Source organism: Klebsiella planticola ATCC 33531 (genome assembly GCF_000735435.1).
Lineage (GTDB): Bacteria > Pseudomonadota > Gammaproteobacteria > Enterobacterales > Enterobacteriaceae > Klebsiella > Klebsiella planticola.
On the sequence record NZ_JMPP01000030.1, the window covers coordinates 1 to 57,671 of the forward strand.

The 57,671-nt window shown below is 57.4% G+C and carries 51 protein-coding genes and 1 pseudogene (1 of these 52 running past the window's edge); 22 read left to right on the plus strand and 30 right to left on the minus strand.

Annotated features, from left to right (window positions below):
• The 3 genes from GRPL_RS11620 to GRPL_RS11610 all read right to left on the minus strand — a co-directional run.
• Positions 1 to 350 (minus strand): ABC transporter permease family protein (locus tag GRPL_RS11620; protein ID WP_032699460.1); only part of this gene is annotated, 350 nt, incomplete at its 3' end.
• Complete coding sequence (locus GRPL_RS11615) at positions 340 to 1,248, minus strand: carbohydrate ABC transporter permease (RefSeq protein WP_032699418.1); 909 nt, start codon at positions 1,246 to 1,248, stop codon at positions 340 to 342. The genes GRPL_RS11620 and GRPL_RS11615, both read right to left, overlap by 11 nt.
• A 9-nt stretch (positions 1,249 to 1,257) precedes the next feature.
• Positions 1,258 to 2,502: an extracellular solute-binding protein gene (locus tag GRPL_RS11610; protein WP_032699419.1), complete on the minus strand. Its 1,245-nt coding sequence runs from the start codon at positions 2,500 to 2,502 to the stop codon at positions 1,258 to 1,260.
• Between the two features lie 211 nt (positions 2,503 to 2,713).
• Here GRPL_RS11610 and GRPL_RS11605 point away from each other — a divergent pair, with 211 nt between their 5' ends.
• A complete protein-coding gene (locus GRPL_RS11605; RefSeq protein WP_032695249.1) occupies positions 2,714 to 3,886 on the plus strand; it encodes an ROK family transcriptional regulator in 1,173 nt (390 codons plus the stop codon).
• Between the two features lie 110 nt (positions 3,887 to 3,996).
• Here the strand turns inward: GRPL_RS11605 and GRPL_RS11600 are convergent, their stop codons facing one another.
• Entirely contained in the window at positions 3,997 to 4,440 is a 444-nt protein-coding gene (locus GRPL_RS11600) for a 6,7-dimethyl-8-ribityllumazine synthase (protein WP_032695247.1), read from the minus strand.
• 447 nt (positions 4,441 to 4,887) lie between these two features.
• Here GRPL_RS11600 and GRPL_RS11595 point away from each other — a divergent pair, with 447 nt between their 5' ends.
• Both GRPL_RS11595 and GRPL_RS11590 read left to right on the plus strand, forming a co-directional pair.
• Entirely contained in the window at positions 4,888 to 5,886 is a 999-nt protein-coding gene (locus tag GRPL_RS11595; RefSeq protein WP_032687040.1) for a fatty acid desaturase, read from the plus strand.
• A complete protein-coding gene (locus GRPL_RS11590) occupies positions 5,876 to 6,670 on the plus strand; it encodes a phosphate/phosphite/phosphonate ABC transporter substrate-binding protein (protein WP_032687041.1) in 795 nt (264 codons plus the stop codon). Before GRPL_RS11595 ends, GRPL_RS11590 begins: the two co-directional genes overlap by 11 nt.
• Before the next feature lie 55 nt (positions 6,671 to 6,725).
• Here GRPL_RS11590 and GRPL_RS11585 read toward each other — a convergent pair whose 3' ends face one another.
• Genes GRPL_RS11585 through GRPL_RS11565 form a run of 5 tightly spaced genes read right to left on the minus strand, consistent with a single transcriptional unit; the run spans position 6,726 to position 11,418 of the window.
• A complete protein-coding gene (locus GRPL_RS11585) occupies positions 6,726 to 8,054 on the minus strand; it encodes an LLM class flavin-dependent oxidoreductase (RefSeq protein ID WP_032687042.1) in 1,329 nt (442 codons plus the stop codon).
• Between the two features lie 42 nt (positions 8,055 to 8,096).
• A complete protein-coding gene (locus tag GRPL_RS11580; protein ID WP_032695244.1) occupies positions 8,097 to 8,996 on the minus strand; it encodes an ABC transporter substrate-binding protein in 900 nt (299 codons plus the stop codon).
• A 43-nt stretch (positions 8,997 to 9,039) separates the two neighbouring features.
• Complete coding sequence (locus GRPL_RS11575) at positions 9,040 to 9,708, minus strand: ABC transporter permease (RefSeq protein ID WP_032687044.1); 669 nt, start codon at positions 9,706 to 9,708, stop codon at positions 9,040 to 9,042.
• Positions 9,708 to 10,337 (minus strand): ABC transporter permease, encoded by a 630-nt coding sequence (locus GRPL_RS11570; protein WP_032687046.1) that lies wholly within the window; start codon positions 10,335 to 10,337, stop codon positions 9,708 to 9,710. The genes GRPL_RS11575 and GRPL_RS11570 overlap by 1 nt, the downstream gene beginning before the upstream one ends.
• On the minus strand, positions 10,330 to 11,418 hold the full coding sequence (locus GRPL_RS11565; RefSeq protein ID WP_032687047.1) for an ABC transporter ATP-binding protein: 1,089 nt from the start codon (positions 11,416 to 11,418) through the stop codon (positions 10,330 to 10,332). Before GRPL_RS11565 ends, GRPL_RS11570 begins: the two co-directional genes overlap by 8 nt.
• 852 nt (positions 11,419 to 12,270) lie before the next feature.
• Between GRPL_RS11565 and tdcA the strand changes: the two genes are divergently transcribed.
• From tdcA to tdcG, 7 genes are all read left to right on the plus strand, one after another.
• Positions 12,271 to 13,209, plus strand: coding sequence for a transcriptional regulator TdcA (gene tdcA, locus GRPL_RS11560; protein WP_032695243.1), 939 nt, complete (start codon positions 12,271 to 12,273; stop codon positions 13,207 to 13,209).
• Between the two features lie 181 nt (positions 13,210 to 13,390).
• Positions 13,391 to 14,380, plus strand: coding sequence for a bifunctional threonine ammonia-lyase/L-serine ammonia-lyase TdcB (gene tdcB / locus GRPL_RS11555; protein WP_032687049.1), 990 nt, complete (start codon positions 13,391 to 13,393; stop codon positions 14,378 to 14,380).
• Between the two features lie 20 nt (positions 14,381 to 14,400).
• Positions 14,401 to 15,732 (plus strand): threonine/serine transporter TdcC, encoded by a 1,332-nt coding sequence (gene tdcC / locus GRPL_RS11550; RefSeq protein ID WP_032699420.1) that lies wholly within the window; start codon positions 14,401 to 14,403, stop codon positions 15,730 to 15,732.
• A gap of 28 nt (positions 15,733 to 15,760) precedes the next feature.
• Positions 15,761 to 16,969 carry a propionate kinase gene (gene tdcD / locus GRPL_RS11545; RefSeq protein ID WP_032699421.1) on the plus strand — a complete coding sequence of 403 codons (1,209 nt, stop codon included), beginning with the start codon at positions 15,761 to 15,763 and terminating at the stop codon, positions 16,967 to 16,969.
• Between the two features lie 35 nt (positions 16,970 to 17,004).
• Complete coding sequence (gene pflB / locus GRPL_RS11540; RefSeq protein WP_032687052.1) at positions 17,005 to 19,299, plus strand: formate C-acetyltransferase; 2,295 nt, start codon at positions 17,005 to 17,007, stop codon at positions 19,297 to 19,299.
• A 13-nt stretch (positions 19,300 to 19,312) separates the two neighbouring features.
• On the plus strand, positions 19,313 to 19,702 hold the full coding sequence (locus GRPL_RS11535) for an enamine/imine deaminase (RefSeq protein ID WP_032687053.1): 390 nt from the start codon (positions 19,313 to 19,315) through the stop codon (positions 19,700 to 19,702).
• A gap of 91 nt (positions 19,703 to 19,793) precedes the next feature.
• The gene (tdcG, locus tag GRPL_RS11530) at positions 19,794 to 21,158 is read left to right on the plus strand and encodes an L-serine ammonia-lyase (protein WP_032695241.1); all 1,365 of its coding nucleotides are present in this window, start codon (positions 19,794 to 19,796) and stop codon (positions 21,156 to 21,158) included.
• 107 nt (positions 21,159 to 21,265) lie between these two features.
• Here tdcG and hpaX read toward each other — a convergent pair whose 3' ends face one another.
• The 3 genes from hpaX to GRPL_RS11515 form a co-directional block, all read right to left on the minus strand.
• A complete protein-coding gene (gene hpaX / locus GRPL_RS11525) occupies positions 21,266 to 22,636 on the minus strand; it encodes a 4-hydroxyphenylacetate permease (protein ID WP_032695240.1) in 1,371 nt (456 codons plus the stop codon).
• 502 nt (positions 22,637 to 23,138) lie between these two features.
• Positions 23,139 to 23,837: an RluA family pseudouridine synthase gene (locus GRPL_RS11520; RefSeq protein ID WP_032695239.1), complete on the minus strand. Its 699-nt coding sequence runs from the start codon at positions 23,835 to 23,837 to the stop codon at positions 23,139 to 23,141.
• A gap of 187 nt (positions 23,838 to 24,024) precedes the next feature.
• Entirely contained in the window at positions 24,025 to 25,059 is a 1,035-nt protein-coding gene (locus GRPL_RS11515; RefSeq protein WP_032699422.1) for a malate/lactate/ureidoglycolate dehydrogenase, read from the minus strand.
• A 338-nt stretch (positions 25,060 to 25,397) separates the two neighbouring features.
• Here GRPL_RS11515 and GRPL_RS11510 point away from each other — a divergent pair, with 338 nt between their 5' ends.
• The 4 genes from GRPL_RS11510 to GRPL_RS11495 are packed head-to-tail and all read left to right on the plus strand — an operon-like array spanning position 25,398 to position 29,204.
• Positions 25,398 to 26,405: an ABC transporter substrate-binding protein gene (locus GRPL_RS11510; protein WP_032687347.1), complete on the plus strand. Its 1,008-nt coding sequence runs from the start codon at positions 25,398 to 25,400 to the stop codon at positions 26,403 to 26,405.
• 1 nt (position 26,406) lies between these two features.
• A complete protein-coding gene (locus GRPL_RS11505; RefSeq protein ID WP_032687058.1) occupies positions 26,407 to 27,261 on the plus strand; it encodes an ABC transporter ATP-binding protein in 855 nt (284 codons plus the stop codon).
• The gene (locus tag GRPL_RS11500; RefSeq protein WP_032687059.1) at positions 27,233 to 28,099 is read left to right on the plus strand and encodes an ABC transporter permease; all 867 of its coding nucleotides are present in this window, start codon (positions 27,233 to 27,235) and stop codon (positions 28,097 to 28,099) included. The genes GRPL_RS11505 and GRPL_RS11500 overlap by 29 nt, the downstream gene beginning before the upstream one ends.
• Before the next feature lie 28 nt (positions 28,100 to 28,127).
• Positions 28,128 to 29,204: an iron-containing alcohol dehydrogenase family protein gene (locus GRPL_RS11495; RefSeq protein WP_032699462.1), complete on the plus strand. Its 1,077-nt coding sequence runs from the start codon at positions 28,128 to 28,130 to the stop codon at positions 29,202 to 29,204.
• 43 nt (positions 29,205 to 29,247) lie between these two features.
• On the opposite strand, the gene gap is transcribed toward GRPL_RS11495, so the two are convergent.
• From gap to GRPL_RS11440, 11 genes are all read right to left on the minus strand, one after another.
• Complete coding sequence (gene gap, locus GRPL_RS11490) at positions 29,248 to 30,258, minus strand: type I glyceraldehyde-3-phosphate dehydrogenase (RefSeq protein ID WP_032695236.1); 1,011 nt, start codon at positions 30,256 to 30,258, stop codon at positions 29,248 to 29,250.
• 77 nt (positions 30,259 to 30,335) lie between these two features.
• Positions 30,336 to 31,316 carry a GlxA family transcriptional regulator gene (locus tag GRPL_RS11485; RefSeq protein ID WP_032695235.1) on the minus strand — a complete coding sequence of 327 codons (981 nt, stop codon included), beginning with the start codon at positions 31,314 to 31,316 and terminating at the stop codon, positions 30,336 to 30,338.
• A gap of 175 nt (positions 31,317 to 31,491) precedes the next feature.
• Positions 31,492 to 32,769 (minus strand): hypothetical protein, encoded by a 1,278-nt coding sequence (locus GRPL_RS11480; protein ID WP_032699464.1) that lies wholly within the window; start codon positions 32,767 to 32,769, stop codon positions 31,492 to 31,494.
• Between the two features lie 114 nt (positions 32,770 to 32,883).
• Entirely contained in the window at positions 32,884 to 34,290 is a 1,407-nt protein-coding gene (locus GRPL_RS11475; RefSeq protein ID WP_162180086.1) for an FAD-binding oxidoreductase, read from the minus strand.
• Between the two features lie 26 nt (positions 34,291 to 34,316).
• Positions 34,317 to 35,132 carry an ABC transporter permease gene (locus GRPL_RS11470; RefSeq protein WP_032699424.1) on the minus strand — a complete coding sequence of 272 codons (816 nt, stop codon included), beginning with the start codon at positions 35,130 to 35,132 and terminating at the stop codon, positions 34,317 to 34,319.
• A gap of 1 nt (position 35,133) precedes the next feature.
• The gene (locus GRPL_RS11465; RefSeq protein WP_032687064.1) at positions 35,134 to 35,964 is read right to left on the minus strand and encodes an ABC transporter ATP-binding protein; all 831 of its coding nucleotides are present in this window, start codon (positions 35,962 to 35,964) and stop codon (positions 35,134 to 35,136) included.
• Entirely contained in the window at positions 35,961 to 36,944 is a 984-nt protein-coding gene (locus tag GRPL_RS11460; protein WP_032699425.1) for an ABC transporter substrate-binding protein, read from the minus strand. The genes GRPL_RS11465 and GRPL_RS11460 overlap by 4 nt, the downstream gene beginning before the upstream one ends.
• 11 nt (positions 36,945 to 36,955) lie before the next feature.
• Complete coding sequence (locus GRPL_RS11455) at positions 36,956 to 37,825, minus strand: creatininase family protein (protein WP_032695233.1); 870 nt, start codon at positions 37,823 to 37,825, stop codon at positions 36,956 to 36,958.
• Between the two features lie 22 nt (positions 37,826 to 37,847).
• On the minus strand, positions 37,848 to 38,303 hold the full coding sequence (locus tag GRPL_RS11450; protein WP_032687067.1) for a RidA family protein: 456 nt from the start codon (positions 38,301 to 38,303) through the stop codon (positions 37,848 to 37,850).
• Positions 38,293 to 39,576 (minus strand): amidohydrolase family protein, encoded by a 1,284-nt coding sequence (locus GRPL_RS11445; RefSeq protein WP_032699426.1) that lies wholly within the window; start codon positions 39,574 to 39,576, stop codon positions 38,293 to 38,295. The genes GRPL_RS11450 and GRPL_RS11445 overlap by 11 nt, the downstream gene beginning before the upstream one ends.
• A gap of 11 nt (positions 39,577 to 39,587) precedes the next feature.
• On the minus strand, positions 39,588 to 40,556 hold the full coding sequence (locus GRPL_RS11440; protein ID WP_032687069.1) for a PDR/VanB family oxidoreductase: 969 nt from the start codon (positions 40,554 to 40,556) through the stop codon (positions 39,588 to 39,590).
• 208 nt (positions 40,557 to 40,764) lie between these two features.
• On the opposite strand from GRPL_RS11440, the gene GRPL_RS11435 reads away from it, so the two are divergent.
• The 8 genes and pseudogenes from GRPL_RS11435 to GRPL_RS28575 form a co-directional block, all read left to right on the plus strand.
• Complete coding sequence (locus tag GRPL_RS11435; RefSeq protein ID WP_032695229.1) at positions 40,765 to 41,664, plus strand: LysR family transcriptional regulator; 900 nt, start codon at positions 40,765 to 40,767, stop codon at positions 41,662 to 41,664.
• A 302-nt stretch (positions 41,665 to 41,966) separates the two neighbouring features.
• Positions 41,967 to 42,956, plus strand: a complete 990-nt coding sequence (locus GRPL_RS11430) for an ABC transporter substrate-binding protein (protein ID WP_032687071.1) — start codon at positions 41,967 to 41,969, stop codon at positions 42,954 to 42,956.
• Positions 42,957 to 42,967: 11 nt separating this feature from the next.
• On the plus strand, positions 42,968 to 44,386 hold the full coding sequence (locus tag GRPL_RS11425; RefSeq protein WP_032695228.1) for an amidohydrolase family protein: 1,419 nt from the start codon (positions 42,968 to 42,970) through the stop codon (positions 44,384 to 44,386).
• 21 nt (positions 44,387 to 44,407) lie between these two features.
• Positions 44,408 to 45,397 (plus strand): isopenicillin N synthase family dioxygenase, encoded by a 990-nt coding sequence (locus GRPL_RS11420; RefSeq protein ID WP_032699427.1) that lies wholly within the window; start codon positions 44,408 to 44,410, stop codon positions 45,395 to 45,397.
• 355 nt (positions 45,398 to 45,752) lie between these two features.
• Positions 45,753 to 46,994 (plus strand): sensor histidine kinase, encoded by a 1,242-nt coding sequence (locus GRPL_RS11415; protein WP_179275581.1) that lies wholly within the window; start codon positions 45,753 to 45,755, stop codon positions 46,992 to 46,994.
• 2 nt (positions 46,995 to 46,996) lie between these two features.
• Positions 46,997 to 48,049 carry a helix-turn-helix domain-containing protein gene (locus tag GRPL_RS11410; RefSeq protein ID WP_032687074.1) on the plus strand — a complete coding sequence of 351 codons (1,053 nt, stop codon included), beginning with the start codon at positions 46,997 to 46,999 and terminating at the stop codon, positions 48,047 to 48,049.
• A 100-nt stretch (positions 48,050 to 48,149) separates the two neighbouring features.
• The gene (metK, locus tag GRPL_RS11405) at positions 48,150 to 49,373 is read left to right on the plus strand and encodes a methionine adenosyltransferase (RefSeq protein ID WP_133959813.1); all 1,224 of its coding nucleotides are present in this window, start codon (positions 48,150 to 48,152) and stop codon (positions 49,371 to 49,373) included.
• 12 nt (positions 49,374 to 49,385) lie between these two features.
• Positions 49,386 to 49,652 (plus strand): annotated as a pseudogene (locus tag GRPL_RS28575) (BMC domain-containing protein); the annotation flags it as partial.
• A 539-nt stretch (positions 49,653 to 50,191) separates the two neighbouring features.
• Here GRPL_RS28575 and GRPL_RS11395 read toward each other — a convergent pair.
• The 7 genes from GRPL_RS11395 to pduB form a co-directional block, all read right to left on the minus strand.
• Entirely contained in the window at positions 50,192 to 51,019 is an 828-nt protein-coding gene (locus tag GRPL_RS11395; RefSeq protein WP_032687076.1) for an MIP/aquaporin family protein, read from the minus strand.
• Between the two features lie 95 nt (positions 51,020 to 51,114).
• A complete protein-coding gene (locus GRPL_RS11390; RefSeq protein WP_032699430.1) occupies positions 51,115 to 52,032 on the minus strand; it encodes a glycyl-radical enzyme activating protein in 918 nt (305 codons plus the stop codon).
• Between the two features lie 109 nt (positions 52,033 to 52,141).
• On the minus strand, positions 52,142 to 54,685 hold the full coding sequence (grpM, locus tag GRPL_RS11385; protein ID WP_032699431.1) for a glycyl radical diol dehydratase GrpM: 2,544 nt from the start codon (positions 54,683 to 54,685) through the stop codon (positions 52,142 to 52,144).
• Between the two features lie 78 nt (positions 54,686 to 54,763).
• Positions 54,764 to 55,339, minus strand: a complete 576-nt coding sequence (locus GRPL_RS11380; RefSeq protein WP_032687079.1) for a DJ-1/PfpI family protein — start codon at positions 55,337 to 55,339, stop codon at positions 54,764 to 54,766.
• A gap of 10 nt (positions 55,340 to 55,349) precedes the next feature.
• Positions 55,350 to 55,649, minus strand: coding sequence for a hypothetical protein (locus tag GRPL_RS11375; RefSeq protein WP_032687080.1), 300 nt, complete (start codon positions 55,647 to 55,649; stop codon positions 55,350 to 55,352).
• A 25-nt stretch (positions 55,650 to 55,674) separates the two neighbouring features.
• On the minus strand, positions 55,675 to 57,189 hold the full coding sequence (locus GRPL_RS11370; protein ID WP_032699433.1) for an aldehyde dehydrogenase family protein: 1,515 nt from the start codon (positions 57,187 to 57,189) through the stop codon (positions 55,675 to 55,677).
• Between the two features lie 41 nt (positions 57,190 to 57,230).
• Positions 57,231 to 57,671 carry the 3' portion of a propanediol utilization microcompartment protein PduB gene (gene pduB, locus GRPL_RS11365; RefSeq protein WP_032687082.1) on the minus strand. 345 nt of this gene lie beyond the right edge of the window, so 441 of the gene's 786 nt are visible here — the last part of the coding sequence; its start codon lies beyond the right edge, outside the window; the stop codon is at positions 57,231 to 57,233.

A 57,671-nucleotide genomic window follows, 5' to 3' on the forward strand; every position in this document is an offset into this window, starting at 1 on the left:
TAGATGCCGAGCCCGGCGTACAGCCAGCCGTCGCGTCCGGGGTAGCGCGAGAAGCTGAAGGCGGCGGGCACCGCCAGCAGCAGCGACACCAGCGTCGCCCCAGCGGCAACCAGCAGGCTGTTGCGCAGGGCGGGGAGAAACAGCGCGCCGGGCTCACCGGGCTGCAGCGACAGCAGACGGGCGTAGCGGCTGAAGTCCCACTGACGCGGCAGCCACTCCAGCGGCACCCGGGTCAGATCGGCCGCGGCGCTGACGCTCATCAAAAACAGCCACGCCATGGGGGCCAGGATCGACAGCGCCACCAGCAGGGCCGCCAGGTAGCGCAGCAGAATACGCAGTTTACGTTTCATCATGAGTGCTCCGGCGGCGCTGACGCAGCAGCATAAACAGATACAGGGCGATCAGCAGGGCGCACATCAGGGTCATCAGGATGGCGTAGGCCGCGCCGCTGCCCGCCCGCAGGTAGCTAAAGGACTCCTGGTAGACGAAGAAACTCAGCGTGCGGGTACTGTCCAGCGGCCCGCCGCGGGTCATTACGTAGATGATATCGAAGACCTTAAACGCATCGATGGTGCGCAGGACCAGGGCCACGCCGAGCGGGGCGGCGATCGCCGGGAAGGTAATGGCGCGAAAACGCCGCCACGACGAGGCGCCGTCAAGGCGAGCCGCTTCGTATAAATCCTCCGGAATGGATTGCAGCGCGGCCAGCACCAGCAGGGTGACCAGCGGATAGTTCTTCCAGATATCCGCCAGCATCACCGCGTTGAGGGCCGAGTCCGGCGACCCCAGCCAGCTGCGGTAACCGTCGATAATGCCCCATTGACTGAGCAAGGCGTTAATACTGCCGTAGTCCGGGTTGAAGTTGAGCCGCCACATCATCGCGTTAACGATAGTCGGCAGCGCCCAGGGCAAAATGACCAGCACCCGCAGGATATTGCGTCCGAAAAATGGCTGATTGAGCAACAGCGCCACCAGCACGCCGATAACCCCTTCAATGGCGACAGAGACCACGGTGAAGTAGAGGGTGCGGGCGAAGGCGGCGCGAAAATCCGGGTCGGTTAACGCATACAGATAGTTATCCAGCCAGAGGTAATTCGTCACATCGCCATTGCCCACCAGCGCGGTGTCGGTAAAGCTCAGCCATAGCGTGCGCGCCAGCGGCCAGGCCGTCAGCAGAAACATCACGATCAGCATGGGTGCCAGAAGCACCCATGCCTGACGCTGCTCGCGTTGTTGCAAACTCAGCATCAAATGTCCTTAACGCAGGCGCGCCGCGCTTTTGTCGACGGCTTGCATCGCGGCATCCGGGGCGGCCTTGCCCTGCAGAACGGCCTGAAGCTGCTGTTGTAAGGCGTTGGAGAGGCGCGAGTAGTCCGCGGTTTCCGGACGCGACAGCATCACGTTCAGCGATTTATCCGCTGCGGCGATCAGGCTCTCCTGACCTTTCGCCACCGCCGGGTCCTGATAGGAGGATTTCCACACCGGCAGGCTCAGCTTCGCATATTTATCCTGCACCGGTTGCGAGGTCAGATAGTGAATATACTGCCACGCCTGTTCCGGATGCTGGCTGGCTTTGGCAATGCCTAACCCCATTGAGCCGTTCACCGCGCCGGGTTTGTCCGGCGTATCGCCGGGGGCCGGCATAATGCCGACATCGCCCGCTACCTTACTTTGTTTCGGGTCGTTGGCCATGTTGTACATATAGGTCCAGTTCAGGGCAAATGCCGCGTCGCCGTTGGAGAAGGCCTTGCGCACATCCTCTTCCAGATATTCACGGGAGGCCGGATTGCTTAACCCGTCATCCAGCGATTGTTTCATCAGCGTAACTGCTTTCAACGACGCCGGAGTGGAAAAGTCCAGTTTGCCGTTCTGATAAAACTGCCCGCCAAACCCGGAGACGAGGGTGGTGTAGTCGCACACCAGCGCTTCTGCCTGCGACCAGCTCCACACCAGCGGGTATTTAACGATACCTTTATCCTTGATGATTTTGGCGTCGTCCAGCACCTGTTGCCAGGTGGTCGGCATCTGCTTGATCCCGGCTTTGTCCAGCATCGCTTTGTTGTAGTAAAGATACTTGGTGTCGAGGATCCACGGCATGCCCAGCGTTTTGCCTTTGTAAACCACGGTATTCATGGCGCCGGGGAAAACCTTCTCCCGTTCGGCGACGGGAATACGTGCCGAGACATCCTGCAGGAGATCGAAGTGGCTAAATTCGGCAGGCCAGATGGCATCGAAGAGCACCACGTCGTAGCCGTTGCCGCCGGCTCCGCGTGCGGCAACGATTTTGTCATGCAACGCTTCGTAGGGGACGAACTCAAGGTTGATTTTGATATCCGGGTTTTGTTTTTCGAAATCGGCGGTCATGGCGCGAATGTCATTTTCGCTGTACGCCGCCTGGGTCATAAACAGGGCGTTAACCTGGGTGGCCGCCGCCGCACTCCCGCTGATGACCAGCATAGCCAGCAGACCGGCTTTAACCCGAAATGCACTGTAGTCGTTCATGTTGCTCTCCGCGGTACTGAAAAGAGGGATATGATTTATTAAATCAATTTGATTGATTTAATCGGGGCGACAATACGGCCCAAACGTCATTCGTGGCCCTTAGCATAAGCGTAGCAAAGCTTATGCCACCCGAAAGGGGGGAGGAGAATGTCGTTGCGCGAATTGTGACGCTGGCTAGAATTGCAGCATGATGCGACCAGGAAGGGACGGAATGAAAACCTCGGGAACGAACCTTGAACACGCGCGAGTACACAACCGGCGGGTGGTGATTGAGGCCGTGCGTCTGCACGGTACGCTGACCCGGGCGGAGCTGGCGCGAATTACCGCGCTGACGCCGCAAACGGTCTCCAATATTGTCGCCGAGCTACAGCAGATGGGGTTGCTCACCAGCCATGAACCGCGTCGCGCCGCAGGACGCGGTCAGCCGGCGGTGCCGGTGAGCCTCAACCCCGCCAGCGCGTGGTCCATCGGGATCCATCTCGACCATCAAACCTTGATCATCGTGCTGGTGGATCTCACCGGCGAGATCCATTTCCGCCGGCTCATTCTGGTGCAAAAGCCCCAACCTGGTGCCACCTTTGCCCGCATTGCCGAGGTGGTGCAGGAGATGAAAGCGCTGCCCGGGCTCGACTGGAGTCGGGTGCTGGGCATTGGCGTAGTGATGCCTGGGCCGTTTGGCGTGGAGGGCATTTCTTCGACCGGGCCGACCACTCTCAACGGCTGGGAGGGGGTGGATGTAGCGTCGGAGCTGGAGCGGATAAGCGGTCTGCCGGTCACCCTGGAGAATGACGCCACGGTGGCGGCTATCGGCGAGCGCTTCCACGGGGTGGCGCGCCAGCTGAATTCGTTTGTTTATCTGTATATCGGCACCGGGCTTGGCGCCGGGATCTTCACCGACGGCCATATCTATACCGGCCACGCCCACAACGCCGGAGAGGTCGGGCATATCGTGGTGCAACCGGGAGGGCGCGCCTGTTACTGCGGTAACCAGGGCTGCCTTGAACGCTACGTTTCTCTGCAGGCGGCCTATGAGTTTTGCGGTCTCGACCCCTACCGGGCGCTGCCCGAGGACCTGCTGGCGGTGGAGGCGTCGCTGTTCGATCGCTGGGTGGAGACGGCGTTACCGTCGCTGCGCCAGGCCATTAATTTGCTGGAATGCGTTTTCGATGCGGAAACGGTGGTGGTCGGCGGCATGATGCCCGCGCCGCTGTTGGAGAAAGTGCTGGCCCGCCTGCCGCCGCTGTATCAGTCGGTGCGCGGGCGTTATCTCCCGGCAATGCGGGTGAAAATGGGGATGACGGGCACCGACACCGCCGCCCTCGGCGCTGCCGCACTGCCGATCTTTGATGAGTTTAATCCGCAGTTTCAGGCATTGATGAAGTAGGCCGCCGGCGCAATTCAGCACCGCCCGCACCGTGCGTCGCGGATGAGCCCACGCAAAGGACCGCCGGCGGGGGCTCATCGTTAGCGGACCACGCGGTTAAAGGCGTTGATTCACTCTTTCGCCAGCGGCAAGTTGTGGATCTGCAGTACCGCTCTGGCGGCTTCCTGACCCTTTTTGATGAAATGCTGGCTGTAAAAATCGATGAACTCGTCGGCAGGCTGGAAGTTGTGCGGCGTCAGAGAGACGGAGAACATCGGGACTTCGGTGGCCAGCTGGGCCTGCATCAGACCGCTGACCACGGCCTGGGCGACAAAGTCATGGCGATAGATACCGCCATCGACCACCAGCGCGGCGCACACGATGGCATCATAGCGTCCGCTTTTTGCCAGCTTCTGCGCCAGAAGCGGCATTTCAAATGCGCCAGGGACATCCCAGCTGTCGAGCGAATAATCAACCTGCTGACGGTCCAGCTCCTGCTGAAAACCGCTCTGCGCCTGGCTGACGATGTCACTGTGCCAGTTAGCTTTGATAAAGGCGACGTTTAACGATGGCATGGCATACTCCTGTAAAATGACCGCATCAGGCGAGTCAAAGAATGTTGATCTTCAGGTCTTATACTCCGCGAGCCGTTTCAGGCCCCCACCGGGCGATGCTCTCATTCGCTCGGTTTACGCGCTTTCACACGGAGCTCAGGTCCTGTCTCATTAGCCAAAAGCGCTGGCGCATTCAGCAGCGTTCGGACGGGATCCGGTCGTTAACATTATACTGTTATGTCAAGAGACGATAGCCGTTTTTATCCGCCGCACGCCGTGGAATACCTGTTCTCGGCCTGCGGGCGGCGCGGGCGTCTCATGGGGGCCGGGGGCGCTATCCCGCCGGGCAGAAAAGTGCGCGCATCATCATTTTCTGGCAAAGCTAAGTGATTTAAATACTTTGTTATTTTCCGCGTTTTCTCTCATCTTCTGGAGGCAAAAAGTTACGCGGAGAGAGTACCGGTAGTGATGACACAGCACTCGTCGAAGTATCTGCATCAGCAGCAGCGCGATCTGATTCGCCAGCTTTCCCGCCGCTGGCTGTGGCGCAGCGAATTACCCACCTGGCTATTAATTATTGCGGTCTACAGCGGCTGGTTTATGACCCTGATCTACTGGCAGACGCTGGGGCTTTTCCCGGCGACCGTGCTGCTCATCTGGTTTACCGCCTGGTACATGTCGTTGCAGCATGAGCTGATCCACGGCCACCCGACGCCCTGGCGGTGGTGTAATCAGCTGCTGGGCACGCTACCGCTGGCAGTGTGGTATCCCTACGGGCTTTATCGCGATTCGCATCTGGCGCACCACAATAACGACCGGCTGACGCTGCCGGTGGATGACCCCGAATCCTACTATTTTAGCGCCGAAAGCTGGCGCCGTTTCTCGCCCTGGCAGCGTAAAGTGATACATCTGCGCAATACGTTTTTCGGCCGTCTGCTGCTGGCCCCGCTGCTGGATATTGTGCAAACGCTCGCCAGCGCGGTGAACGCCTTTCGCTATCGCCAGGGGAAAGCGATGATCATGTGGCTGGTTCACGGCGGATTGCTGGCCGCACTCCTGACGTGGATGGCACGCTGTGATTTTTCGCCGCTCTATTTCGTGGTGGTCATCAGCTACCCGGCGCTGGCGCTGACCAAAATTCGCTCCTTCCTCGAGCATCGGGCCGCTGACGACCCGCTGGCGCGCTCGGTCATCAATGAGGCCGGGCTGCTGTGGCGGCTGCTGTTTCTGAACCTGAACTACCACTCCGTGCATCATGATCTGCCCGGCGTACCGTGGTACGGTCTGAGAAAACTCTATCTGCTGGAGCGGGAGCGCTACCAGCAGCGTAATCACGGGTTCGTGGTGCGCGGCTATGGTGAGTGGCTGCGCGCCTTTTTCTTCAGCGCGGTGGCGGTGAACGCCCATCCGGGGATCGGGAAAGCCTCCCGGGCAGGAGAGCAGGCGGGAGAAAGTGATGAGTCATAGCGTGAATTTGCCGATGTATGCGCTTCACCCGCCGGAGAACCAGGCGTTAGAAGCCGCGGTGCGGGAGCTGTTGCTCGCCCGAGGCATTGCCGTGAGTTCACCATCGTCGCCGCCGACGGACTTACTTTCGCACTGGCGTCAGCCGGATCTGCTGCTGAGCCAGACCTGCGGCTACCCGCTGGCGACGCTGCTGCCGGAGGTTCAGACGGTGGGCTGTTTTCACTATTCGGCGCCCGGCTGCGCAGGGATTGATTACCGCAGCCTGCTGGTGGCCCGTAAGGCGGATAACGCGCGGCCGCTCGCCGATTTCCGTGGGCGGCGGGCGATCTGCAATTCGCCCGATTCGCAGTCAGGTTATAACGTCTTACTGAAAATGGTGGCTCCGCTCGCCCACGAGGGGCGCTTTTTTTCCGGGGTCAATTTCAGCGGCAGCCACCGACAGTCGCTGCTCGGCTTACAGCAGGGGGCGGGCGATATTGCCGCCATCGACTGCGTTAGCTGGGCGCTGCTGGCGCGCCATGAACCTGCGGTACTGGAGGGGTTGTGCGTTATCGGCCAGACGCCGTCGGCGCCAGGGCTGCCGCTGATTACCGGGCCGCAAACGACAGCGCAAACCCTGGCCGGTTTGCGATCGGCGCTGCGGCAGTTGGTCAGCGATGCGCAATATCGGGAGCGCTGCGACGCGCAGTTTATCTGTGGTTTCAGCCCGGTGACCCGGGAGCCCTATTCCAGACTGCTGGCGTGGCGCGAAGAGGCGCGACAACTGGGCGTGACGCAACTTTGACAGACCGGAGAAGGTTGACCTCCTCCGGTCAAGGCGTCGCGTAGGTTGCCGCCTGCTAGCGGGCAAAGCGGTTATCGGCCTTCGGCAAGCCCAGTTTTTCCCGCAGCGTACCCGGCGGATAGCTCTTTTTCATGGCACCGCTGCGCTGAAGAATCGGCACCACCTGCTCGACAAAACGGTCAAAATCGCCAGGCAATAGCGGGAACATCAAGTTAAATCCATCGGCAGCGCCGGCGCGCCAGATCTCGATAAGCCCGTTGGCGACCTCTTCTGCGCTGCCAATCAGCAGCCAGCTATCGGAGCTTTGCAGCAGTAAGCGGCCCAGTTCCAGTATGGTCAGCGCCGGGTCGTAGTCGCGGATCAGCCGCAGCGCGGTGCGAATGCCGTCAAACGTCTCTTCATCCGGCAGCGGCGGCAGCGGTTGGTCGACAGCGCAGGTCGAGAGGTCCATACGCAGGTAGGAAGAGAGCAGGTCGATGGCCATTCGATCGCTCATCAACCGGTTGTTGAGCTGCTGACGAGCCTCCTTTTCGCCACTGGAGTTCACCACCACCGGCAGCACGCCGGCGATGATTTTGAAGTGTGCCGGGTCACGTCCCTTCGCCAGCAGCCGCTGGTTCATCTCCTGGCGATAGCGCAGCCCCTCTGCAACGGATTTAATAAACACGAAGTGCATATCTGACCAGGTTGCCGCCAGCTCTTTCCCTGCCTCCGACGATCCGGCCTGTACCAGCAGCGGATGGCCCTGCGGCGGGCGCGGCACGTTCAGCGGTCCGCGAACGTTAAAGAATTCGCCGTGATGGTCGAGGTGATGGACTTTCTGTTTGTCGGCAAACAGACCGCTCGCTTTGTCGTACAGGACGGCATCCTCTTCCCAGGAGTCCCAAAGCCGGGTGACGACATCAATAAATTCACCGGCGCGCTGATAGCGGTTGTCGTGCCGGGGCAGCTGCCGGAGGCCGAAATTGGCCGCCTCTTCCTCCAGCCACGAGGTGACGATATTCCAGCTTGCCCGGCCATTACTCAGGAAATCGAGCGAGGCAAAGTAGCGTGCAAGGTTGTAGGGTTCGTTATACGACGTCGACGCCGTCCCCATCAGGCCAATATGCTCGGTGACGGCCGCCAGCGCGGCGAGCAGGGTGATGGGTTCCAGCCGGGCGTTGGCGTAGTGGGTCAGACCGCTGGGCACCGTATCCCAGATAGCAATATGATCGGCAATAAAAATGGCATCGAGCGTGGCCGCCTCGGCTTTCCTGGCCAGTTCGGCATAATAACTAAGGGTAAAAATTTCTTTTCCCGGCGCCTGCGGGTGACGCCAGGAGAAGCGATAATCGCCCTGGGGATTGAAGAAGAACAGATTCAGAATCATCGGGTTTTTAGACATCGTCGCGCTCATTTGGCTGATGGCCACTCCCTGGCCGGATGATTAAGGGGTCGTCAGGTTAGCATTAACCCATTGTTCGGCCACGGCCGCCGGGTCCTTATGCTGAAGATCCACCTGCTGGTTCAGCGCAATCAGCGCCGCATTGTCGAGTCTGGCGGAGACCGCATTGAGCACGCTGCTGACGTTCGCCGACAGGCTGGCTTTGCGCACCAGCGGCACGACGTTCTGGCTGGGCTGTTCGTGCTTATCGTCGGCTAAGACCACCCAATCCTCTTTGGCCAGATTGCCCTGGGTAGAGACCACCGTGGCGACGTCGATTTTGCCGGAGTTCAGCGCCAGACGAGTCAGCGGCCCGCCCATATCCAGCGATTTCACCGCCTTAAACTCAAGTCCGTAGACGCGCTTGAGCCCCGGTAAGCCGAGTGCGCGCACCGCCAGCTCCGGCGGCCCGCCGATGGTCAGTTGATGGGCGATAGGCTGAAGATCGGACAGTTTCGTCAACTGGTATTTCTTTGCCGTGTCCGCGCGTACCGCCCAGGCGGTAATCGACGTGGCCGGGGAGGGGTCAAGCAGCGTGAAATCGGCGGGCAATACTTTCGCCAGCTCGGCGCTCACGTCGCTCTGGCGCGTAGCCAGGGTTTTCCCGTCATAATAGTTAAGCAGGGCGCCAAGATATTCCGGCACAATATCAATCTCGCCGCTCTTTAGCGCCGGCAGAATAATCTCGCGGTTGCCGAGATTAAGCCGGGTTTTGACCTCGATATTCTTTTTCTTTAGCGCGCTGGCGTAAATATTGGCGAGAATAGAGCTCTCCGTAAAATTGGCTCCGCCGATAGTTACGCTTTCTGCCAGTACACTAAAACTCAAGCTGAATAATCCGGCGGCGAGGAGAGATAAACGGAACCGTCGGGCGTTAACAGGGAACCCCAATATATGCTTCATAGTGCCTCTTTATATGCAGATGATTTATGGTTGTGGTTGTTGTTTAATACTCTGGTGCGATGGCGGTATGACTCCATTTCCGGCTACAGCAGCTGAACAGCAGTTCACTGCCGATAGCCAGTAGCGAGACTACCAGCGACCCGGCAATAACCTGTGGAATATCGCGCTGACCAAGACCGTCGATCAGGAAGCGCCCCAGACCGCCCAGGCCGGCGTAGGCGGCGACCACGGCGGTGGCGATCAGCTGTACCAGCGCGGTGCGCAGCCCGGCGATAATCAGCGGCGCCGCCAGCGGGATACGCAGTTGCCACAGGCTTTGCCATGGCGTCATTCCCAACGCGGTGGCGGCGTCGCAAAGCGGGCGATCGGCATGATAAATACCGACCCAGGTATTGGTCAGCACGGGGGGGATCGACATGGCCACCAGCGCGGCAAAAACCGGCACATCATTAAAACCAAATAAAATAATGCATAGCAAAATAAGCCCTAATGAGGGAATGGCGCGGCCAATATTAAACAGATTAATAATAAGGAAGGCGCCTTTCCGCCAGTAGCCGAGGGCAATACCCAGCGGCAAAGCGATGGCCGATGAGCAAGCGATGCTGATCAGCACATAATAAATATGCTCGCGCAGGCGCAGTAAAATACCCGCATCGCCGAACCAGTGTTCGGGTTGTGAAAACCAGCGGACGGTGGCCAGTAATATATCCATTAGCGTGCCCAGGGCGTGAGCCAATAGCCGACGTGGGCGATCAGCGAGTCCAGTAAAAACGACAGCACGAGGCTTAATGCCAGGCTGACAACAATGGGAGTGAGAAAATCCTGATTAAAGCCCGCCAGCAGCAATTGCCCCAGACCGCCCTGGCCAATCAGCGCGGTGACGGTGACCAGCCCCACCAGCGTCACGGAGGCAATCCGCAGACCGGCAAACAGAGAGGGCACCAGCAGAGGTAACTCAATATCCATAAACCGGTAGTGGCGCGTGTAGCCGAGTGCGCGCGCCGACTCCAGCACGGCGGCGGGCAGTTTTTCGATACCGGCGATAACGTTACGCAGCAGGATCAACAGTGAATAGATGGTTAAGCCGATGACCGAGGTCGTCAGCGACAGGCCGGTAAAGGGCAGTAACAGAATAAATAACGCCAGCGACGGGATAGTAAAGATGACCCCGCAAAGATAAATCAAAGGCTGAGCGGTGGCGGGCCAGCGTAGCGTTACGACCAGCAGCGCGCCCGTTAACAGCGTGCCAAAAAACAGCGAGATGCAGACCAGCTGCGTATGTTGCCACAGCAGTTCGCCAATCAGGATTTTGTTGTCAACCATCCACTGCCAGTCAATCATAGCGGCGAATTTCCACGTGGCCATCCAGCACATGCTGGAGCAGGGCATGAGAAATGGTGCCCTGATATTGACCATTGCTGTCCACGTGCACCAGCACGCCCCCCGGTGCATCCAGCAGCGCGCTATAGGCAAAACGCAGCGTATTCAGGGCCTGCAGCGGCTGAACAATCGGCAGCGTGACGCGTTTATCCGGGTCGAACCAGTGGACGGGACGGCGTTCTTTATCCAGCACCAGCCGCAGCGGGCTGGTGACCGTCGGATGCGCGGTGGCTATCGGGGATAAACCTTCGTCAACCAGCGTGACATCATGTCGCGGTAGCTGGCCGACCTGAATCATCCCCAGCCGCTTGAGGTTGGGTTCGGGACCGATAAAGCGTTGGACAAACTCGCTCGCCGGGTGCGCCAGAATCCGGTCCGGCGTATCACACTGCGCCAGCACGCCCCCCTCCTGGAAGATGGCGATTTTATCTCCCAGCCGTATGGCCTCATTGATGTCATGCGTCACCAGCACGATGGTCTTGTGCAGGCGCTGCTGAATAAGCAATAGCTCATCCTGCAGACGCTCGCGGACCACCGGGTCAATGGCGGCGAAGGGTTCGTCCATCAGCAGAATCGGCGGATCGGCGGCTAACGCCCGGGCAATGGCGACGCGTCCCTGCTGCCCGCCGGAGAGCTGATGCGGGTAGCGCGCCAGCAGATGACGGTCTAGCGACATTAAGTCCACCAGTTCATCGATGCGGGCGCGAATTTGCGCTTTACGCCAGCCCAGCAGGCGAGGGACCGTGGCAATATTTTGCGCCACGGTACGATGGGGAAACAGCGCGGCGCTTTGCATGACAAAGCCAATTTTACGCCGCACCTGAATGATATCGGCCTGCGCGATGTTAACGCCCTGGACATAAACGCTGCCGGCGTCCGGTTTATCGAGTTGATTAATCATGCGCAGGATTGTGGTTTTGCCGCATCCGCTGGGGCCGACAAATGTGCAGAATTCACCGTTATTAATCATCAGGTTAAGGCCGCGTATTGCCGCATGCGCGCTGCCGGGATAGGTCTTGTGAATGTTTTCTAATCTGATCATGGGGAATTGTAGCACTCTGAATTTATTGAGAATTTATGGCTTTTACGGCGGCACGAATAAAATACAAATTACAGAGCGGCTATGGGGAGGGCAAATACGTTATTCGCAATTGCATAGTTGGAATCTGTTCAATTCTGTCCCACCAGAACGCAGTTTTTATCTGGCCCGGCCGCACAGGGCGCGTTTTTGTTCTGCAGGCGTGGCGAAAACGACGATTCTGCTGCCGTTTGGCGCGATGAAAGGGGGAGGCGCAGAATATTGATTTCAGAATTTGTGATGTATGGCACAAACGTCTATGGATGAAAGTTTTTGTCGTATGAAAAGTTACATTTGATTTTAATCAAGAAATTACGTGCTAAAAATTATGAAAAATGCAGAGTTAAAATTGTATGCAAAATGCTAATGCGTTGTGTCTGTTATTTTGCGCAATAATGAATGAAAGATACTTTTACAAACAACCAGGGGCGAAAAGTGTGACCCCATACGATTTTTAAAAAAAGAAAAACCTGATTTCTCATTATATTTTATTTTTTACACTAACAGTTGCATAACAATATCGCTGAATAATTGCACGCTGAAGGTTGAAATATCATGTTTAACTTCTTTCAAAATAGCTCAAAAATTAGCCTTTGTTATCCCCATAAAATATTGTTATCCCCGCATCTTTTTTTGACGAAAATCATGCAAAAAATCGACATTTAATTACTAATGCATTGATATTATTGTATTTATTTCTGTGTGAATTGGTCAGGGAAATATCTGTCAGAGGTGTTTGTGAGTGGTCTCACATAACCCTGCGATCGCCATTTGGTACACTTCACCGCGTCGAAAAGATAATTAAAGCAGGTTGATATGAATACGATTCCTCTGCCAAAAACACAGCACCTGGTCGTTTTCCAGGAAGTTATCAGAAGCGGTTCCATCGGCTCGGCAGCAAAAGAATTAGGATTAACTCAGCCCGCAGTGAGTAAGATCATTAATGACATTGAGGCATATTTTGGCACGGAGCTGGTGGTGCGTAAAAATACCGGCGTCACCTTGACCAATACCGGTCAGGTGCTGCTGTCCTGGTCGGAATCCATTACCCGTGAAATGAAAAATATGGTCAATGAAATGCACAGCATGACCTGTAACACGGTCGTCGACGTCTCGTTCGGTTTTCCGTCGCTGATTGGCTTCACCTTTATGTCTGACATGATTCACAAGTTCAAGAAAGTGTTTCCTAAAGCCCAGGTATCGATGTACGAAGCGCAGCTCTCCTCGTTCCTGCCGGCCATTCGCGACGGGCGGCTTGATTTCGCCATTGGCACGCTGAGTGATGAAATGAAGCTCCACGATCTGCACGTGGAGCCGCTGTTTGAATCGGAGTTTGTGCTGGTGGCCAGCAAGTCACGAACATGCACCGGCACCACCACGCTGGCGTCGTTGCAGAACGAACAGTGGGTGTTGCCGCAAACCAACATGGGTTACTACAGTGAACTCCTCACCACGCTACAGCGCAGCGGCATCAACAGTGAAAACATCGTTAAAACCGACTCCGTCGTCACAATTTATAATCTTGTTCTCAATGCTGATTTCCTGACAGTTATTCCTTGCGATATGACGACGCCCTTTGGCTCCAACCAGTTTATTACCATCCCGATTACCGAAGCCTTACCCGTTGCCCGCTATGCGGCAATTTGGTCAAAGAATTACCGCATTAAAAATGCCGCCTCGGTATTGGTGGAATTAGCAAAAGAATATTCAGCATCTGGCGGTTGCAGAAAAAGACAATTAATTGAAGTTGATTAGTTAAACAGATTTATTCTTGGTTATAAATTCATATCATCGCGCTGATTATCAGCCGGTGGTACCGGCTAACTATACCCTGAATAATTCAAATCGTAGCGTTGGCGGGAACATAATCCTGCCGGGATAAATACGCTTTGAAACATGACGGGATTATTATTTGATATCCAGTTAAGAGGCTATAATGCACATTACATACGATCTCCCGGTTGCCATTGACGATATCCTCGAAGCAAAGAAAAGACTGGCAGGAAAGATTTATAAAACAGGCATGCCGCGCTCTAATTATTTTAGCGAGCGCTGTAAAGGTGAAATATTCCTCAAGTTTGAGAATATGCAACGCACCGGGTCGTTTAAAATCCGCGGCGCCTTTAACAAACTCAGTTCACTCAGCGAAGCTGAAAAGCGTAAGGGCGTGGTGGCATGTTCCGCCGGCAACCATGCGCAAGGGGTTTCGCTCTCCTGCGCCATGCTGGGAATCGACGGCAAAGTGGTGATGCCAAAAGGAGCGCCGAAATCCAAGGTCGCCGCCACCTGTGATTATTCGGCGGAGGTGATCCTCCACGGTGACAACTTCAATGACACCATCGCTAAAGTCAGCGAAATTGTCGAAATGGAAGGTCGCATATTTATTCCTCCGTATGACGATGCCAAAGTTATTGCCGGGCAGGGGACCATTGGTCTGGAAATCATGGAAGATCTTTATGATGTCGATAATGTGATTGTGCCCATCGGCGGTGGTGGTCTGATTGCCGGGATCGCGGTAGCGATTAAATCGATTAACCCGACAATTCGAATTATTGGCGTGCAATCAGAAAATGTCCACGGTATGGCCGCATCTTATTACGCCGGCGCGATTACCAGTCACCGAACGACCGGCACCCTGGCCGATGGCTGCGATGTTTCACGTCCGGGAAATCTCACTTACGAAATCGTTCGCGAACTCGTCGATGATATTGTTCTGGTTAGTGAAGATGAAATCCGTAATAGCATGATCGCATTAATTCAGCGCAATAAAGTTATTACTGAAGGCGCCGGGGCGTTAGCCTGCGCCGCATTATTAAGCGGGAAGTTAGATAGCTATATTCAGAACCGGAAAACCGTCAGCATTATTTCTGGTGGCAATATCGATCTTTCTCGCGTTTCGCAAATTACTGGTTTAGTTGACGCTTAATCTTATGTTGAGGACAGGATATGAGTACTACTGATAGCATTGTATCCAGCGAGACAAGACAGTCATCCTGGCGTAAATCGGACACCACGTGGACCCTGGGATTATTTGGTACGGCCATCGGCGCCGGGGTGCTCTTTTTCCCCATTCGCGCCGGATTTGGCGGTTTAATCCCGATTCTTTTAATGCTGGTTTTAGCCTATCCGATCGCCTTTTATTGCCACCGGGCGCTGGCCCGGCTCTGTCTGTCCGGTTCGAATGCCTCCGGTAACATCACCGAGACGGTGGAAGAGCATTTCGGGAAAACGGGTGGCGTGGTCATCACGCTCCTCTACTTCTTCGCCATTTGCCCGCTGCTGTGGATTTACGGCGTCACCATTACCAACACCTTTATGACCTTCTGGGAAAACCAGCTGCAGATGCCGGCGCTGAACCGCGGCTTTGTGGCGCTGTTCCTGCTGCTGCTGATGGCGTTTGTCATCTGGTTCGGTAAGGATCTGATGGTTAAAGTGATGAGCTTCCTGGTCTTTCCGTTCATCGCCAGCCTGGTGCTGATTTCCCTGTCGCTGATTCCCTACTGGAACTCTGCGGTTATCGATCAGGTGAACCTCAGTGATATCGCCTTAACCGGGCACGATGGCATCCTCGTGACCGTGTGGCTGGGGATTTCTATCATGGTTTTCTCCTTTAACTTTTCGCCGATTGTCTCCTCGTTTGTGGTCTCTAAGCGGGAAGAGTATGAAAAGGATTACGGCCGCGATTTTACCGAGCGCAAATGTTCGCAGATTATCTCCCGCGCCAGTATGTTGATGGTAGCGGTGGTGATGTTCTTCGCCTTCAGCTGCCTGTTCACGCTGTCGCCGGAAAACATGGCGGATGCGAAAGCGCAGAACATTCCGGTGCTCTCTTACCTGGCGAACCACTTTGCCTCCATGTCCGGCAGCAAATCGACCTTTGCAACGGTACTGGAGTACGGCGCATCGATTATCGCCCTGGTGGCTATTTTCAAATCGTTCTTCGGCCACTATCTCGGTACCCTCGAAGGGCTGAACGGACTGGTTCTCAAGTTCGGCTATAAAGGTGATAAAACCAAAGTTTCTACCCGCAAGCTCAACACCATCAGCATGGTCTTTATTATGGGTTCCACCTGGGTGGTGGCGTATGCCAACCCAAATATCCTCGACCTGATTGAAGCGATGGGCGCGCCAATTATTGCCTCACTATTGTGTCTGTTACCGATGTATGCCATCCGTAAAGCGCCGTCGCTGGCGAAATATCGCGGCCGGCTGGATAACGTGTTCGTCACCACGGTGGGTTTACTGACCATTCTGAATATCGTCTACAAACTGTTTTAATTCAGCTCAGGATCAACGGAGTGATGAAATGAATGAATTCCCGGTAGTACTGGTCATTAACTGTGGATCGTCTTCTATTAAATTTTCAGTCCTTGATGCAAGCAGCTGTGATGTTTTAATGGCGGGAATTGCCGACGGGATTAATTCTGAAAACGCTTTTTTATCTATCAACGACGGAGAGCCAGTTAAGCTGGCTCAGCGTAACTACGAGGGCGCCTTAAAGGCCATTGCCTTTGAACTGGAAAAACGGTCGTTAATCGACAGCGTGGCCTTAATTGGCCACCGTATTGCCCACGGCGGAAATATATTTACGCAGTCCGTGGTGATTACCGAGGAGGTGATTGACAATATCCGTCGGGTGTCGCCATTAGCGCCGTTGCATAATTACGCCAATCTTAGCGGCATTGCCTCAGCGCAACAGCTCTTTCCGGGGGTCAGGCAGGTGGCGGTGTTTGATACCAGCTTCCACCAGACGCTGGCGCCAGAGGCCTATCTCTATGGGCTGCCGTGGAAGTATTTTGAGGAGCTCGGCGTGCGCCGCTACGGTTTTCACGGCACCTCGCATCGCTATGTCGCTCAGCGGGCGCAGACCTTGCTGGCGCTGCCGGAAGCGGATTCCGGGTTGGTTATCGCCCACCTGGGCAACGGTGCCTCTATCTGCGCCGTGCGCAACGGGCAGAGCGTGGATACCTCAATGGGGATGACGCCGCTGGAAGGGCTCATGATGGGCACCCGCTGTGGCGATGTCGACTTCGGCGCCATGGCATGGATCGCCTGCGAAACCAAGCAGACCCTCAGCGACCTTGAGCGGGTGGTGAACAAGGAGTCCGGGCTGCTTGGCATTTCCGGCCTCTCTTCCGATCTGCGGGTGCTGGAGAAGGCCTGGCACGCCGGTCATGAGCGCGCCCGGCTGGCGATTAAAACCTTTGTCCATCGGATTGCCCGCCATATTGCCGGTCATGCCGCATCGCTACATCGTCTCGACGGAATTATTTTTACCGGCGGTATCGGTGAGAACTCGTTATTAATTCGTCGCCTGGTGATTGAACATCTGGCGGTACTGGGGGTCACCCTCGATCCTGACATGAATAGCCTGCCCAATTCCCACGGTGAAAGAATTATTTCCACCGACTCCGCCCGGGTTATTTGCGCGGTTATCCCGACCAATGAAGAGAAAATGATTGCCCTCGATGCGATTCACTTAGGGAAAATTAACGCACAAGTGGAATTTGCATAATTTATTTTTTTTGTCCTGCAGAGAGACTATTTTTCATGAAGGTAGATATCGATACCAGCGATATGCTGTATGCCGAAGCGTGGCAAGGTTTTAAAGGGACGGACTGGCAAGCAGAAATTAATGTCCGTGATTTTATTCAGCACAACTATACGCCATATGAAGGGGACGAATCCTTTCTTGCCGAGGCCACGCCGGCAACCACCGCACTGTGGGAAAAAGTGATGGCGGGAATACATATTGAAAATGCGACCCACGCCCCGGTCGATTTCGATACCAATATAGCCACCTCGATTACCGCGCATGCTGCCGGTTATATTGAACAGGAACTGGAAAAGATCGTTGGGCTGCAAACGGAGCAACCGCTGAAGCGCGCGCTGCATCCGTTCGGCGGCATCAACATGATCAAAAGTTCTTTCGATGCCTACGGTCGTGAAATGGATCCGCACTTTGAATATCTGTTTACCGACGTGCGCAAAACGCACAATCAGGGGGTGTTCGATGCCTATTCGCCGGATATGCTGCGCTGTCGCAAATCCGGCGTGCTGACCGGGCTGCCGGACGGCTACGGCCGCGGGCGCATTATCGGCGACTATCGCCGCGTGGCGCTGTACGGTATTCGTTACCTGGTGCGCGAACGCGAGCTGCAGTTTGCCGATCTGCAGTCCAGCCTGGAGTACGGGCAGAATCTGGAAGCGACGATTCGCCTGCGCGAAGAGCTGGCAGAACACCGCCGCGCGCTGCTGCAAATGCAGGAGATGGCGGCGAAGTACGGCTGCGATATCTCTCGCCCGGCGTGCAATGCCCAGGAAGCGGTACAGTGGGTCTATTTTGCCTATCTGGCGGCGGTCAAATCGCAAAACGGCGGCGCCATGTCGCTGGGCCGCACCGCCACTTTCCTCGATATCTACATTGAGCGCGACTTCAACAGCGGGCGCTTAACCGAGCAGCAGGCTCAGGAGCTGATCGACCACTTCATTATGAAGATCCGCATGGTGCGTTTCCTGCGCACGCCGGAATTCGACACGCTCTTCTCCGGCGACCCTATCTGGGCGACCGAAGTGATCGGTGGCATGGGGCTGGACGGGCGGACGCTGGTGACCAAAAACGCCTATCGCTATCTGCATACGCTGCATACCATGGGGCCGGCCCCGGAACCAAACCTCACCGTACTCTGGTCAGAAGCGTTGCCGATCGCCTTCAAAAAATATGCGGCTCAGGTCTCCATCGTCACCTCCTCATTGCAGTATGAAAACGATGACTTAATGCGGGTCGATTTTAACAGCGACGACTACGCCATTGCCTGCTGCGTCAGTCCGATGATTATCGGCAAGCAGATGCAGTTCTTCGGCGCGCGCGCCAATCTGGCGAAAACCCTGCTGTACGCGATTAACGGCGGCGTGGATGAGAAGCTGAAAATTCAGGTCGGGCCGAAAACGGCGCCGCTGATGGATGAGGTGCTCGACTATGACACGGTGATGAACAGCCTCGATCACTTTATGGACTGGCTAGCGGTGCAGTACATCAGCGCGCTCAACATCATCCACTATATGCACGACAAGTACAGCTATGAAGCTTCGCTGATGGCGCTGCATGACCGCGACGTGTATCGCACCATGGCCTGCGGCATCGCCGGGCTGTCGGTGGCGACCGATTCGTTGTCGGCTATCAAGTACGCGAAGGTAAAACCGGTCCGCGACCATACCGGGCTGGCGGTTGATTTTGTCATCGAAGGCGACTATCCGCAGTATGGCAACAACGATCAGCGGGTCGACAGTATCGCCTGCGATCTGGTCGAACGCTTTATGAAGAAGATTAAAGTGCTGCCGACCTACCGCAACGCTGTCCCAACCCAGTCGATTCTGACCATCACCTCCAACGTGGTCTATGGGCAGAAAACGGGCAATACCCCGGACGGTCGCCGGGCCGGTACGCCGTTCGCGCCGGGGGCGAACCCGATGCACGGTCGCGATCGCAAAGGGGCGGTGGCGTCATTAACCTCCGTCGCTAAGCTGCCGTTCACCTACGCCAAAGACGGTATCTCCTACACCTTCTCTATTGTCCCCGCCGCGCTGGGCAAAGAGGAGACCACGCGCAAAACCAACCTGGTGGGGCTGCTGGACGGCTACTTCCACCACGAAGCGCACGTTGAGGGCGGACAGCACCTGAACGTCAACGTCATGAACCGGGATATGCTGCTCGATGCCATCGAACACCCGGAAAACTACCCGAACCTGACGATTCGCGTCTCCGGTTACGCCGTGCGCTTCAATGCGCTGACCCGCGAACAGCAGCAGGACGTCATTTCACGCACCTTTACCCAGGCGCTGTAGCGCCGGAGGAACAATGAGAAAGATAATTGCAACCCCACACGCGCCGGGGGCCATTGGCCCCTATGTTCAGGGCGTCGACCTCGGCTATCAGGTCATGACATCGGGACAGATTCCGGTCTGCCCGCAGACGGGAAAGATTGCCGACAGCGTGGCCGATCAGGCGCGTCAAAGTCTGGAAAACGTTAAGGCGATCGTGACGGCGGCGGGGCTGGAGGTGGGCAGCATCGTGAAGACCACCGTATTCATTACCGATCTCAATGACTTTGCCACCATCAATCAGGTCTATCAGCACTTCTTTGATGAGCATCAGGCGACCTACCCGACGCGCAGCTGCGTGCAGGTTGCCCGCCTGCCAAAGGATGTGAAGCTGGAAATTGAAGCCATCGCGGTACGCGACCTCTGAGGCAACGGCGGCGGGGCGAACCTGTTTTTGCCCTGCCGTCCAATTCCTGTGACTTCTGTTCTCCACGCAACGGCAACCCGAGGATGGGGATATGATTAGCGCATTCGATATTTTTAAACCCGGCATTGGTCCTTCCAGTTCGCACACCGTAGGGCCGATGAATGCCGGAAAACGTTTTATCGACCAGCTGGTGAGCATGGGCGACATCGCCCCTATCACGCGCATCGTGGTCGACCTGTATGGTTCTCTGTCGCTGACCGGTAAAGGTCATGCCACCGATGTCGCGATTGTTATGGGACTGGCGGGAAACAGCCCGCAAAATGTCGATATTGACGGCATGCCGGCATTTATTCAGCAGGTGATGCACAGCGGGCGCCTGCCGATCGCCAACGGCGTGCGGAGCGTAGACTTTCAGATGGCGGACGACATCGTGTTTCACCCGCAAACCCTCCCGTATCACGAAAACGGGATGCGTATAACCGCCTGGAGTGGCGCACAGGCGTGGGCGAGTCAGACCTACTATTCGATCGGCGGCGGTTTTATCGTCGAAGAGGGAGCCTACGGGGGGACGCCGGATGCCGAGGTTGCGGTGCCCTATGATTTTCGTTCCGCCAGCGAACTGCTGCGGCTTTGCGAACGCAACGGCCTGTCGGTCTCCGGACTGATGAGGCAAAACGAGCTGGCGCTGCGCAGTCAGGCGGAGATTGACGCCGGTTTTATGCGCATCTACGCGGTGATGCGCGACGGTATCGAGCGCGGAATGAACACCGAAGGGGTGTTGCCCGGCCCGCTGAATGTTCCGCGTCGTGCGGCGGCGTTAAGGCGGCGGCTGGTTTCCAGCGATAGCCTCTCCAGCGACCCGATGAACGTCATTGACTGGATCAATATGTTCGCCCTGGCGGTCAGTGAAGAGAATGCCGCCGGCGGGCGAGTGGTGACGGCGCCGACCAATGGTGCCTGCGGAATAATTCCCGCCGTGCTGGCCTATTACGATAAATTCCGCCGTCCGGTCAACGCGGGTTCGCTGGCGCGCTATCTGCTGGCGGCGGGCGCGATTGGCGCGCTGTATAAAATGAATGCGTCGATTTCCGGGGCTGAAGTCGGTTGTCAGGGAGAGATTGGCGTCGCTTGCTCGATGGCGGCGGCAGGGTTGACCGAACTGCTTGGCGGCAGCCCGGCACAGGTCTGCATTGCGGCGGAAATCGCCATGGAGCACAACCTCGGCCTCACCTGCGACCCGGTTGCCGGGCAGGTGCAAATTCCCTGTATTGAGCGCAATGCGATTAACGCGGTTAAGGCCGTCAATGCGGCGCGTATGGCGCTGCGTCGCACCTCAGAGCCGCATGTTTCGCTGGATAAGGTTATCGAAACGATGTACGAAACCGGCAAGGATATGAATGATAAATACCGCGAAACCTCCCGCGGCGGGCTGGCGATAAAAGTGCTCTGCGTGTAGGTCGCGTGGCAATAGCAGGGGAGCGCAAGGCCCGGCGGGCACAATATCAGGGGCGGCAGATTGCCGCCCCTGATGCCTTATCGGCAGGAAAATCAGACGGTCAGCGCTTACAGAGTGCTTTGTTTCACCGCCGTTTTCATCGGAATCAAGGCAATCACCACCGCGCCCAGCACCAGGAACCCGGCGACCATAAAGATACCGGCGTTGAAATTCCCCGTGACGTCTTTCAGCCAGCCCATCAACAGCGGCCCCAGCGCCGCGCCGGTCATGCCGGTCGCGTTGATCACCGCAATCCCCAGCGCCCGCGCGCGCAGAGAAATTGACTGGTCAGGAGTCGTCCAGAAAATGACCATCGCGGCAAAGGCGCCGGCGGAAGCCATCACGATCCCGGTGAACTGCAGCAGCGGGTTGCTGCTGGACGCGGTGAGCATCCAGCCCGCCGCCGCGAACAGATAGGGCAGCAGCGTATGCAGCTTGCGCTCCTTCAGGCGGTCGGAGCGTTTGCTCCACCAGATCATCCCGACGATGGTACAGATTTGCGGAATCGCGCTCAGGATCCCGATAGTGATATTACTGCTCTGCTCGTTGAAGCTGCGCAGAATCAGCGGCGTCCAGACGCTGAGGGCGCTCAGGGTATTGGTCAGGCAGAAATAGGCCAGCGTGTAGAGCATGATAACCGGGGTAAACAGCTCCCGCAGCATGCTGCGCTGAGACAGCGGCAGGCTGGCTTCGCTGAGCCGCGATTGCTGTAGCGCCGCGCGGTCGGCATCCAGCATCTCTTTTAAACAGGCTTTATCATCGGCAGTCAGCCATTTGGCTTTATCCGGGCTGTCATCAAGCCAGAACCACACCACCAGTCCGAGCAGCACCGACGGAAACCCTTCCAGCAAAAAGAGCCACTGCCAGCCTTTCAGATTCAGCACGCCGTCGAGATTAAGAATATACCCGGAAGCCAGCGAGCCAAGCGCCATGGTGACGGGCATCGCAATCATAAACAGGGCGTTGGCGCGGGCGCGGTATTGCGCCGGGAACCAGAAAGTTAAGTACAGCAACAGTCCCGGGAGGAAGCCGGCTTCGGCAATTCCCACCAGCATTCTCAGCACGTAAAGACTGTTCGGGCCGGTGGCGAACATGGTGGCGGTGGAGGCTATCCCCCAGACCACCATCAAAATGGCGATCCAGCGGCGGGCGCCGACGATACTGAGCATGATGTTGCTGGGAATGCCGCAGATCACGTACATCACGTAAAACAGGGTGGTGGCCAGACCGAACATGGTGCTGGTGAGCCCCAGATCTTTGCCCATGGTCAGGCCGGCAAAGCCAATGTTGATACGGTCGAGGTAGGAGAATACGAACAGAATAAAGAGAAAAACAATTAAGCGACGAAATAGTTTATTGATGACGGATTGCTGACGTGCATCCAGAGGTCTCGCCGCAGAGGAGGGCGGGACCAGTACCTCGGAGCGGGTCTGTTCCATTGAAGGACTATTGTTCATCAAAAGCTCCACATTGTGATTATTAGTATTGGTCAACAGGTCGGCTAAACGTATAGAAAACAGACAGGGAGAACGTCAATTTAATGTTCAATAAATGATACGGAATTGTTACTTAACCGACATATTGGAATCATAATGAGAGCCAGATCGCCTGGGGATAATGCGTCAGGGCTGGCGTGTTCAGTCGGTGGATATCCGGAGATTCGCGTTCACGATGAGGCAAAAAAAGAGCGGTTGGGCGGCGGTGTAGGGAAGTCAGGCTGTGACAAAAACGAACAAACAAAGAGATTATATGCCGTTGTGGAGAGAGCGAATATAACTATTTACTTGAATATTCATGTAATTAGCCCATAACTCCACGCCGTATCGGAGGGGGGAACCGGTTAATGCCTGTTGTCATCAATATGATTCATTTTTATTAGCTTGCTACATAATAATGAAGCCAGTTTTAAAACGCTGCGGCGACTATCCGCCGTCGGGAGATTCAGAACGGACTGGCATTGCGCGCGCTGACGGGCTCGCCGCTGACAGGGTGAACAAAATGCAGTTCGCTGGCATGCAACATGAGCCGCGGCGCGCGTGCGCTGCCCGGCCACGTCAGGCCACCGTAGAGATCGCAGCCCAGAATCGGGTGCCCCAGCAGTTGACAATGGATCCGCAGCTGGTGGGTGCGCCCGGTTTCCGGGAACAGCTGCACCCGGCTCAGCGGCAGCAGGCTACCCTCTGCGCCTTCACGGGTGAGGCGTTCTGTCACCCGGTAGCGGGAACGGGCTGGCTTGCCGTTAATGGCGCAAATGGCCATGCGCGGAAAGCGCGCCGGATCTTTGGCAATGGGGGCATCGATGGCGCCTTCATCCTCATGGAGATGCCCGCACAGCAGGGCGCTGTATACCTTTGTCACCGAACGTTGGCTGAACTGATGGCTCAGCGCCGCATTGATCGTTTTATTTTTGGCTACCACCATCAGCCCGGAGGTACCAAAATCCAGACGGTGAACGAGGGTACAGCCGGGAAATTGTTGCACCAGCCGATGGTGCACCGAGTCGAGATTCTGCGGATTCTTCCCCGACAGACTGAGCAGCCCGGCGGGCTTATTGATCAGCAGCAGATGCTCGTCCTGATAAAGGATCGCGATGGATTCGTAGCAGGGAGGGGCAATAAAAGTATCGACGATGGTGGACATGAACAGGAGCCTGAAAAGGGTGGGGGCGGATAATAGCGAATTTTCCGCCCGCTGGCGATTGCGGCGAGGAGCCGCGGGAGGAATATCGCCAGGCCGCTCCTGCGGTATCACCTCATGAACGCCGCCGTCACTGGCGTTCGCTACGGCGCCTGACTACCGGGCCCGACGGATTACCGATGTGGTTATCTCAAGGATGCGGCGTAGACAGGGTGCCTTCCAGCGCTTTGAACTGCTGCCAGCTGACCTCATCGATTTCGATACCGTGCTGCAGGCGAAATTGCCGCTGCCGCTGCTCTGCCTCACCGGGCAGCAGCAGCCCGTCGTCGTCTCGCGATGTGCGGGTCCATGCCAGCATGTCGGCCACCGCCGCGGTGTAGCGCTCTCCCGCGCCGAGCAGGGACGGGTCGAAGACGATCGACAGCATATTGTTGATGATGCCGGGCCCGGCGGGGGGCGGGGCGCTCTCGGTTTCGCCGCCGGTCAACGCCGCGCCGAGCAGGCTGCAGATCAGCGCCAGACCGGAACCTTTGTGGGCGCCGAACGCCAGCAGCGCGCCGAGCGGCTCCTGCATCAGCCAGCGCGGATCGCGGGTCGGGTTGCCCACGTTATCCACGGCGCAGCCGGGCGGTAGCTCCCGGCCCGCATTCCAGGCGATCCGCGCTTTATTGCCGGCAATGGTACTGGTCGCGAAATCAAGCACTACCGGCGGCTTGCCGGCGACAGGAATACCGACGCAGAAAGGGTTGGTGCCGAAGCGCGGGCGCTGGCCGTTGAACGGCAGCACCACCGAGCGGGCGCCGACGTTAGCGAAGTGCAGGGATACCAGCCCCTCCGCCGCCGCCTGTTCCGCCCAGGCGCCGATGCGCCCAAGATGATGGGTCTGCGCCAGTCCCATAATGCAAACGCCAAACTGCCGTACCCGCAAAATAGCCTGTTCCATCGCCAGCCGACCGGTCAGCTGGCCAAAACCGTTGCCGCCGTGAAACGAGATCACGGGCCCGGCATCGCGAAGCAGTTGCGGGGTTGCCTGCGGATCGAGTTCTCCGGCGCGAATGGCCTCGATATAGCGGGGAATAAGCGTGACCCCATGTGAGTCATGGCCTTGCAGCGACGACTCGACAAGATTATCCGCTACTTCCCCGGCAACCGCCTTTGCGACTCCGGCCTCCTGCAGGTGCTGGCGTAAATAGCGACGCAGCTCATCATGATTAAAAACCGGCATAATCGCTCCCTGGTTTTCCACTCAATAATATGAGCGGCAAACTATAGCGCCGTTTATTTCTTAACATAACGACAGAAACTGACTTTATATATCTGGAAAACGCATAGTGATAACCGGGTGTTAATTCTTGCCGGCAAAATAGACCATGATGTCATTTAACTGTTATCACCTGCGGACGTCCGGACTAACGGGAATAATATATAGCAATAAATCATTTATTATTCCCGGGGAATGGCTTCAGGATAAATCGACTTTTTTAAATACGCCTCAGGATATGACGGCGATCGGTGGGTTGATGATTGACGGGAGCGGCAATGAATTTACGGCACGGCAACGGCATGTCTTATATAGGGAAACGGTCGGCAACGGCTTTATTCTTGCTCAGTACTCTGCTGGCGGCGACCGCTGCCAGGGCAGAGGGCACCATCGGTATTGCCCAGCAATATGGCATTGGCTATCTGATCCTCGACGTGGTGCGAGATCATCAGCTAATCGAAAAGCATGGCAAAGACGAAGGGCTGGATATTAAAGTCGAGTGGCGCACGCTTTCCGGGGCCACCGGACTTAATGAAGGGCTGCTTTCCGGCGCGCTGGACGTGGTGGCCGCCGGCGTTCCGCCGGCGCTGACGCTGTGGGACCGCACCCGGGGCAAGCAGAATGTGAAAGCGATCGCGGCTCTGGGATCGATGCCGAACTACCTGCTGAGTAACAACCCGGCGGTGCAGAGCGTCAAGGATCTGAGCAGTAAAGACCGTATCGCGGTCCCTGCCGCCGGCGTAGGTTTTCAGTCGCGGACTCTGCAGATAGAGACCGCGCGGCTGTTTGGCAACGCGGACTATAAGCGCTTCGATAATATTACGGTCAGTCTCCCGCACCCGGACGCCAGCGCGGCGCTGATTGGCGGAAAATCGGAAATTAGCGCCCATTTTTCCAGCCCGCCTTTTCAGTATCAGGCGCTGGAACATGCCGGTATTCATAAAATATTAAGTTCCTATGAGGTATTAGGCGGACCGGGAACCTTTAATCTGCTCTATACCACGGAGAAATTTCATGATGACAATCCAAAAACCTATCGCGCCTTTTTCGCGGCCCTGGCGGAAGCGGAGGAGATCATTAAAGCCGATACGGCCGGGGCCGCGCAATCCTATATTCGGGTGGAGCAGTCGAAGCTCCCGGCGGCGTTTATCGAGAAAATGATCGCGGATCCGGAAAATAATTTCACCATTACCCCGCAGCGGACGTTTGTTTATGCCGATAAGCTGTATCAGCTGGGAATATTGAAACACAAAGCCGAATCCTGGAAAGATTATTTCTTCAGCGAAGCACATACCCTGCCGGGGAGTTGATATGTCTGAACTATCCGTCGCATTACCCCCGCCTCTGCTGCGCGTTGAGGGCGTTAATTTGCAATACCGCACCCGCGAGCGGCTGGTGCAGGCCACCCATGACGTCAGCTTTGACGTCTGGCCGGGGGACCGGTTTGTCCTGCTCGGGCCGTCCGGCTGCGGAAAATCCAGTTTACTGAAAGCCATTGGCGGATTCTTGCCCCCGGTCTCCGGGGCGATCCGCCTGGCGGGAGAAACGGTTAATCGCCCTGGCCCCGACCGGATGATGGTTTTTCAGGAGTTTGACCAGCTACCGCCGTGGAAAACGGTGGCGGAAAACATCGCCTTTCCGCTGATCGCCAGCCGCCGGGCGGGACGAGCCGAGGCGATGGAGCGCGCGGAGTATTTCCTGCATAAGGTGGGGCTCGGCGCGTTTCGCCATGCCTACCCTAATTCGCTCTCCGGCGGGATGAAGCAGCGGGTCGCCATTGCGCGCGCGCTGGCGCTGCATCCCCAGGTCCTGCTGATGGACGAGCCCTTTGCCGCCCTCGATGCGCTGACCCGGCGCAAAATGCAGGAGGAGCTGCTTAGCCTGTGGGAAGAGGTGCGGTTTACGCTGCTGTTTGTCACCCATTCCATCGAAGAGGCGCTGATCGTCGGCAGCCGGGTGCTGCTGCTGTCGCCGCATCCCGGGCGGGTGAAGGCCGAGCTGAACTGTCATCAGTACACGCTGGCGGATGCCGGAGGGGAAGGGTTCCAGGCCGATGTCGCGCGGATCCACGACCTGTTATTTCCGCCGGCGGCATTACCCGAGGGCGGCGTAAAGGATAATCACTCAGGGAGTCCATATGAGCAACCTACCTCCTGTCCGGCCTGAATACCAGCGCGAGCTGCCGCCGCTGGAGAATTTCACGCTAGCCGAACCGCTGCCGCTGCTCGTGCGGCTGGGAAATCAGGCATGGCTGCGTAAATCCCTGCTGCTGCTGGTGCTGATCGCCGTATGGGAAGGGGCGGCGCGCTGGCAAAATAATGACCTGATGTTTCCCGGTTTCTGGCAAACCTTTACCGCTCTGCAGGAGGATATCGCGAGCGGCGAGCTGCCCCGCCGGGCGTGGCTATCGATCGGTTTGCTGCTGAAAGGCTATTTGTTGGGCACGTTTCTGGCGCTGCTCATCAGCGCGCTGGCTATCTCGACGCGCATTGGCCGGGATTTACTGAGCACCCTGACGGCGATGTTTAACCCGCTTCCCGCCATCGCGCTGCTGCCGCTGTCGCTGCTGTGGTTCGGCCTCGGCAACGCGAGCCTGGTGTTTGTTATCGTCCATTCGGTGGTCTGGCCCATGGCGCTGAATACCTGGTCCGGCTTTATGAGCGTGCCGGAGACGCTGAAAATGACCGGGCGTAACTATGGATTAAGCGGATGGCGATACGTGCTGTGGATCCTGATCCCCGCCGCGCTGCCGGCGCTGCTCTCGGGGCTGAAAATCGGCTGGGCCTTTGCCTGGCGGACGCTGATTGCGGCGGAGCTGGTATTTGGCGCATCGAGCGGCAGCGGCGGGCTCGGGTGGTACATTTTCCAGAACCGCAATGAGATGTACACCGACCGGGTATTTGCCGGTCTGGTGATGGTCACCGCTATTGGCCTGTTGGTTGAGGGGCTGGTATTTGCGACCCTGGAAAGGCTGACGGTGAAACGCTGGGGCATGCAGAACTAGCGCTGGAACAAGAGGGAGAAGAATGCGCATGATAGCGATGAAAGTGCCGGAAAATTATTTGCAGCAGGCGGGGGTGCTCAACAAGGTGGGGGAATACGTTGCGCCGCTTGCCCGCCGGGTCTTGATTGTCGCCGGCGGCCATGCCCTTGGCGTGGCCGGAGACGCGCTAGGCCACAGCCTTCAGCGTGAAGGTATCGCTTTTGACGTCGCCCGTTTAACCGGGAAATGTACCCTCGAGACCGTGCAAAATCTGGCGCGCCAGGCGCAGGAGAGCGGGGCGCAGGGCGTGGTTGGCCTTGGCGGCGGTGCCGTGATGGATACGGCAAAAGGGGTGGGAGAGCTGGCCGGGCAACTGCCGGTGATACAGGTGCCCACGGTGGCGGCAACCTGCGCCGCATGGTCGCCATTCAGCGTGCTTTACAACCACCGGGGTGGGCATAGCGGCAGCCTGCCGCTGCGGCGGTTTCCCGCCTGGATCCTCGTGGATAGTGAGGTCATCGCCGCCGCGCCGGTGCGTTTTTTAAAAGCCGGGATCGTTGATGCGCTGGCGAAATGGTTTGAATTCAGTCCCTATCAGTCGCCAGACGGCGACGCGCCCGGCCTGGCGCTGCAGCTCAAGTTTTCAGCGATGGCGCTGGAGGTTTTTGAGTCGTCTGCCATGCAGGCGCTGGAGGATAATCGCCGTCAGCGGGTGACCCGGGCGTTAGTGCAGACCATCGATGCGGTGATTGCCTTCGCCGGGCTGGCCAACAGCGTCCGCGATGAGAGCCAGCGGATTGGCGTGGCCCACGCGATTCACAACAGCATGACCCATCAACAGGCGTTTCATCACTGGCTGCATGGCGAAAAGGTGGGCTACGGGCTGGCCGTACAGGCGATACTGCAACACCGTGACCCGGTAGACCGCGAGCCGCTGCTGGGCTGGCTGCGGCGGATGGAGGTGCCGCTGACGCCTGCCGAATGGGGAAGCGGCGATCCGCGCCCCCTGCTGGCAGGCATTGCGGCAGGGGTGAAGATTAAACCGGAGGCGCGTGAACATCTGCCCTTCCCGGTAGATAGCGCCAGCCTGCAGCAGGCGCTGCTGGCGACCCTCAACCGGCAGTAGACGGTGAACGCCCGCGCTCGTCGGGCGTTCATCCCCGGCAGGGTTAGCGCTCGCGCCGGGCCATAAACTGCGCCAAATCGACCAGACGGTTGGAGAAGCCCCACTCGTTGTCATACCATGCGAGGATCTTGACCATATTCCCGCCAATCACCAGCGTCGACAGGCCATCGATAATGGAAGAACGCGGGTCGCCCTGATAGTCGCTGGAGACCAGCGGCTCGTCGCTGTAGCCGAGAATGCCCTGCAGCGGGCCGGAAGCGGCGGCCTGGCGGAATGCCTCATTCACCTGTTCTGCCGTCACCTCGCGCTCCAGCGTGACGGTAAGGTCGACAATCGACACCACCGGCACCGGCACGCGCAGCGAGTAGCCGGTCAGGCGGCCATCCAGTTCAGGGATCACTTTGCCCAGCGCTTTGGCGGCGCCGCTGGAGTAGGGGACGATGGATAACGCTGCCGCGCGGGCGCCACGGAGATCTTTTTCCGGCTGGTCATGTAGCGCCTGGCTGTTGGTGTAGGCGTGGGTGGTATTCATCAGGCCATGCTTGATCCCGAAATGCTGATGCAGAACCTGAGCTGCCGGGGCAAGGCCGTTGGTGGTGCAGCTGCCGTTGCTGACGACCGAATGCTGCTGCGGATCGTACAGCTCGTGGTTAACCCCCATCACAATGGTTAAATCGTCATTCTTGCCGGGCGCCGAGATGATCACCCGCTTCGCGCCGCCGCTGTGAATGTGGACCGCCGCTTTTTCACGTTCGGTAAAGAACCCGGTGGCTTCGATGACGATGTCTACCCCCGCATCTCGCCACGGAATACGCGCCGGGTCGCGTTCGCTGTAGACGATGACGGGTTGACCATCGACGCTAAGCGCTCCGTCGGCTGCCTCCACGGCTACCGGCAGGGTGCCCAGCAGCGAGTCATATTTCAACAGGTGGGCCAGCGTTTTGCTGTCCGTCAGATCGTTGATTGCCACAATCTGAATATCCGGATTGCCCAGCGCCGCGCGCAGTACGTTACGCCCGATTCTGCCGAAACCATTAATACCGACCTTAACCATGATCCACTCCTTATTTGTTGTCTCTGGTTTACTGTAGGTTGTCGGCATTTCGGCGTAAATGACGAATAACGATCACTTTACGCCATTTTTCGGCAGTGAAAACGCTGCCGGTATTCGCCCGGCGTCAGGTGCAGCTGTTTTTCAAAGATGCGGCGCAGGTTAATGGCGCTGCCAAGACCGGATTGTTCGGCGACTCTTTCCAGCGTGTCGCTCGTTTGCTCCAGCAGCTGTCTGGCGGCGGCCAGGCGCGCTTCGGCAACGTAGCGCGCCGGAGAGACTCCGGTTTCACGGGTAAACACGCGGGTAAAATTGCGCGGACTCATCGCGACCTTTTCCGCCAGCGCTTCGACACAGAGATCGGCGGTGATATTGGCGAGGATCCACTTCAGCAGCTCGCTTATCGGACCTGAACTGTTGATTTGGTCGAGGTTGTAGCGGCTAAACTGCAGCTGACCGCCGGGGCGACGGAGGTACATCACCATATCCTGGGCGATATCGCGGGCGAGAGTGAAGCCGTAATCGTCTTCCACCAGCGCCAGCGTCAGGTCGAAACCGGAGCTGACGCCGCCGGAGGTCCAGATCGGACCGTCCTGAATATACAGCGGCCCGCCTTCTACCCGTACCTCCGGGAAAGCCGACTGCAGGGTGTCCAGCAGCTTCCAGTGGGTGGTGGCCCGCCGGCCGTTCAGCAGCCCGCTTTGCGCCAGCAGCATCGCGCCGCCGCATACGGAGGCGATGCGTCGGGCGTGGGGCGCGGCGAGGCGCAGCCAGTCGACCACGGCGATGCCTTCCTGCTCGTTTTGCCCTCTGCCGGTGATGATGATGGTATCGAGCGGCTCGCGCGGATCCACTTCGTGAAGACGATGGTCGGCAAGCAGGTTCAGCCCGGACTGACCGTGGATCACCTGGTGGGGCTGGGTAGTGGCGAGGGCAACGCGGTAGCGCGGGCGCTCAGCCCCCTCCGCGTGCAGTCTGTTGGCCTGCATCAGAATGTCGGCAATACCGGCGGATTCAAAGAGCATGCCGCCATCGGGGACGATAATCAGTATTTTCTTCATGTCCTGAAAAGTAAACCTTTGACAAAATAAGTCAACAGGGAAGGTGGTGGTTTGCGGGAGGACGATGGCAGGCTGCGGCTCTGGAGGTGGGACAGGGCATCAATGCGACCATCGCGCATTGATGCCCGGGCGCTAACCCCGCAGGCGCGCGGGGCGGGCGTCGGCCGTGAGGCAGTTAAAAGTCATACTGTAGGGCCAGACGGTTTTGCCAGAAATTTTTATCCGAGGTGGAGTTGGTCTGTACGCCGGCAAAGTCCGTCAGGCTCAGCCCGTTCAGCACTCCCCCGAAACGGTAGGTGCCGTAGATCAGGTATTCAGACTGGTGGCTGCTGGAGGCGCCCGCCGCGGGGGTTAAATCCATAAACGAGTAGCGGCTGCCGAGGGAAACCTGCTCCGTGGCGGCCCAGTTCAGGTCGGTGGAGTAGGCGTTGCCGCTGCCGAGGTCCTGGGTACTGGTAAAGAAGGGCTGCGCGAAGTAGGGGCCGGAAGAGGTATTGTGCGCGTACGGCGTCACCAGGGCGCCGTTGCCGTAAGCGTTACCGTTGGCGGCGATGTGGTTATAATTCAGCGTCCACGCCAGAGACGGAGCCAGCTTCATGCTGAGCTGCGCGCCATAGCTGGTGCTGTTCACCTCGCCGGCCAGCGCTTTGCCTTCGCTCAGGCCGCGAATGAACTGGAGGCCGATTTTGGGCGCAGCGGCATATTCGTTCCACGAGAGGAAGCTGTCGGCGTAGACAATCCGCGTATAGTCGTCATAGTTTTCGTACCACATCTGGGCGTTAACTTTGCGATCGCCGAACGATATGGATCGCCCGCCGCCGACGCCCCACATCCCGTTGGTGCTCTGCTCGATGTCGGTATACGCGGTGGTATCCAGAAACCGATCGTCGCCCCAGGGTTTATAGCGGGTGATTTTCGTGGCGTGCAGGAAATTGTCGCTATCGCCATAGCTGGCATCAATCGCCCGGAATAGTATCGGCGTAATGCGCCAGTCGTAGTCGCCGATAAAAGGAATATTAATCCGCTGGTCGCCGGCGGTGATGCGGAACTGGTCATAATGCCAGCTGAGCCAGGCTTCGCCGACGCCGGTTTGATTGGGGCCAAGTTCGTTAACCAGATGGTCATCGTTATGGGAAATTCCGCGCTGCAGAATGCCGCTGACGCCGAGGCTGACGCCATAATATTCCGCCGTAGCATATTTGACGCTGCCGCCGTAGCTGACCGTATCCTGCGACAGGCCCGAAACAAAATAGGCATTATGGGTTGAATAATATAATGTGCGCAGGCTGCCGCTGACGCTCCCGCAGGTAAAGAATTCGCTGAGTGAACCGGCGATGCCGGATTCACAGTCGTGGGTTAATGGAATAGCGGCGTGGCTGGCATCGATAAATATCCCCTGGGAAATAAGCAAGGCGCCCAGCGTCGCTCCGCGATATATGTTTTTGCGTTTCATTGACATCACCCTGTTAAATATCACTGCAATTTCGGAAAGAAAAATACCGGCCATGAATATGGCGGATGATCACCTTGTGCTTTTATTCTGTAGGGTTGGTAAATGGTCTGGATTTTATTTATCGGTTAACAACAACGGATTGTTGTCTAAGATTAACTGGTCGCGCAGCGCCCAGCCGCGCAGTTTGCCTGGGTTAAGTAAACCATCCGGGTCGATATATTTTTTAACGGCCACGACATCCGGGCGAATAATTCCCTGCTTGCCGTCTTCAACCTGCAAAACATGCGGGTTATTAATCTTGATGTCGTTATCGCGGAATATCTGCATAATTTCATTGAGTCGCTCTTCTGTCGAATAGCGCACCAGCTGCAGGCCGCTGGCGGTAATATTGCCATCATTATCGCGGAGAAATTCAATATGCGACATGACCTCCCCGGCGAACCGCTGCTCCATCTGCAAAATTTGCTCCGCGAAGCGCTGATAATTAAACGCGGTTTGTAAATAGGTCAGCGTATTGTCGATTTTCAGCGCATGCAGCGTGGTGTGGTTCCAGCAATATTCCATTAATGAGGTATGGCTCTCCCGGGCCTCATCGCCGCTCTGGCGGATGGCATTTTCTCCCTGATGTTTCAGCACCAGACCGTGACAGAGACCTTCGCTCTCCTCGGCGATAACGCTGATGACCGCGTGCTGCCCGGCCCGATAGTGGCCGTTAAGGTGGCTAAAATAGTCGGGGATCGGCGCGGCAAGCAGCGCCAGCTGGCGCTTGACGAAGCCGGGCGAGCGGAGGCACTCGTTGGCGTAATTCAGGGCGTCGGCGAAGTCGTCAAACACATCCAGGCGTTCAATCCAGCGGTGCACGGGAGCCAGCGCCAGTTCGACTTCAAGGATGATGCCGTTGCTGCCGTAGGCGTGATGCAGCAGCAGCGCCTGCGGTGCCGGAATGGTCAACACGCGGGGCGAGGCCTCCACGGTCATCACTTTGACGCTGAGCACATTGCCGGGCGCCGCCAGGGGACCGTAGTTAATGGAACCGATGCCGCCAAAACCGCCGCAGTAGAGGCCGCCTAAGCTGGCCAGACGGAAGGTCGACGGCATGCAACGCAGCTCCCATCCCGTCGGACGGGTGGCGTCTTCAATCTCTGCCAGGCGAATGCCGGCCTGGGCGCGCACCGTGCCGTTTTTGAGTTCGCAGATCCGCTTCAGGGCGGTCATATCGACCAGCACTCCGCCCTCGAGGGGCACCAGCTGGCCATAATTGCCGGTGGCGCTGCCGCGCAGGGTAAGCGGCAGCTGCTGCTGCACGCAGGCGGCAACCAGCTGCCGTAGCTCTTCTTCGTCCCGCGGACGGACCACCGCGTCCGCCTGTTTTCCCTCCAGCTGCTGGTTGAGCACCGGGCTGAACCAGTGAAAATCGCGGGAAAGACGTTTGATCTTCGCCGGCTGTAAGGTCCACTCCAGCTCCGGCAATGCCTGCTGGATCAGCGCGACCGCCTGTTGACGTTGCTCACGAGTCATCATTTTTCTACCTGTTAATCATCAATACGTTAGTGAGATTGCACCGCTTCGCTTTCATGCCATGCGCTGAGCGCCCGCTGCGACACCCAGGACATCACCCCAAACAGCGCGATACCGGCGAGGGAAATTAACAGCAGAGCGGCAAACATCAGCGGGATGTCCAGCTGGTAACCCGCCTGCAGGATCTGATAGGCGAGGCCGGTATTGGTGCCGCCGGTACCGGCGACAAACTCCGCCACCACGGCGCCGATCAGCGACAGACCGCTGGAAATACGCAGGGCGCCGAAGAAATAGGGCAGCGCGGAGGGAATGCGCAGTCGTACCAGGGTTTGCAAACGGCTGGCGTGGTTGAGCCTGAAATAGCTCAGCAGGCCGGGCGATACGCTACGCAATCCCTGGGTGGTATTAGAGATAATCGGGAAGACCGCCATCAGGGTTGAGCACACCACCAGTGAGAGGGTGGCGTCTTTTACCCAGATAATGATCAGCGGCGCGATGGCGACAATTGGCGTCACCTGCAGGAAAACGATGTAGGGAAACAGCGCGGTTTCCACAAAACGGTTCTGCACCAGGATAAACGCAATGGCGGTGCCGATGACGATCGACAGGAGAAATGAGATCAGGGTGATCTTCAGCGTGAACAGCAATGACAGCAGCAGCGGCGTCAGATGCGTCCACAGGCTTTCCACCATCACGAGGGGGGAAGGCACCAGAAATTGCGGGATGCGGAAATAGCTGACCGCCCCCTGCCACAGCAAAATCACCAGCACCGCGACGAGGGTTGGATAGAGAATTTTGAGAAAACGGGGATGATTAATCCACGGTGTCGATTTAGCGGCTTTCATATTAGGACTCCATACCGGATTGGCTTGCCTGTAAGAGACTGTCCTGCAGCTGCCGGGCATAGTGGGAAAATGCCGGGCTGACGCGGAACTCTTCACTGCGTGGGAACGGCTCTCTGATGGCGATATCTTCGACCACCCGGCCCGGGCGGGCCGCCATCATAATCACCCGCTGAGAGAGGAACACCGCTTCATGGATCGAATGGGTGACGAACACCACCGTCAGGTTCTGCTCCTGCCAGAGACGCAGGAGATCGCTATCGAGCTTATTACGCGTAATTTCATCCAACGCGCCGAAGGGCTCATCCATCAGCAGCAGTTTGGGCCGCGTCACCAGGCCACGGGCGATGGAGACGCGCATCTGCATGCCGCCGGATAGCTCGCGCGGCAGGACGTTGGCGAACTTGCCCAGCCCCACCAGTTCCAGGGCTTCGCTCACCCGGGTGTTGGCTTCCGCCCGCGGAACGCCGGCCAGATCCAGAGGCAGCCGGACGTTGCTGTGGACGCTGCTCCAGGGCATCAACGTAGCTTCCTGGAAAACGAAAGAGAGGGGGACCTGGGCTTTTTCCCGGCTATCGCGACGCCACAGCATCAGCTTGCCGTCGCTGGGCTCCACCAGACCGGCGACCATTTTCAACAGGGTGCTCTTACCGCAGCCGGAGGGGCCGAGCAGAGTAACAAACTCCCCCTGATTGATGGTCAGATTGACGGGCAGCAGCGCCCGGGTGCCGTTGCTGTAAATCTTCTCTGCCGAGAGCACTTCGATGGCCGGCGTCGCGGGCGCCTGAGCGAAGCGGCTGTCGCTCATGACGGTAAGTTTAGGAGCGGTATTCATGGCATGACTCCGGCATCTTTGACCATATCCAGGGTATAGGTCTGCTCAAAAGGCACTTTGCTGGCATCGATCAGCTTGTTTTTCACCAGCATGTCCCAGGTTTTCTTCAGCCGCGGCCGGGTGATGATACCGATGCCGTCGGTGATGGCGTCGCCGCCGGTGACCAGCTGATATTTCTTCATCTGGGCAATACCGAAGGCGATCTGCTCGGCCCCCATTTGCGGATTCGCTTTGCTAATCAGCGCATTCCCGGCGCCGGGATCCTGAAGATAGCTTTTCCAGCCCTCCATCGAGGCTTTGACGAACGCCGCCACGGCCGCCGGACGTTTCTTGATGGTGTCGGTCATACAGATAATCGAGTTGCCGTAGGGAGGGTAGCCCCAGTCGCTGAGCGGATAGACGTAGAACGGCTGCCCCCCTTTGGCGACGGAGAACGGTTCGGAGGTCACGTAGCCCTGCTGTACCAGATTTTTGTCCGCCAGGAACGGCTGGACGTTGAAGGTATAGGGACGCACTTTGGTGCTGCCCAGCCCCAGCTCGCTCTTCGCCCACGGCCAGAAAGAGGTATAGGCTTCGGTGGCGAGCAGGAAGGTTTTATCTTTTAATTGTGCCGGGTTATCGACCTTATCATGGGTGATAAATACCGTTGGCGAGTGCTGAAAAACGGTGGCGACGGTGACGGCGTGCACGCCCGCCTGCCAGGTTTCCAGCGCCTGGCCGTTGTCGCCGAGGGTACAATCCGCCTGACCCGCCGCCATCAGCTGCATGACGTTGATCTGCGGGCCGCCCATTTTAATGTCGACGTCGAGGCCGGCGTTTTTATACAGCCCTTTGGCCTGGGCCTGATAGAAGCCGCCGTGTTCCGCCTGGGCATACCAGTTGGTGAGGAAAGTAAATTTTTCCGCCGCGAGGCAGGATGCGGAGGTGGCGATGGTCGCAAGGGTCAGCATCGTGTAAGCCGGAGTACGCATATTTTTCATCAGAGTTCCTTTTACTCAGCAACGGAAGAGGAAGGGGTGGACTGCACAAAGCCGTTCCAGTGGTGTTTTCCCCAGCTTGGTTCGTGACGGACGACCCACTCCATGCGGTGGATTTCGCTAATCGCCTGCGCCCAGCTGACGGCCAGGGATTCGAGCAGCCCCTGGCCCTGCTCCAGAGTGGCGGGGGTCGGGTCGCCGATAACGCCGCTGGGGCCAAAGTCGTAGGAGGCCCAGGCCGCCGCGGGACGGCCTTTCGACAGGGTCGGGCAGGGGAACGGCGGCGGAAAGTTGGCGACGGCGCGCGCCATATGAACGCACTCCGGCGCAAGGGCCAGCATCAACGCCGTTTCGCTATGGCCCGCGTGCATCGCCATTTTCTGTTCCTGAGGGCTGAGAAACTGTTTTTCGCTGTTGGGGACGTTGAACACGTCGTGCGGGATGAGGATCATATCGCCGTGACGCAGGCGCATTTCCCGGGAGGCCATCTGCAGGACCTGCGGCTGTCCGCCGTGACCGTTGATCATCAGCAGCTTGCGAAAGCCGGCCCGATACAGGGATTCGGCTATCTCGAGGAGAGTGTGCAGCAGCGTGTCGCCGCTCAGGGTCAGGGTGCCGGGAAAATGCAGATGCTCGTCGGACTTACCGTAGGTGATCGGCGGGATGGCGTAGGCCGGGATATCCGCCGGCAGCCGGGCGAGGGCATGGCCCGCGACGCCGGAAGAGATCACGCTGTCCACGGAACAGGGCAGATGCGGACCGTGTTGCTCAATCGCGCCGGTGGGGAGCACGATAACCGTATTGCTTTTGTCCGGCAGGTCGGCAATCGCCGTCCAGCTCAGAAAAGGGAGAAAGCGCTCTGCAGGAATATAACCGTTGATCATCGCTGTGCCTCTGGGTCGAGAATTATTGGGGTAACCAGACCGTCGCTTCAACTTCAATAAGCACCGTGGCGTCGGGCAGCATTTCGCTGACCTGCACCACGGTCGAAACCGGCGGTTGGCCGGGGTAAAACAGCTTCCTTACCCGGCTGTAATAGGGAAAATGGTCAAGATTGCGAAAGTACTGCACCAGTTTGATGACGTCGCTCATCTGCCCACCCGCGGATTCCACGGTCCGGCGGATGCTTTCCAGCACGTACCAGCTCTGGGCCAGGATCGGCCCCTGTTTCGCATCCGTCGAAAACTCGCCCGTTTCCCCCAGCAGCTCCCGCACCTCCTCCGGCACATCCTGAAAGCCGTTGACGATGGTGCCGTTCAGCGGGTTGACCGGGATAATGCCGGAAAGAAAAATAAAATCGCCGGCTCTGCGCCAGGCGGCATACCGCGCCAGCGGAGCGCCCGCGCCTGCTTCAAGACTCATACGTCATCTCCTGTTGCCACACCCGCTGGTGGGTTAACCGGCCGCGGTTAACCACCAGACGAGCTGCGCTGTTTAAAGGCCAGGTAAACCTGTCGCTACCCGGGAAAATCACCAGCGTGGCCGCGTTGCCGACGGCGAAAGGCGTGGCCTCCTCCGGCGCAGCGGTTAACGCCGCCCGGTCGCAAATCAGCCGCGACTGCCGGTCGAAAACGTCGCTGAGCTGGGCGCTGAACAGGCCGCAGGCCAGGGTATCCAGCGGGTCATAGCTCCCCGCCGGGCAGAAAGCGTCCTGCACATTGTCGCAGCCGAGCAGGGTGGCAACGCCGGCAGAGCGGGCCTCCTGAAGCAGCGTGATCCCCCGCTGGCGCGGCGTGCGGCCAGTCACCGCATCCTGTAGCAGCAGGTTGGTCATCGGCAGGGCGATAAGGGTGACGGAGTGCGCCGCCAGCTGGCGCAGGATCTTCTCCGCCTGCTCCTCGCTGCCGCTGGCGAGGGCGCAGCCGTGGCTGCAGCAAATGTGTCCAGGAAAAGCATGGCGGGAGAGGGACTCCGCCAGCCAGGCCAGCCCCCGGGGATGGTCGTTGAGCTCCTCATCGATATGCAGATCCAGATCCAGCCGCCAGCGGGCCGCGCTGCGCAGCAGGTTTTCCATGGCCGCGGGATCCCAGTTGGAGGAGTGGACAAACCCGCCGAGTAAACAGCCCTCGCCGCCTTCGGCTACCGCCTGCGCAATGGCCTCCGCGGCGGCCGGGTCGGCAAACAGTCCCAGCGGCACCAGCGCCACCCGCTCCAGGCTGACGCCGGGATGCGCCAGGCGGGCGATCTCCCGCCAGGCGTCAGGCGCGTCGGCGGTGAACCAGTCAATATGGGTGCGCAAATGCGTGACGCCATTGGCCGCCGCCCGCGCCAGCGCGGCGGACGCGCGGCGCTGGAGATCCTGCGCGGTCCAGTGCCGGCGATCCTCATGCATGGCGCGAATGGCGGCCAGCAGACCGGGTTCCGACGGACGGCAGCGTTCAAGGGTATAGGTCTTATCCAGATGGGCGTGGGGTTCGACAAGGCCGGGCAGCGCCAGCGCTCCGCCGAGATCCCATAAGCCGTGATTCGGTTGGCCGGAGGGCGATATCGTCGCGATTCGCCCGTCGGCAAAGGTCAGGTCCGCGCTCAGCGGCGTACCGTTATGCTGCGTCGGCCAATCCGCAGGCAGCGCCCATGCCGGAAGGCGGGCGTTGCTGACGCCAGCAAGCGGCATGTGGGGGGAGGGAATGTGCATCGTCGCTCTCCTCACAGGTCGAGAACCAGAACCGGCGTTTTCGCCCGCGAACAGCACAGGGTAATCTGACTATTGCTGGCTTTTTCTTCCGCCGTCAGGACGCAATCCCGGTGTTCAGGAATGCCGTCGATAACGTCGGTAATGCAGGAGCCGCAGATCCCCTGTTCGCAGGAGAGCATAACCTCGACTCTGGCGTGCAATAATACCTCGGCGATGGTTTGTTCCGGCGCAACCTGCAGGCGCTGGCCGCTTGATGCCAGCTCAATATAAAAACTGTTATTCTCCGCTTCATTATTCCGCTCGACCGGAGTAAAGCGCTCAAAAAAGAATTGCGCGGCCTGCCAGCCATATATTGGCATCGTATCCTGTAGCCGCTGAATAAAGCCGTCCGGGCCGCAGGCAATCACCGCAGTATCGATTTCCGCCGCGGTTAAACAGGCGGGGATCTCCCGGCGCAAAGAGTCGCCCTCGTCGCTGCAATGGATAACGACATTTCCCGCCGCAGAGAGCTGCTCCAGCCGCGCGGCAAAGGCCACGTGCCGCGCGGTGGCGACATAATAATGAATTTCAAAATCAAGCTGTTGCCGTGCTATCTCTTCCGCCATTGCCAGCAGCGGGGTCATGCCGATACCGCCGGCCAGCAGCAGGTAGCGCCTGGCCGCCGGCAGCGGAAAATGGTTGCGCGGGCGGGAGATGGAGAGTCGGTCGCCGGGTTTAAGCTCATGGTGCAGATAGCGGGAGCCGCCGGAGGAAACCGCGCCCAGCTTGACGCAAATTTCATAACTTTGCCGCTGGTCAGGCATCCCGCAGAGGGAATACTGCCGTGGGCCGATGCCGGGAATCATAATATCGATATGGGCACCCGCAGAATAGCCGGGGAATATTTTTCCGTCTTCGGGAATGAATTTTAATGACAGATTACCCAGCCCGTTTGGGCTTATTTCCTTGACCGATACAGGAATCAGATCGCCGTCTTTCATTAACCTTTGCCCTCCCATATTAAGCTGTCAGCAGGGCGGCCTGAGTCAGCGAAGGGAGAAAACGCCCTGCGCCGTAGGCTGTCCGGTATGCGAGTTAATTGGTGAAACGATTGTTTCTCCGCTATGAATGCTACGGTATTGTGATAAAACTGTTGCGTCCAGAGCTTTGATTCGCACAACCCGTTGCAAAAAAGAGAGCACCCAGACCATGTTTGCATTCTCCCGTTTTCTGCTGTATTTCACCGAAGTGGCCCGCCAGGGGTCGTTTCGTAAAGCGTCAGAGGCGCTGCACGTCTCGGCGTCTTCCATCGATCGTCAGATTTTGCGCGTCGAAAATGAGCTGGCGATGCCGCTATTCGAGCGCCATCCTACGGGGCTGCGCCTGACGGCCGCCGGGGAGCTGCTGCTGCATGCGGCAAATAACTGGAAAAAGGACTTTACCCGGGTGTGCGAGCAGCTGGATGACCTGCGCGGGCTGCGGCGCGGGCATGTGCGCATCGCCACTATCGATGCCATTAACCGGCATTTCTTTTCGGCGATGCTGAAGGAGGTGCATAACCATTATCCCAACATTTCTTTTACATTAACCACCATGAACAATATCAACATCCAGCAGGCGCTGATCTCGGGCGAGGCGGATTTTGGTATCATGCTCAACCCCCAAAGTTCCCGTGAACTGCAGGTCCGGGCCTTTGCCGAAATGAATCTCGGGATCGTGGTGCCTAAGGGCCACCCGCTGGAAAGCCGTAGCGCCGTGCGGTTTAATCAGTGCATCGAGTACCCGTTTATCATTCCTTCCGCGCCGCTGATGATCGGCGAGCCGGTGGAGGCGCTGGTGAATATCAGCGGCAATGAGGTTAGGGAAGTGGCTGTTTCTAATAACATTCACATGATAAGAACCCTGATCAAAGAGCAGATGGGCATCGGTATTTTGTGTCGCCTGGATATTCTGGATGAGATTCAGTCCGGTCAGCTGGCGTTTATTCCGTTGACCGATCCGCAGCTTAAACCCTTCACCCTGGCGCTGTGCGTCTCCCCCGCCCGGCAGCTGTCGCTTGCCGCCTCCATGATGCTCAAGCAGCTGGAAATCCTCTTCAGCCAGATTTGACCCGCAGGCACTAAAACATTCCACGAACGCACCATTATGGTGCGTTTTGTGTGTTAGTGAATCAAAGGTTGCATGAGAGGGCGTCGCCGACGACGCGCGATTCTGGCGGGGCGCCGGGGATGAGGTATGCCGATCGCCCCTGGCACAGTTTTTGTATAACTGAACATGAGTATAAGCGGTCAGTGCGGTTTATCCGTACGGGACATTGCTCAGTAACCATTTCGCGGTTCAATGTTGACCGGGGTGGGAGGCTGAGCCGTTGTCCGCTCGTCCTCTTTCCCGGCGTTATGAGGAGAGGGGCAATGAAAATACGTTCACGCATTCCCTGGGGCTACCGTGTGCTGGGCCTGGTTGCCCTGAGCGGTCTGTCTCTGGCCGTTCAGGCCGAGGATAAAATTGTTCTGCTGACCTCCTGGTACGCCCAGGCGGAGCAGGGCGGCTATTATCAGGCCCAGGCAACGGGGATCTACAAAAAATATGGTCTGGATGTCGACATTCGCTCCGGCGGCCCCCAGGTTAACGGCATGCAGCTGCTGTTATCAAAACGGGCTGACGTCATTATCGGCTACGATCTGCAGCTGCTGGAAGGCATTCAGCGGGGATTCCAGGCCAAAGCCATTGCCGCCCCCTTTCAGTATGATCCCCAGGGGCTGCTGACCCACGCCGATGTTAGCTCGCTGGAGGGGCTGAAAGGGAAAACCATTCTGGTCTCCAGCTCCGGCCAGGCGACGTGGTGGCCGTGGCTGAAGGGGCACTATCAACTGAATGATGCCCAGGCCCGACCCTACACCTTCAATATTCAACCCTTTGTCGCGGATAACAACGTCGCCCAGCAGGCCTACGTCAGCTCCGAGGTTTTCCAGGTGCAAAAGGCGGGGGTGAAAGCGAACTTCTTCCTGTTTTCCGAACACGGCTATCCCCCCTACGGCGGCATTATGATTGCCCGCCCGGAAACCATCGCCGATCGCAAAGCGGCGATGGCGAAGTTTGTCCGCGCGTCGATGGAAGGCTGGGTGAGCTACCTGAACAATCCGGCCCCGGGAAATGCGTTGATTAAACAAGATAACCCCAAAATGACCGACGATCTGCTGGCCTGGGCCGTCACGCAAATCCGCCAGCATCACCTGATTGATGGCGGCGACGCCGCTACCGAGGGTTGGGGAACGATGACGGAAACGCGCTGGCGGAAGACCCGTGATTTTATGGTCAGCGCCAACCTGCTGGATGCCGCGACCGACTGGAAGCAGGCCTATACCACTGAGTTTGTGCAGGCTATGCAGGTTAAACCCTGAGGAGCGACGCCATGTCATTATTGATTAAAAACGCGCATGCCATCCTCAGCGGTCTCCCGGGGGACGCTGCGCGGCTGGCCGGGCCGGATATCCGTATCCGCGATGGCGTTATCGCCGCCATTGGTTCGCTGGCGGCGCTGCCGGAGGAGCGGCAGATCGATGCCCGGGACTGCGTGGTCTATCCGGCATGGGTGAATACGCATCACCATCTTTTTCAGTCGCTGTTAAAGGGGGAACCTCAGGGGCTGAATCAGAGCCTGACGGCATGGCTGAGCGCCACGCCATACCGTTTTCGCGCCGCGTTCGATGAGCACACTTTTCGTCTGGCGGTGCGCATCGGGCTGGTGGAGCTGCTGCGATCGGGCTGCGCCACCGTCGCGGATCACAACTATTTATACTGGCCCGATATGCCCTTCGATACCTCGGAGATTGTGTTTAGCGAGGGCGAGGCGCTGGGCATGCGCATTGTTCTGTGTCGCGGAGGCGCTACCCAGGGGCGGGCCGTTGAGCGGGATCTGCCGGTCGCGCTGCGTCCCGAAACCTTCGATGGCTATATGGCGGATATTGAACGGTTGGTCAAACGCTATCACCACCCTGGCGCCGGCTCCCTGCGGCGGGTGGTGATGGCGCCCACCACCGTGCTGCATTCGGCGCCGGGCGCCCAGCTGCGGGAGATGGCCAAACTGGCTCGTCACCTGGGCATTCGGCTGCACAGCCATCTGTCGGAAACCGTGGATTATCTGGATGCCGCGCGGGAGAAGTTTGCCATGACGCCGGTTCAGTTCTGCGCCGAGCATGACTGGCTGGGGAATGACGTGTGGTTTGCGCATCTGGTGAAGCTGCTGCCGGAAGAGATCGCGCTGCTTGGGCAAACCGGCACCGGCATCGCCCATTGTCCGCAAAGCAACGGGCGGCTGGGAAGCGGGATTGCCGATCTGCTGGCGCTGGAAAAGGCCGGGGTGCCGGTATCGCTGGGGGTGGACGGCGCCGCCTCCAATGAAGCGGCGGATATGCAAAGCGAGGCCCACGCCGCGTGGTTGCTGCAGCGGGCGCGTAAAGGCATGCAGGCGCAGCCGCGCTACGCCGGCGGCACCTTTGAGGGCGGCGCCGACGCCGCCACGGTCGAGGATGTGGTGCGCTGGGGAAGCGCAGGCGGCGCGCGCATCCTCGGCTTGCCGCAGTGCGGCGCTATCAGCGTCGGGATGCAGGCGGATTTAGCGATTTATCGCCTCGACGATCCGCGCTACTTCGGGCTGCACGATATCGCGATTGGCCCGGTGGCCTGCGGCGGTCGGGCCTCGCTGAAAGCGTTGCTGCTCAATGGGCGGCCGATCGTTGAGGAAGATGTGATTCCCGGTCTGGATCTTGAGGCCATGCGCCGCGACGCGCTGGCGGCGGTACGAACCCTACAACAGCGTGCGGCTGTTTAAACCCAATACAGGACAATCATAATGACGCAATCCATTCAGAATCAGGGCTATGCATTACAGGAACTGGAGAAAGAAGCGCTGATGGGCGCGCCGGGGGAAGAGACGTTTACCCGCGAAGTCCGCTGCATCGATCTCGCAAATTTTGAGGAAAGGAAAAGTGAGATTGCCGATCAGCTATGGGAGGCGGCAGTGGAGATTGGCTTCTTCCAGGTTAGCCACCACGGTATTCCGCTGGCGGATATCCGCCAGGCGTTCAGCATGACCGAGGCGTTTTTCGCCCTGCCCGATGAGGTGAAGGGGCAGTATCCGTTGGCCCGCAATGCCGGGTGGGAAAGCAAGGCGCAGGTCCGGCCGTCGACGAAGACGCCGGATCAAAAAGAGTCGTACCAGATCACCCGTCCGCTGATGGCGGGGCTATGGCCCAGCGACCAGCAGCTGCCGGCGTTCAAAAAGACGATGCTGGAGTTTGAATCGCGGTGCTGGCAGCTGGGGATGAAGCTGCTGTCCTGCTTTGCCTTAAAGCTGGGGTTTACGGAGTCGTTTTTTACCACCGCTCACGATCCGGATCGTGAAACCTACCAGAGCACATTGCGCATGCTGCACTACTACGCCAGCCACCAGGCGCAGCAGGGGATGTGGCGCGCCGGCGCCCATACGGATTTTGACTGTCTGACGCTGTTATTCCAGCGCCCGGGGCAGGGCGGGCTGCAGGTGTGTCCGGGTAAGGACCGCGAGAGCCAGCAGTGGACCAGCATTGAGCCGCGCGAGGAGGTGATCACCTGCAATATCGGCGATATGCTGATGCGCTGGAGCGACGACCAGCTACCCTCTAACTTCCACCGGGTGAGAAGCCCGCTTGCCCATGAGTATCAGGGACCGCGCTATAGCCTGGCGTTTTTCTGTCAGGCCAATAAGGATGTCGAGATCCTCGGGCCGCAGGCGAAATACCCGCCGATTACCGCGGAGGCCTATCTGCAGCAGCGTATTCAGGCCAATTTTGCCAAAGGATAGACTTCCGCGACGGAGCTTCCCGAGCGGTCATCCTGTAAAAGTCCACGCCACGGCGTGGGCTTTTACAGCCATCGATAACGGATATTGGCCAAAGAACAATTTCGTAGCGCTGTTTAATTTAATCGTCTGAACAGGAGCCGGTTAGCGAGCACCTCTGTTTATTTGCACTTGGTTGTGCCCGGGTTATATTATCGCTCGCCGAGGAATGTTAATTAATATAATAAAAACAGAAGCAATATAATCACCGCATTAACATTTCTCATACAACTCATTTTTTGTTTGTGAGCGGTTTCATTATTTTAAAACCCTAAATAGGGTATGGTTTAGCAGCATTTGACCTGACGTGGTGGATATCATGAAAAATAAATACAAATTACACGAATTTCTTGATGTTGACCGGTTGCAAACGCTGCAGGACAATTTTAGTCAATCGATGATGATTGCGCTGGTGGTGGTCGATCAGGACGGTATTCCGGTCACCCAGGCGAGCGGTTTTTCTGATTTTTGCGCCCGATCAAGAATGAATGCCACCCTTGCCCGCCACTGCTATGACAGCGATAGCGCCGGAGGACGGGCGGCAATGCTCGCCGGCGAGCCGGTGGTTTATCGCTGTTACTGTGGTTTTGTCGAATTTGCGGTACCCATTATGATTAATGGTCATTACCTCGGCGCGTTTATTTCGGGACAGGTCAAAGTCGAAGCGGAGAAAGAGCAAACGATTCCCTATATCCTCGACAATAATCATCTGTGGCAAGAAAATCCCTGGCTGATTAATCTGCATGAAAATACGCCGCGCATGCCCTACGACCGCTTTGAATCGACGGCCTACACGCTGCTGCACGTTGCCTCATATCTGGTCGAGCAGGCCCATGCCAACAACATCCAGCGTGAGCTGCGGCAAAAAGAGCAGGAGCTCACCGGCGAACTGCGTAAACGCGTGGAGATCGAACGTTCATTACATGAGGCCGAGTTTAAGGCGCTTTCTTACCAGATTAACCCCCACTTTTTGTTTAACGTGCTGAATACGATCGGTCGGCTGGCGTTTCTTGAAGATGCCAGCCGTACGGAAACAATGGTGCATGACTTTTCCGATATGATGCGTTATTTGTTGCGCAAAAATAACAATGGTCTGATTACCCTTGGCCGCGAAATGAATTATGTCAATTGCTATATGGCCATTCAAAAAGTCAGAATGAATGAGCGTTTTGACTATGTTTGCGATATTCCTGAAAAATATAATGAAACGGTTTGTCCTTTTTTAATTCTTCAGCCGCTGGTGGAGAACTTTTTTAATTATGTTGTCGAGCCGCGTGAAACCAAAAGTCACATAATTCTGCGGGCTACCGATGATGGTAAAGATGTGATTATCGAGATAGCCGATAACGGAGATGGTATTTCACCCGAGGATATTGAACATATTCTCTCTGGCAACCAGAATCGACAGAAAGGCGGGATCGGCATTAATAATATCAACAATCGCCTGCAGCTGTTATTTGGTGAAAACTATGGTTTGCAGATCGCCAGTCCCCATAAGCCGATGCTCGGCACCACGGTAAAACTGCGGTTCCCGATGGCGCCCGCTGAGTCTGGAGTGTGAGAATGTATAACATTGTTATTGTCGAAGATGAGTATATTGAGTCGGAATCGCTCAAGCGGATTGTCTCTCGCTGCGTGGAGAACTCTGTCATTCATGAGGCGTCGACCGGGAAAAAGGCGATTCAGCTTATCGATGAACTTAATCAAATCGATATGATGCTGGTGGATATCAACATTCCGCTCCCCAATGGCAATCAGGTTATTGAGTATCTCAAGTCGAAAAATACACAAACCAAAGTGATCGTCACCACGGCAAACGATGACTTTGACATTGTGCGTCATATGCTGAGCCTGAAAGTGGATGACTATCTGCTAAAACCGGTTAAGCAGAGTATTCTCAGCGATACGATCCGCAAAACCTTGCTGGTGGATGAACAGGGGGCCGTCGCGACGCGGGAGCAGCGGCAGACGATAAGCGATCTGATGGGCGGCTGTGATTATCCCGGCTGGCACACCTGGTTGTTCGGTATTCTTGATGCGGCCTGCGCGCAACCCATGTCTGATAACGATGGGGCGAAGAGGTTGACCGACGTGCTGGAATTGCTCCTGCAGCATCTTGCCGGGCTCAGCGATAAGTATATCCCGTGTCGGCAAAAAATTACCGATCTGATCCACAGCATTCATCAGCACGGTCTGGGCGTCGGCCGCTACTGGCCGGTGATGGTGGGGTTGTTCAATCTCAGCCACGCTATCTTTGAGCAGCTGTTTAAAAGCGCCAGCGGCAGCATGGATTTTGTCGCCAGAGCCCGTTTCCATATTGAAAAAAACCTGCTTAACAACATGACGCTGGATGATATCGCCGCGGAGGCTTTCGTCAGTCCGTGCTATCTGAGTCGGGCGTTTAAAAAGAGTACCGGCAGCGGATTCTCCAGTTACATTACCAGCCGAAAAATCAATATCGCCAGGTCTCTTTTGCAATACAGCGATCTAAAAGTGAATACCATTGCGCTGGAACTCTCCTGGCAGGATGCGAACTATTTTTGTCGGATCTTCAAGAAAGAGACCGGCATTGCGCCATCCGATTATCGCCGCCTCGCCTCGCCCGAAGCGGGCTGATCGTCACCCGGTCTTTCTTGCGCTTACTCCGGCGTAAGCGCAAGAAAGTCCGCTATCCCGGCAAGATTGTTTACTCGTCGCCGCATCGCGCGCCGCTAAGATGGGACACGATTCTTTATACAGTGGCCCTGCCGTGGATGAATACCTCTTTACTTCTGAATCCGTTGCCGAAGGGCACCCGGATAAGATGGCGGACCAGATTTCTGACGCCATTCTTGATGCCTGTTTACTCAAAGATCCGTGGGCCAAAGTGGCCTGCGAATGCCTGGTAAAAACCGGGGCGGTGATTGTGGCCGGGGAAATATCGACCGATGCCAGTATCGACCTTGAGCAGATTGTGCGGGCGACGGTGAAATCTGTCGGCTACGACCATTCGTCGAAAGGTTTTGATGCCGCAACCTGTGCGGTCATCAGCATGCTGGGCAGGCAATCTGACGATATCGCTCGCGGCATCCGCGCCCGCGACCCGGCCTCGTTGGGGGCCGGCGATCAGGGAATAACCTTCGGCTATGCGTGCGATGAAACGCCGCAGCTCATGCCTGCTCCCATTCTCTACGCCCACCGGCTGATGGCGCGCCAGGCGCAGCTGCGTAAAACGCGCCAGCTGGATGGGTTATTACCGGATGCCAAGAGCCAGGTGACGCTGCGTTATGGCGACGGACGGATCGATCATGCCGACACCATCGTGGTCTCCACGCAACATCGCGCCGACTTTCCGCTGGCGACGCTGCGTGAAGCGGTGATGGAAGAGATAATTAAACCGGTTATTCCGGCACGCTGGCTGACCCCCGCCACCCGGCTGCTGATTAATCCTGCGGGGCCGTTTATCAACGGTGGGCCCGCTGCGGATTGCGGCCTGACCGGGCGCAAAATCATTGTCGATACCTATGGCGGCGCCGCGCGCCACGGCGGTGGAGCGTTTTCCGGGAAAGATCCTTCGAAGGTCGATCGTTCGGCGGCCTATGCCGCGCGCTACGTGGCGAAAAATATTGTTGCCGCGGGGCTCGCGACGCGATGCGAAGTTCAGCTGGCCTGGGCCATCGGCCTTTCCCGACCGGTTTCGGTTGCCATCAATACCTTTGGGACTTCCCGTCTGTCGGCGCACCAGCTGACGCAGCTGGTCGACCGTCATTTTGACCTCAGCGTTTATGGCATTATCCGCCAGCTTGATTTGCTGGCGCCGCGCTATCGCCAGACGGCCTGCTACGGCCATTTTGGTCGGGAAGTCTTCCCCTGGGAACGCACTGATAAGGCGCCGCGGTTGCGTGACGATGCCGCCGGTCAGCTGTGCGCGTCGGTGTGTGCCCCCTTGCATGAAAAATAACAGGAGAGAGATATGTCCGGGCAGAGCTTAGGCTTAATTGAAACCGTTGGCTTAACGGTGGCGGTAGAGGCCGCTGATGCCGCAATAAAATCGGCGAATGTCGAACTGGTTGGATATGAGCTAACCAAGGGCGGCGGGCTGGTGACCATCAAATTAACCGGTGAGGTTGGCGCCATGAACGCCGCCGTCTCCGCCGGGGTGGCCGCCGCGAGCCGGGTCGGGCAGGTCTATGCCTGGAAAGTCATTGCGCGTACCGCAACCGGCATTGATAGTCTGATTGCCTCATCACAAACATACGGCACGCCTCCTGAACCGGTAGCGCCTGCCGCCGAATGCCTTCCTGCCGCAGCGGAGATCCCTGACGCGACGATAGCGGTGGTCAATATTACGTCTCCCGCGCAGACCGCTTCCTGTCTGGCGTTCGAAGAGAGCCCGGGCGTTGCATCGCCGGAATCGCCGGCGGCGGAGCGCGACCCGGCGCCGGTCGAGCCGGTGCGCGAAGAGGCTGAGCCTCAGAATGAGCCGACGGTTCAGGCCATTCAGGAGGAGAAAAAAACGGCGCGAACCCGGGCGAAGAACACCCGGCGCTAGCCGCTGTCGTTGCAGCTAAGCCACCTGCGGGTGGCTTTTTTGTTGCTGCGCGTCAGGAAACGGCGGTGAGAGGTGGCAGAGCAACCGGGCTCTGCCCGGATACGCAGCTAAGAATCGGATGGGGATGCCTGGGGAGGGACCGCTGGTGACACGAGCTGAAAAGGGGCGTTTGCGGCGCACTCCGCCGCCGTGTGTTGCGCTGGCGGAGTGCGCGCACGTTGGGTCAATCAGGACAGCGGATGACTCGCCGTCTCCGCGGCGGGTTTGGCGGCGGGGAGATGGCGCCCGATACCGTAGCGGTAGATAGCCGCGCCCAGGATTCCGCCGATGACCGGCGCAATCAAAGGCACGAGGAAGTAGGGAATCTCTCTGCCTCCGGTCATGGCGACGGAGCCCCAGCCGTTCAGAAACGTAAACAGTTTTGGACCAAAATCACGAGCCGGGTTCATGGCAAATCCGGTTAGCGGGGCGGTCGCCGCACCGATGACTGCCACCAGCAGGCCGATCAGCAGCGGTGCAAGTGGCCCTTTGGGCACACCGTTGCCATCGTCGGTCAGCGCCATAATCAAGCCAATCAGCATCGAGGTAATGACAATTTCCACCAGCGCCGCGAGCCAGACGCTGATGCTTGCCGCCGGATAGGTCGAAAAAATGCTGGCCAGATACAGGCTGTCCTGACTGCCGCGCACCATCTGGTGGGCCTGTTCATAGTCGGCGAACAGATTGTGGTACAGCAGATAGGTCAGGGCGGCGCCGCAAAATGCGCCGGCCATCTGCGCCAGGATATAAGGCGCCACTTTCTTCGCCTCAAAGCGGGCGAACATCCATAAGGCGATGGTGACCGCCGGGTTAAGATGAGCGCCGGAGATCCCTGCCGTCAGGTAGACCGCCAGCGCAATACCCAGCCCCCATACAATACAGATTTCCCAAAGACCGAAGCTGGCGCCAGCCAGTTTTGCCGCACACAGCACGCTGGTGCCGAAAAACATAAACAATCCGGTACCAAGAAATTCTGCAATACATTGTCCGGTTACTGATTCACGAGAGTCACTCATAGTTTTTTTCCTGTATTAAGCGATGCGCTATGCCATCTCTTAACGATTGGGGTACAAGGGATAAGAGCGCGAAATCATTTTTTGTGTTGTCGGGATTAGCCGCCGATATGGCAATGAAATCCCATCGATTCAACGATTTTTTTCAGGCTGGCCATGTTGTCTTCTGAGCGTGAGCCGGCATCGCCCATGGGATAAATGCGGCCCAGCAGGGTATATTTATTTTCGCCAAAGGTGTGATAAGGCAGTAGATGAATGGTGTCCACCCCGGACATCAGGCGGGCAAATTCAGCAATGCTGCGAATCTCCTCCGGGCTGTCGTTAACGCCGGGAATCACCGGGATGCGCACAATAACGTGAGTGATAAAGGAGATCCGAATCAGATTTTCCAGAATCGTGCGGTTATCCACACCCGTATTAAGTTGATGAATGGTCGGGTTAACGGCCTTAATATCCGTCAATGCCAGATCGACCCACGGAAAGACGTCCTCAATCACCGCTTTGCTTGTCATTCCCGTCGTTTCCATTGCCGTGTGCCAGCCTTTGGCTTTACAGGCTTTCAGGAGCTCGCGCGCAAACACCGGCTGCGCCAGCGGCTCACCGCCTGAGAGGGTAATTCCGCCGCCGGAGCGCCGAAATAAGTTTTCCTCTTTCTGCAGCTCACGTATCACGTCGCTGACGGTCATGCGTTTGCCTTTCATTTCCAGCGCCTGAGTCGGGCAGACCGCGGTGCATTTACCGCACTGAATACAGCGTTCGCGGTCGATAAAGAACGGATTGCCAGCAGAGAGCGCCTGCTGCTGACAGACCTCCACGCATTTTCCGCAGCGGATACAGTCGCTTTTTTTATAGATTAACTCGGGCTGTGGGCGCTGTGATTCCGGGTTGCTGCACCACTTACAGGCCAGCGGACAGCCTTTAAAAAACGGGATCGTGCGGATGCCGGGGCCATCATGCAGGGAGTAGCGTTGAATATTGAATAACACGCCTTCGGTATCGTATTCGACTCTGTTCATAACATCACTCGTCAAAAAAGCGACCACCAGGCAACAGCAAGTCAGCCGCTAAAATCGGGTCTGATAAAGGGCCATACGTTACCGTATGGCCCTGGCAGGTCAGGCAAAATCAGAATTGCTGTTCGGTGCGGCTGATGATGTCATCCTGGACTTCTTTCGCCAGTACCACGAACTGCGCGCTATAGCCCGCAACGCGAACCACCAGGTCCTGGTGCTGCTGTGGGTTTTTCTGCGCCTCCAGCAACGTGTTGCGATCGATAACGTTAAACTGTACGTGCATCCCTTTCTTATCGAAGTAGTTACGCACCAGACCGCCAAAGTTTCGCAGACCCTTTTCCCCCGCCAGTGAGGAGGGCAGGAATTTCTGGTTGTAGAGCGTCCCGTTCGAGGCGATAAAGTGATCCAGTTTGGCTACCGAGTTCGCTGCGGCGGTCGGGCCGAGGGTATCTTTGCCCTGGCGCGGCGATACGCCGTCGGCAAGCGGCTCTTTCGCCAGGCGACCGTCCGGCAGGGCGCTCACGTCTTTACCAAACAGCACGTTCGCCGACACCGGGTAGATACCGGCCTGGAAACGTCCGCCGCGTGGGTTGGTATACTTCTCCACTTCCTGACAGTAGATCAGCGCGCATTGGCGGGCGACAAGATCCACGTCGTCGATGTCGTTACCAAAACACGGCGAATTTTCCAGAATATGGCGAATCTCTTCATAACGCGGATTTCCTGCCGACGGCGCCGGAGTGACGCTGGCGAGCTGGCGATAGACTTCATTTTTAATCTCTGCCGGGTTCAACGAGCCGTGGCGGTCGATAATGCGTTTGACCACTTCATAGATATCCTGCTCGCCGAGAGAGGATTTTGCCGCCGCGCTACGCGGGTTGCCGCCGACCGGGTAGCCGAAGTTGGCGTCCAGCGCGCCCTTCAGTTCCTGAAGCGTCAGGCGGCGATCCTCAAACACCTGTTTTTGGATGGCGTAGACGGAGTCGCCGGTATCGGCAATGCCGAACGCCTGCGGGCCGGTAAAGTTGTAAATCGCGCCGCCCTCCTGCAGGGATTTTCCTCGGCCAATGCAGTCATCTACCAGCGCGGACAGGAACGGCAGAGGGCAGCGTTCGCCGTGGGCGATGTCGACGCTGTTGCACGCTTCGACCAGCTGGTGCACAAAGTGCGCCATCTGTTTTTTGAAGGCGGCATAGAAGTCATCCATGCCGGCGTACTGGGTCATCTCGCCGGTCATCGGGCCAAGCTGTTTGTTTCCTGAGCGGCCGTTGTTAAGGGTAATTTCCAGGACCTTCGCGACGTTGAAGAACGCCGCGTCGTGCCAGCCTTCGGTGCGATGCGGCGCCTGCGGCTCCACACAGCCGATGATGCAATAGTCGCGGGCGTCATGCAGCGAGACGCCGCGGTTTTGCAGCGCCGGGATGATCACTTCATCGTTGTACATCGCCGGTACGCCAAGCCCCAGACGGACCAGCTCGCAGGCGCGATAGAGAAACTCATCCGGCGTGCCTTGCCAGACGCGAATTGAGAAAGAGGGCTGCGGCAAACGTACGTGGGCCGTGGCTTCCATGCACATGTAGGTTAATGGGTTGGTGGCATCACGGCCGTCTTCGGTCTGACCGCCCACGCACAGGTTCTGGAAGACGGCATAGCCGGCGAAGGCCTGGGCCGAAATCTCATCGCGAGTTTTGTTGATATCGTTAAGCTTGATCCAGCAGCAGTCCACCAGCTCCTGGGCAAATTCGCTGCTGATGGCGGTATCCGCCGCCAGATACGGATACATGTACTGGTCGAAACGGCCGGGAGAAATCGAGTGGCCGCTGGATTCAATCTGCAGCATGCTCTGAATAAACCAGAAGGTCTGGCAGGCTTCCCAGAAGGTTGTCGCGCCGTATTCCGGCACGCGGGTACAGTTGCTGGCAATCTGTTCCAGCTCGCGCTGACGGGTTGGGTCGCGCTCTTCACGGGCAAGGCGCGAGGCTTCCTGCGCGTAGCGATGGGCGAAATTGATTGCCGCCTGATAGCTCAGAATAACGGCGTTGTAGAACTGCTCTTTTTTGATGTAATCGGAGGTACTGCGATCGAGGTTCTCCAGCGCGCGGGTCACTTCATCGATGATCCCGCGAAAGCCGATTTTCAGGACCTTGCCATAATCGACGCTGACGTGTCCGATACCGCCAAAGAAGTAGTTGCCGACGGTGAAAACGCCGTTGCTCATGCTCTCTTTTGTCCCTTCGGACATATAGGAGGCGGCGAGCGAACTGGTGGTTTTACCCGGCCAGTATTTAAAGGCCTGGTGGAGTTCATCGGCGGTTTTTTTCTCAATAATGAACGGGTCGGCGACACGGTGGGCCATAGTGTCGAACTCTTTTTCGACCCAGTCATAAGAGAATTCAGGACAAATTTCTGTTGAACGTGGATTAATAGTGACGGCGCCGACGATTAACTCGTCAGGGCGAATAGTGACCGGCAGCTCGTTAAATATTTTCTCAACGACTTTTGCCCGACGCATAATAGCGGGAAGCTGTTCATTCTCTTTATATGCCTCGGTTGCCAGCACCGCACGTTCAGATTCTACATACGGTTTAGCATGCAGAATCATATTTTTGAGTCTTACTACACGATCGGTCGGATGAGTAAAGCCTTTCTCTAACATACAATAACTCCCGAAATGATATAAGCGTGGGGGATTACCACACCTGAGTTTTTTTACCTGACGGTAGTGCCGGGTACGCTAGCTAATAGTGTTGCTGCCGATTAAACTAATAAATTGACGTAATATTTCCGGGTGCGCCATCCAGGTCGTCGCGGTAACAAGATTGCCGTCATGTACCGCCTCGTGGTCCGCGGCGCTCACCCAGATACCGCCAGCCATTTCAACTTCAGGCTTTAAGGTGAAATATCCCGTCAGCGTTTTACCTTTTAATATGCCGGCAGCAACCAGAATTTGTGGTCCATGACATATAGCGGCAATCGGTAGCGCAATGTTATTCGCACAATGGATGATATTTAATACCATCCGGTTCAGTCGTAAATATTCCGGAGCACGGCCGCCGGCAAGATATATTCCACAATATTCCTGTACCCTGACTTCATCAAAAGAGGCGGTTAAGCGGAACAGATGCCCCGGTTTTTCGCTGTAGGTTTGATCGCCTTCAAAATCATGAATCGCGGTCTTTATATATTCCCCGCAGCGTTTTCCGGGGCACACCACATCCACTCTGAAACCTAACATGCTTAATGCCTGCCATGGCACCATGACTTCATAGTCTTCAGAGAAATCGCCTGCCAGAAGCAAAATTCTTTTCATAAGCGAACTCTCAGAACGTACTGTCATCATCCTCAATAATACGCATGGCCTCATTCACTGCGGCGATCTCGCCGAACAGCGCCAGCGTCGTGATATGCTGCGGACAGCTGCCAAAGATCTCCGATACCGCAACATGTGCGCTTTTACTTGCCAGATCGGCGTAAAAGTACAGATCTGGTATCGGCAACATAATCAACCCGATAGCGTCAATGCGGATGCTTTCCAGCCGGTTGCGAGATTCCGCGGGCATTCGCCTTTTCAGCATGGCGAGCGTTTCCGGCGTTGGCGCGTTGATAATGCGTTTTTTCATGATCGAGTCAGCCATCCTGCTTCAGTCAACGAATATTGAGCGCTTCAACCATCACGCAGCGACGGTGCCTGGCGTAGGAGCGTGCCGAGGTCAGCCCTTCACCGGTCGGCCCGGCAATGGTAAATGTGGTATGTCCTTCGCCGCCAACGCCTAATCCGGCATACGACGGGCCATTTTTCACAAAAATAGTGGTCTGGATCAGCCGCGCCATTTTGGTCAGTTTTTCAACGTTGGTAGAGTGCATCATCGCCGTGTGACGATGACCATGTTCAACCTTCACCGCCAGATCGATCGCTTCATCGACGTTTTCCACTCTGACCACCGGCAAAACCGGCATCATCAGTTCGTGCACCACGAATGGATGATCACGTTCGGTTTCAATCAGGATAACTTTGATCTCCTCCGGCACGCTGATACCGATTTGCTGCAGAATGTAGCGCGCATCTTTCCCTACCAGTGCGGTACTCGGGCCGTTTCCTTTTTCATTCAGCACCAGCGCCTGTAGCTGCTGAATATGTTGTTTGTCGCACAGCAGCCAGGCGCCGCTTTTTTTCATGCAGTGGATGAGATAGTCCGCCACTTCATTGACGACAATGACCTCTTTTTCCGCCACGCAGGGGAGGTTGTTATCGAAGCTGCAGCCGTTAATGATATCGCGGGCGGCTTTCTCGATATTGGCGGTTTCATCAACCACAACGGGAGGATTGCCGGCGCCGGCGCCAATCGCTTTTTTGCCGGACGACATCACGGTTTTCACTATCGCCGGTCCGCCGGTGGCGACCAGCATATTGATACGCGCGTCGCCGATTAAGGCATTGGTGTTGTCAATCGACGGGCTGGCGACCGTGACCACCAGACTGGCGGGGGCGCCGAGCCGGGCCAGCTGTTGATTGATTAACGTGACGCAGTACAACGACACCTGACGCGAACGCGGATGCGGGCTAAAGACCACGGCGTTGCCGGCGGCCAGCATACCGAGGGTATTGTTGATAATGGTCTCGGTCGGATTGGTGGTCGGGGTGATCGAACCAATGACGCCATAGGCGGAGTATTCGGTCAGCGTCAGGCCGCCATCACCGCTGATGGCGGCGGTGATGAGATCTTCAACCCCCGGAGTTTTTTGCGCGGCAACGCGGTTTTTCACCATCTTGTCGGCATAATTTCCCATTCCGGTCTCTTCCACCGCCATGGTCGAGAGCGCGTGCAAAATCTCTTCCTGCAGGAAAAACTGGCGAATGCCGTCAACAAAGCGGGCGCGATCCTGCATTGAGCAGTGGCGATACTGGATATACGCCTGCTGCGCCGCAGTAATCGCGGCATCCATGGTGGCAAAAACACCGTCACCGGCGTTCCCGTCGACAGGGGCGGCGGTTGCGGCTCCGGCCTGGCTTGCCAGTACGCTGGCCACAATCGCGTCGATGCTGCCGCGATCGAGCGGTGTGGCGGCTGCCGGCGCATGCTGTTCGGGCGCTGGCGCCGTCGTTTTCGTATATTTACTCAGCACGCGGGAGACGGCCTGAGTAATATCAAGATCGTTCATGCTGTATCTTCCTTACTTCGCTTCGCTCGTGGGTGCCACCATCAAATGTACGGCGTCGTGGTCGATTTGATGGGCGCCGGGTCGAGCGTAGCCAGCAGCTGTTTCCCGACGTCTCTGGCGGCGATGACCGCCTGACGTACCGCGCCGGAATCACCGGCAAACGTGAAGATCACTTCGTTACTGAAGCTGGTGCCGTGCGCCGGGCTGGCGTAACCCACCGGCTCGATGACGGCGGCTTTTGCCGCGGCGTCGGCGACCACCACGCCAATCGCCGCCGGTGAAGCGCAGGTCAGGCCGAAAGATTTACCCAACGGGGCACCGAAGGCTTTATTGAGCGCGCTGCTGGCGCGGGCGGTGTACTGGAACTCCAGGTGACCGGCCGGTGAGCCATAAACATCGCCCATGGTGCGCTGAATTTCGCCCAACGCGACTTCAACCGCGCGGCGAACATCGGAGACATCGGTGGCGCCGAAAATGATCAG

Excerpts from the sequence above, each read along its gene's own strand:
- GRPL_RS11615 (WP_032699418.1), bottom strand. The coding sequence starts at position 1,248 with ATGCTGAGTTTGCAACAACGCGAGCAGCGTCAGGCATGGGTGCTTCTG.
- GRPL_RS11610 (WP_032699419.1), bottom strand. The coding sequence starts at position 2,502 with ATGAACGACTACAGTGCATTTCGGGTTAAAGCCGGTCTGCTGGCTATG.
- GRPL_RS11605 (WP_032695249.1), top strand. The coding sequence starts at position 2,714 with ATGAAAACCTCGGGAACGAACCTTGAACACGCGCGAGTACACAACCGG.
- GRPL_RS11600 (WP_032695247.1), bottom strand. The coding sequence starts at position 4,440 with ATGCCATCGTTAAACGTCGCCTTTATCAAAGCTAACTGGCACAGTGAC.
- GRPL_RS11595 (WP_032687040.1), top strand. The coding sequence starts at position 4,888 with ATGACACAGCACTCGTCGAAGTATCTGCATCAGCAGCAGCGCGATCTG.
- GRPL_RS11590 (WP_032687041.1), top strand. The coding sequence starts at position 5,876 with ATGAGTCATAGCGTGAATTTGCCGATGTATGCGCTTCACCCGCCGGAG.
- GRPL_RS11585 (WP_032687042.1), bottom strand. The coding sequence starts at position 8,054 with ATGTCTAAAAACCCGATGATTCTGAATCTGTTCTTCTTCAATCCCCAG.
- GRPL_RS11580 (WP_032695244.1), bottom strand. The coding sequence starts at position 8,996 with ATGAAGCATATATTGGGGTTCCCTGTTAACGCCCGACGGTTCCGTTTA.
- GRPL_RS11575 (WP_032687044.1), bottom strand. The coding sequence starts at position 9,708 with ATGGATATATTACTGGCCACCGTCCGCTGGTTTTCACAACCCGAACAC.
- GRPL_RS11570 (WP_032687046.1), bottom strand. The coding sequence starts at position 10,337 with ATGATTGACTGGCAGTGGATGGTTGACAACAAAATCCTGATTGGCGAA.
- GRPL_RS11565 (WP_032687047.1), bottom strand. The coding sequence starts at position 11,418 with ATGATCAGATTAGAAAACATTCACAAGACCTATCCCGGCAGCGCGCAT.
- tdcA (WP_032695243.1), top strand. The coding sequence starts at position 12,271 with ATGAATACGATTCCTCTGCCAAAAACACAGCACCTGGTCGTTTTCCAG.
- tdcB (WP_032687049.1), top strand. The coding sequence starts at position 13,391 with ATGCACATTACATACGATCTCCCGGTTGCCATTGACGATATCCTCGAA.
- tdcC (WP_032699420.1), top strand. The coding sequence starts at position 14,401 with ATGAGTACTACTGATAGCATTGTATCCAGCGAGACAAGACAGTCATCC.
- tdcD (WP_032699421.1), top strand. The coding sequence starts at position 15,761 with ATGAATGAATTCCCGGTAGTACTGGTCATTAACTGTGGATCGTCTTCT.
- pflB (WP_032687052.1), top strand. The coding sequence starts at position 17,005 with ATGAAGGTAGATATCGATACCAGCGATATGCTGTATGCCGAAGCGTGG.
- GRPL_RS11535 (WP_032687053.1), top strand. The coding sequence starts at position 19,313 with ATGAGAAAGATAATTGCAACCCCACACGCGCCGGGGGCCATTGGCCCC.
- tdcG (WP_032695241.1), top strand. The coding sequence starts at position 19,794 with ATGATTAGCGCATTCGATATTTTTAAACCCGGCATTGGTCCTTCCAGT.
- hpaX (WP_032695240.1), bottom strand. The coding sequence starts at position 22,636 with ATGGAACAGACCCGCTCCGAGGTACTGGTCCCGCCCTCCTCTGCGGCG.
- GRPL_RS11520 (WP_032695239.1), bottom strand. The coding sequence starts at position 23,837 with ATGTCCACCATCGTCGATACTTTTATTGCCCCTCCCTGCTACGAATCC.
- GRPL_RS11515 (WP_032699422.1), bottom strand. The coding sequence starts at position 25,059 with ATGCCGGTTTTTAATCATGATGAGCTGCGTCGCTATTTACGCCAGCAC.
- GRPL_RS11510 (WP_032687347.1), top strand. The coding sequence starts at position 25,398 with ATGTCTTATATAGGGAAACGGTCGGCAACGGCTTTATTCTTGCTCAGT.
- GRPL_RS11505 (WP_032687058.1), top strand. The coding sequence starts at position 26,407 with ATGTCTGAACTATCCGTCGCATTACCCCCGCCTCTGCTGCGCGTTGAG.
- GRPL_RS11500 (WP_032687059.1), top strand. The coding sequence starts at position 27,233 with ATGAGCAACCTACCTCCTGTCCGGCCTGAATACCAGCGCGAGCTGCCG.
- GRPL_RS11495 (WP_032699462.1), top strand. The coding sequence starts at position 28,128 with ATGATAGCGATGAAAGTGCCGGAAAATTATTTGCAGCAGGCGGGGGTG.
- gap (WP_032695236.1), bottom strand. The coding sequence starts at position 30,258 with ATGGTTAAGGTCGGTATTAATGGTTTCGGCAGAATCGGGCGTAACGTA.
- GRPL_RS11485 (WP_032695235.1), bottom strand. The coding sequence starts at position 31,316 with ATGAAGAAAATACTGATTATCGTCCCCGATGGCGGCATGCTCTTTGAA.
- GRPL_RS11480 (WP_032699464.1), bottom strand. The coding sequence starts at position 32,769 with ATGAAACGCAAAAACATATATCGCGGAGCGACGCTGGGCGCCTTGCTT.
- GRPL_RS11475 (WP_162180086.1), bottom strand. The coding sequence starts at position 34,290 with ATGATGACTCGTGAGCAACGTCAACAGGCGGTCGCGCTGATCCAGCAG.
- GRPL_RS11470 (WP_032699424.1), bottom strand. The coding sequence starts at position 35,132 with ATGAAAGCCGCTAAATCGACACCGTGGATTAATCATCCCCGTTTTCTC.
- GRPL_RS11465 (WP_032687064.1), bottom strand. The coding sequence starts at position 35,964 with ATGAATACCGCTCCTAAACTTACCGTCATGAGCGACAGCCGCTTCGCT.
- GRPL_RS11460 (WP_032699425.1), bottom strand. The coding sequence starts at position 36,944 with ATGAAAAATATGCGTACTCCGGCTTACACGATGCTGACCCTTGCGACC.
- GRPL_RS11455 (WP_032695233.1), bottom strand. The coding sequence starts at position 37,825 with ATGATCAACGGTTATATTCCTGCAGAGCGCTTTCTCCCTTTTCTGAGC.
- GRPL_RS11450 (WP_032687067.1), bottom strand. The coding sequence starts at position 38,303 with ATGAGTCTTGAAGCAGGCGCGGGCGCTCCGCTGGCGCGGTATGCCGCC.
- GRPL_RS11445 (WP_032699426.1), bottom strand. The coding sequence starts at position 39,576 with ATGCACATTCCCTCCCCCCACATGCCGCTTGCTGGCGTCAGCAACGCC.
- GRPL_RS11440 (WP_032687069.1), bottom strand. The coding sequence starts at position 40,556 with ATGAAAGACGGCGATCTGATTCCTGTATCGGTCAAGGAAATAAGCCCA.
- GRPL_RS11435 (WP_032695229.1), top strand. The coding sequence starts at position 40,765 with ATGTTTGCATTCTCCCGTTTTCTGCTGTATTTCACCGAAGTGGCCCGC.
- GRPL_RS11430 (WP_032687071.1), top strand. The coding sequence starts at position 41,967 with ATGAAAATACGTTCACGCATTCCCTGGGGCTACCGTGTGCTGGGCCTG.
- GRPL_RS11425 (WP_032695228.1), top strand. The coding sequence starts at position 42,968 with ATGTCATTATTGATTAAAAACGCGCATGCCATCCTCAGCGGTCTCCCG.
- GRPL_RS11420 (WP_032699427.1), top strand. The coding sequence starts at position 44,408 with ATGACGCAATCCATTCAGAATCAGGGCTATGCATTACAGGAACTGGAG.
- GRPL_RS11415 (WP_179275581.1), top strand. The coding sequence starts at position 45,753 with ATGAAAAATAAATACAAATTACACGAATTTCTTGATGTTGACCGGTTG.
- GRPL_RS11410 (WP_032687074.1), top strand. The coding sequence starts at position 46,997 with ATGTATAACATTGTTATTGTCGAAGATGAGTATATTGAGTCGGAATCG.
- metK (WP_133959813.1), top strand. The coding sequence starts at position 48,150 with ATGGGACACGATTCTTTATACAGTGGCCCTGCCGTGGATGAATACCTC.
- GRPL_RS11395 (WP_032687076.1), bottom strand. The coding sequence starts at position 51,019 with ATGAGTGACTCTCGTGAATCAGTAACCGGACAATGTATTGCAGAATTT.
- GRPL_RS11390 (WP_032699430.1), bottom strand. The coding sequence starts at position 52,032 with ATGAACAGAGTCGAATACGATACCGAAGGCGTGTTATTCAATATTCAA.
- grpM (WP_032699431.1), bottom strand. The coding sequence starts at position 54,685 with ATGTTAGAGAAAGGCTTTACTCATCCGACCGATCGTGTAGTAAGACTC.
- GRPL_RS11380 (WP_032687079.1), bottom strand. The coding sequence starts at position 55,339 with ATGAAAAGAATTTTGCTTCTGGCAGGCGATTTCTCTGAAGACTATGAA.
- GRPL_RS11375 (WP_032687080.1), bottom strand. The coding sequence starts at position 55,649 with ATGAAAAAACGCATTATCAACGCGCCAACGCCGGAAACGCTCGCCATG.
- GRPL_RS11370 (WP_032699433.1), bottom strand. The coding sequence starts at position 57,189 with ATGAACGATCTTGATATTACTCAGGCCGTCTCCCGCGTGCTGAGTAAA.